Source organism: Erwinia sp. PsM31 (genome assembly GCF_030433775.1).
In the GTDB taxonomy this organism is placed as follows: Bacteria; Pseudomonadota; Gammaproteobacteria; order Enterobacterales; family Enterobacteriaceae; genus Erwinia; species Erwinia aeris.
In genome coordinates this window covers 1-56,217 of sequence record NZ_JARUWZ010000022.1, presented here as the reverse complement: position 1 = coordinate 56,217, position 56,217 = coordinate 1, and the positions used below count along the sequence as shown (strand labels likewise).

At 55.8% G+C, this 56,217-nt stretch carries 58 protein-coding genes (1 of these 58 only partly in view); 18 read left to right on the top strand and 40 right to left on the bottom strand.

Going from position 1 to position 56,217, the window contains the following annotated elements; translation table 11 throughout:
- The 4 genes in view from thiK to hinT are tightly spaced (at most 44 nt apart) and all read right to left on the bottom strand, a layout consistent with a single transcriptional unit that may run on beyond the window.
- Positions 1–627, bottom strand: the 5' portion of a protein-coding gene (thiK, locus tag QCD69_RS16150) for a thiamine kinase (RefSeq protein ID WP_301252737.1). 183 nt of this gene lie to the left of the window's left edge; the window shows 627 of its 810 coding nt (coding positions 1–627); it begins with the start codon at positions 625–627; its stop codon lies beyond the left edge, outside the window.
- Positions 628–643: 16 nt separating this feature from the next.
- Positions 644–1,207 (bottom strand): penicillin-binding protein activator LpoB, encoded by a 564-nt coding sequence (gene lpoB / locus QCD69_RS16145; protein WP_301289722.1) that lies wholly within the window; start codon positions 1,205–1,207, stop codon positions 644–646.
- A gap of 44 nt (positions 1,208–1,251) precedes the next feature.
- Positions 1,252–1,617: a YcfL family protein gene (locus QCD69_RS16140; protein WP_253461015.1), complete on the bottom strand. Its 366-nt coding sequence runs from the start codon at positions 1,615–1,617 to the stop codon at positions 1,252–1,254.
- An 18-nt stretch (positions 1,618–1,635) separates the two neighbouring features.
- The gene (gene hinT, locus QCD69_RS16135; protein WP_253454585.1) at positions 1,636–1,986 is read right to left on the bottom strand and encodes a purine nucleoside phosphoramidase; all 351 of its coding nucleotides are present in this window, start codon (positions 1,984–1,986) and stop codon (positions 1,636–1,638) included.
- Between the two features lie 629 nt (positions 1,987–2,615).
- Between hinT and QCD69_RS16130 the strand changes: the two genes are divergently transcribed.
- Positions 2,616–4,238 (top strand): hypothetical protein, encoded by a 1,623-nt coding sequence (locus QCD69_RS16130; protein ID WP_301252734.1) that lies wholly within the window; start codon positions 2,616–2,618, stop codon positions 4,236–4,238.
- A 245-nt stretch (positions 4,239–4,483) separates the two neighbouring features.
- Positions 4,484–5,149 carry a hypothetical protein gene (locus QCD69_RS16125; protein WP_301252733.1) on the top strand — a complete coding sequence of 222 codons (666 nt, stop codon included), beginning with the start codon at positions 4,484–4,486 and terminating at the stop codon, positions 5,147–5,149.
- A 64-nt stretch (positions 5,150–5,213) separates the two neighbouring features.
- Here QCD69_RS16125 and ptsG read toward each other — a convergent pair whose 3' ends face one another.
- From ptsG to yceD, 16 genes are all read right to left on the bottom strand, one after another.
- Entirely contained in the window at positions 5,214–6,647 is a 1,434-nt protein-coding gene (gene ptsG / locus QCD69_RS16120) for a PTS glucose transporter subunit IIBC (protein WP_253454588.1), read from the bottom strand.
- A gap of 291 nt (positions 6,648–6,938) precedes the next feature.
- Positions 6,939–7,730: a metal-dependent hydrolase gene (locus tag QCD69_RS16115; protein WP_301252731.1), complete on the bottom strand. Its 792-nt coding sequence runs from the start codon at positions 7,728–7,730 to the stop codon at positions 6,939–6,941.
- A 17-nt stretch (positions 7,731–7,747) separates the two neighbouring features.
- Positions 7,748–8,734, bottom strand: a complete 987-nt coding sequence (gene holB, locus QCD69_RS16110) for a DNA polymerase III subunit delta' (protein WP_301252730.1) — start codon at positions 8,732–8,734, stop codon at positions 7,748–7,750.
- Positions 8,731–9,363, bottom strand: coding sequence for a dTMP kinase (gene tmk, locus QCD69_RS16105; protein WP_253454591.1), 633 nt, complete (start codon positions 9,361–9,363; stop codon positions 8,731–8,733). The genes holB and tmk overlap by 4 nt, the downstream gene beginning before the upstream one ends.
- Positions 9,353–10,372 (bottom strand): cell division protein YceG, encoded by a 1,020-nt coding sequence (gene yceG, locus QCD69_RS16100; RefSeq protein WP_301252728.1) that lies wholly within the window; start codon positions 10,370–10,372, stop codon positions 9,353–9,355. Before yceG ends, tmk begins: the two co-directional genes overlap by 11 nt.
- On the bottom strand, positions 10,369–11,181 hold the full coding sequence (gene pabC, locus QCD69_RS16095) for an aminodeoxychorismate lyase (RefSeq protein ID WP_253454593.1): 813 nt from the start codon (positions 11,179–11,181) through the stop codon (positions 10,369–10,371). The genes yceG and pabC overlap by 4 nt, the downstream gene beginning before the upstream one ends.
- A 208-nt stretch (positions 11,182–11,389) precedes the next feature.
- Complete coding sequence (locus tag QCD69_RS16090; protein ID WP_301252726.1) at positions 11,390–11,815, bottom strand: hypothetical protein; 426 nt, start codon at positions 11,813–11,815, stop codon at positions 11,390–11,392.
- Entirely contained in the window at positions 11,808–12,509 is a 702-nt protein-coding gene (locus QCD69_RS16085) for a hypothetical protein (protein ID WP_301252724.1), read from the bottom strand. The genes QCD69_RS16090 and QCD69_RS16085 overlap by 8 nt, the downstream gene beginning before the upstream one ends.
- Positions 12,510–13,015: 506 nt before the next feature.
- Positions 13,016–14,257: a beta-ketoacyl-ACP synthase II gene (gene fabF / locus QCD69_RS16080; RefSeq protein WP_125290770.1), complete on the bottom strand. Its 1,242-nt coding sequence runs from the start codon at positions 14,255–14,257 to the stop codon at positions 13,016–13,018.
- Between the two features lie 88 nt (positions 14,258–14,345).
- On the bottom strand, positions 14,346–14,582 hold the full coding sequence (acpP, locus tag QCD69_RS16075) for an acyl carrier protein (RefSeq protein WP_004157115.1): 237 nt from the start codon (positions 14,580–14,582) through the stop codon (positions 14,346–14,348).
- A 154-nt stretch (positions 14,583–14,736) separates the two neighbouring features.
- Positions 14,737–15,471 carry a 3-oxoacyl-ACP reductase FabG gene (gene fabG, locus QCD69_RS16070; protein ID WP_125290771.1) on the bottom strand — a complete coding sequence of 245 codons (735 nt, stop codon included), beginning with the start codon at positions 15,469–15,471 and terminating at the stop codon, positions 14,737–14,739.
- A gap of 13 nt (positions 15,472–15,484) precedes the next feature.
- Positions 15,485–16,414: an ACP S-malonyltransferase gene (gene fabD / locus QCD69_RS16065; RefSeq protein ID WP_301252721.1), complete on the bottom strand. Its 930-nt coding sequence runs from the start codon at positions 16,412–16,414 to the stop codon at positions 15,485–15,487.
- Positions 16,415–16,430: 16 nt separating this feature from the next.
- Positions 16,431–17,384, bottom strand: a complete 954-nt coding sequence (locus tag QCD69_RS16060) for a beta-ketoacyl-ACP synthase III (protein ID WP_125290773.1) — start codon at positions 17,382–17,384, stop codon at positions 16,431–16,433.
- Between the two features lie 6 nt (positions 17,385–17,390).
- Positions 17,391–18,422, bottom strand: a complete 1,032-nt coding sequence (gene plsX, locus QCD69_RS16055) for a phosphate acyltransferase PlsX (protein ID WP_301252720.1) — start codon at positions 18,420–18,422, stop codon at positions 17,391–17,393.
- A 23-nt stretch (positions 18,423–18,445) separates the two neighbouring features.
- Entirely contained in the window at positions 18,446–18,616 is a 171-nt protein-coding gene (rpmF, locus tag QCD69_RS16050; protein ID WP_013025362.1) for a 50S ribosomal protein L32, read from the bottom strand.
- Positions 18,617–18,630: 14 nt separating this feature from the next.
- A complete protein-coding gene (gene yceD / locus QCD69_RS16045) occupies positions 18,631–19,152 on the bottom strand; it encodes a 23S rRNA accumulation protein YceD (RefSeq protein WP_125290775.1) in 522 nt (173 codons plus the stop codon).
- Positions 19,153–19,294: 142 nt separating this feature from the next.
- On the opposite strand from yceD, the gene QCD69_RS16040 reads away from it, so the two are divergent.
- Positions 19,295–19,879 carry a Maf family protein gene (locus QCD69_RS16040; RefSeq protein ID WP_301252718.1) on the top strand — a complete coding sequence of 195 codons (585 nt, stop codon included), beginning with the start codon at positions 19,295–19,297 and terminating at the stop codon, positions 19,877–19,879.
- 429 nt (positions 19,880–20,308) lie between these two features.
- On the opposite strand, the gene rluC is transcribed toward QCD69_RS16040, so the two are convergent.
- A complete protein-coding gene (gene rluC, locus QCD69_RS16035) occupies positions 20,309–21,271 on the bottom strand; it encodes a 23S rRNA pseudouridine(955/2504/2580) synthase RluC (RefSeq protein ID WP_253461018.1) in 963 nt (320 codons plus the stop codon).
- A gap of 569 nt (positions 21,272–21,840) precedes the next feature.
- Here rluC and rne point away from each other — a divergent pair.
- On the top strand, positions 21,841–25,665 hold the full coding sequence (gene rne, locus QCD69_RS16030; RefSeq protein WP_301252716.1) for a ribonuclease E: 3,825 nt from the start codon (positions 21,841–21,843) through the stop codon (positions 25,663–25,665).
- A 535-nt stretch (positions 25,666–26,200) separates the two neighbouring features.
- On the top strand, positions 26,201–26,773 hold the full coding sequence (locus QCD69_RS16025) for a flavin reductase family protein (protein ID WP_301252714.1): 573 nt from the start codon (positions 26,201–26,203) through the stop codon (positions 26,771–26,773).
- A 98-nt stretch (positions 26,774–26,871) separates the two neighbouring features.
- Here the strand turns inward: QCD69_RS16025 and flgL are convergent, their stop codons facing one another.
- From flgL to flgB, 11 genes are all read right to left on the bottom strand, one after another.
- The gene (gene flgL, locus QCD69_RS16020) at positions 26,872–27,837 is read right to left on the bottom strand and encodes a flagellar hook-associated protein FlgL (protein WP_253454600.1); all 966 of its coding nucleotides are present in this window, start codon (positions 27,835–27,837) and stop codon (positions 26,872–26,874) included.
- Positions 27,838–27,857: 20 nt separating this feature from the next.
- A complete protein-coding gene (gene flgK, locus QCD69_RS16015; protein ID WP_253454601.1) occupies positions 27,858–29,510 on the bottom strand; it encodes a flagellar hook-associated protein FlgK in 1,653 nt (550 codons plus the stop codon).
- 116 nt (positions 29,511–29,626) lie between these two features.
- The gene (gene flgJ / locus QCD69_RS16010; protein WP_301252713.1) at positions 29,627–30,586 is read right to left on the bottom strand and encodes a flagellar assembly peptidoglycan hydrolase FlgJ; all 960 of its coding nucleotides are present in this window, start codon (positions 30,584–30,586) and stop codon (positions 29,627–29,629) included.
- Positions 30,586–31,683, bottom strand: a complete 1,098-nt coding sequence (locus QCD69_RS16005; RefSeq protein ID WP_301252711.1) for a flagellar basal body P-ring protein FlgI — start codon at positions 31,681–31,683, stop codon at positions 30,586–30,588. Before QCD69_RS16005 ends, flgJ begins: the two co-directional genes overlap by 1 nt.
- Before the next feature lie 9 nt (positions 31,684–31,692).
- A complete protein-coding gene (locus tag QCD69_RS16000) occupies positions 31,693–32,394 on the bottom strand; it encodes a flagellar basal body L-ring protein FlgH (protein WP_253454603.1) in 702 nt (233 codons plus the stop codon).
- A 66-nt stretch (positions 32,395–32,460) separates the two neighbouring features.
- Positions 32,461–33,243, bottom strand: a complete 783-nt coding sequence (flgG, locus tag QCD69_RS15995) for a flagellar basal-body rod protein FlgG (protein WP_125290784.1) — start codon at positions 33,241–33,243, stop codon at positions 32,461–32,463.
- A 16-nt stretch (positions 33,244–33,259) separates the two neighbouring features.
- Complete coding sequence (locus QCD69_RS15990; protein ID WP_253454604.1) at positions 33,260–34,000, bottom strand: flagellar basal body rod protein FlgF; 741 nt, start codon at positions 33,998–34,000, stop codon at positions 33,260–33,262.
- A 21-nt stretch (positions 34,001–34,021) separates the two neighbouring features.
- Complete coding sequence (gene flgE / locus QCD69_RS15985) at positions 34,022–35,230, bottom strand: flagellar hook protein FlgE (RefSeq protein WP_253454605.1); 1,209 nt, start codon at positions 35,228–35,230, stop codon at positions 34,022–34,024.
- Positions 35,231–35,256: 26 nt separating this feature from the next.
- On the bottom strand, positions 35,257–35,928 hold the full coding sequence (gene flgD / locus QCD69_RS15980) for a flagellar hook assembly protein FlgD (protein WP_253454606.1): 672 nt from the start codon (positions 35,926–35,928) through the stop codon (positions 35,257–35,259).
- A gap of 11 nt (positions 35,929–35,939) precedes the next feature.
- Entirely contained in the window at positions 35,940–36,344 is a 405-nt protein-coding gene (gene flgC, locus QCD69_RS15975) for a flagellar basal body rod protein FlgC (protein ID WP_253454607.1), read from the bottom strand.
- A gap of 3 nt (positions 36,345–36,347) precedes the next feature.
- Complete coding sequence (flgB, locus tag QCD69_RS15970) at positions 36,348–36,761, bottom strand: flagellar basal body rod protein FlgB (protein ID WP_125290789.1); 414 nt, start codon at positions 36,759–36,761, stop codon at positions 36,348–36,350.
- 155 nt (positions 36,762–36,916) lie between these two features.
- Between flgB and flgA the strand changes: the two genes are divergently transcribed.
- The 3 genes from flgA (at position 36,917) to flgN (ending at position 38,418) form a co-directional block, all read left to right on the top strand.
- Positions 36,917–37,582 carry a flagellar basal body P-ring formation chaperone FlgA gene (flgA, locus tag QCD69_RS15965; protein WP_253454608.1) on the top strand — a complete coding sequence of 222 codons (666 nt, stop codon included), beginning with the start codon at positions 36,917–36,919 and terminating at the stop codon, positions 37,580–37,582.
- Between the two features lie 102 nt (positions 37,583–37,684).
- Positions 37,685–37,978, top strand: coding sequence for a flagellar biosynthesis anti-sigma factor FlgM (flgM, locus tag QCD69_RS15960; RefSeq protein WP_125290791.1), 294 nt, complete (start codon positions 37,685–37,687; stop codon positions 37,976–37,978).
- Positions 37,979–37,986: 8 nt separating this feature from the next.
- Positions 37,987–38,418, top strand: coding sequence for a flagellar export chaperone FlgN (gene flgN / locus QCD69_RS15955; RefSeq protein WP_125290792.1), 432 nt, complete (start codon positions 37,987–37,989; stop codon positions 38,416–38,418).
- 87 nt (positions 38,419–38,505) lie between these two features.
- Here flgN and murJ read toward each other — a convergent pair whose 3' ends face one another.
- From murJ to rimJ, 4 genes are all read right to left on the bottom strand, one after another.
- Positions 38,506–40,044 (bottom strand): murein biosynthesis integral membrane protein MurJ, encoded by a 1,539-nt coding sequence (gene murJ, locus QCD69_RS15950; protein ID WP_253454609.1) that lies wholly within the window; start codon positions 40,042–40,044, stop codon positions 38,506–38,508.
- 122 nt (positions 40,045–40,166) lie between these two features.
- The gene (locus tag QCD69_RS15945) at positions 40,167–41,084 is read right to left on the bottom strand and encodes a Gfo/Idh/MocA family protein (RefSeq protein ID WP_253454610.1); all 918 of its coding nucleotides are present in this window, start codon (positions 41,082–41,084) and stop codon (positions 40,167–40,169) included.
- 1 nt (position 41,085) lies between these two features.
- The gene (locus QCD69_RS15940) at positions 41,086–41,727 is read right to left on the bottom strand and encodes a DUF480 domain-containing protein (protein ID WP_253454611.1); all 642 of its coding nucleotides are present in this window, start codon (positions 41,725–41,727) and stop codon (positions 41,086–41,088) included.
- Positions 41,727–42,323: a ribosomal protein S5-alanine N-acetyltransferase gene (gene rimJ / locus QCD69_RS15935; protein ID WP_125290796.1), complete on the bottom strand. Its 597-nt coding sequence runs from the start codon at positions 42,321–42,323 to the stop codon at positions 41,727–41,729. Before rimJ ends, QCD69_RS15940 begins: the two co-directional genes overlap by 1 nt.
- 258 nt (positions 42,324–42,581) lie before the next feature.
- Here rimJ and grxB point away from each other — a divergent pair, with 258 nt between their 5' ends.
- The 7 genes from grxB (at position 42,582) to solA (ending at position 47,606) form a co-directional block, all read left to right on the top strand.
- On the top strand, positions 42,582–43,229 hold the full coding sequence (grxB, locus tag QCD69_RS15930; protein ID WP_253454612.1) for a glutaredoxin 2: 648 nt from the start codon (positions 42,582–42,584) through the stop codon (positions 43,227–43,229).
- A 141-nt stretch (positions 43,230–43,370) separates the two neighbouring features.
- Complete coding sequence (locus tag QCD69_RS15925) at positions 43,371–43,934, top strand: lipoprotein (RefSeq protein ID WP_301252709.1); 564 nt, start codon at positions 43,371–43,373, stop codon at positions 43,932–43,934.
- A gap of 201 nt (positions 43,935–44,135) precedes the next feature.
- Positions 44,136–45,182 carry a dihydroorotase gene (gene pyrC, locus QCD69_RS15920; RefSeq protein ID WP_301252707.1) on the top strand — a complete coding sequence of 349 codons (1,047 nt, stop codon included), beginning with the start codon at positions 44,136–44,138 and terminating at the stop codon, positions 45,180–45,182.
- A gap of 68 nt (positions 45,183–45,250) precedes the next feature.
- Complete coding sequence (dinI, locus tag QCD69_RS15915) at positions 45,251–45,496, top strand: DNA damage-inducible protein I (protein ID WP_125290800.1); 246 nt, start codon at positions 45,251–45,253, stop codon at positions 45,494–45,496.
- A gap of 140 nt (positions 45,497–45,636) precedes the next feature.
- Entirely contained in the window at positions 45,637–45,882 is a 246-nt protein-coding gene (locus tag QCD69_RS15910) for a hypothetical protein (RefSeq protein ID WP_253454615.1), read from the top strand.
- Positions 45,883–46,121: 239 nt separating this feature from the next.
- Complete coding sequence (gene bssS, locus QCD69_RS15905; RefSeq protein WP_125290802.1) at positions 46,122–46,376, top strand: biofilm formation regulator BssS; 255 nt, start codon at positions 46,122–46,124, stop codon at positions 46,374–46,376.
- A gap of 123 nt (positions 46,377–46,499) precedes the next feature.
- Positions 46,500–47,606 (top strand): N-methyl-L-tryptophan oxidase, encoded by a 1,107-nt coding sequence (gene solA / locus QCD69_RS15900; protein WP_301252706.1) that lies wholly within the window; start codon positions 46,500–46,502, stop codon positions 47,604–47,606.
- 81 nt (positions 47,607–47,687) lie between these two features.
- Here solA and proP read toward each other — a convergent pair whose 3' ends face one another.
- Together proP and trhO are read right to left on the bottom strand one after the other, a co-directional pair.
- The gene (proP, locus tag QCD69_RS15895; RefSeq protein ID WP_301252705.1) at positions 47,688–49,154 is read right to left on the bottom strand and encodes a glycine betaine/L-proline transporter ProP; all 1,467 of its coding nucleotides are present in this window, start codon (positions 49,152–49,154) and stop codon (positions 47,688–47,690) included.
- A gap of 458 nt (positions 49,155–49,612) precedes the next feature.
- Positions 49,613–50,665, bottom strand: coding sequence for an oxygen-dependent tRNA uridine(34) hydroxylase TrhO (trhO, locus tag QCD69_RS15890; RefSeq protein WP_253454619.1), 1,053 nt, complete (start codon positions 50,663–50,665; stop codon positions 49,613–49,615).
- Positions 50,666–50,877: 212 nt separating this feature from the next.
- On the opposite strand from trhO, the gene QCD69_RS15885 reads away from it, so the two are divergent.
- From QCD69_RS15885 to mdtG, 3 genes are all read left to right on the top strand, one after another.
- Positions 50,878–51,972, top strand: a complete 1,095-nt coding sequence (locus QCD69_RS15885) for an NADH:flavin oxidoreductase/NADH oxidase (RefSeq protein WP_253454620.1) — start codon at positions 50,878–50,880, stop codon at positions 51,970–51,972.
- Positions 51,973–52,126: 154 nt separating this feature from the next.
- A complete protein-coding gene (locus tag QCD69_RS15880) occupies positions 52,127–53,047 on the top strand; it encodes a Kdo(2)-lipid IV(A) acyltransferase (RefSeq protein ID WP_301252704.1) in 921 nt (306 codons plus the stop codon).
- 134 nt (positions 53,048–53,181) lie between these two features.
- On the top strand, positions 53,182–54,408 hold the full coding sequence (mdtG, locus tag QCD69_RS15875) for a multidrug efflux MFS transporter MdtG (protein WP_253454622.1): 1,227 nt from the start codon (positions 53,182–53,184) through the stop codon (positions 54,406–54,408).
- 1 nt (position 54,409) lies between these two features.
- On the opposite strand, the gene QCD69_RS15870 is transcribed toward mdtG, so the two are convergent.
- Entirely contained in the window at positions 54,410–54,724 is a 315-nt protein-coding gene (locus tag QCD69_RS15870) for an ArsR/SmtB family transcription factor (protein ID WP_253454623.1), read from the bottom strand.
- 14 nt (positions 54,725–54,738) lie between these two features.
- Complete coding sequence (locus QCD69_RS15865) at positions 54,739–55,863, bottom strand: alkene reductase (protein WP_253454624.1); 1,125 nt, start codon at positions 55,861–55,863, stop codon at positions 54,739–54,741.
- Between the last annotated feature and the right edge of the window lie 354 nt (positions 55,864–56,217).

Here is a 56,217-nt window from a genome sequence, read left to right as displayed (position 1 = left end):
CGCGCGCTGCTGCTCAGCATCCAGCGCGTTTCCTGCTACCAGCGCGGCCAGCTCCAGCGCGACATCGCCATCGCTGGCGTACTCCCAGTCAATCAGCCGCAGGCTATTTTGCTGACGGATCAGATTGCCCGGATGCACATCCATATGCAGCAGCGCCCGCCGCAGCGGTTTTGGCTCGCCGCGCCGCTGTAGCCGCTGCAACGCCCGCAGCCAGCCGCAGTGCCGCCGTGCAGGCCGACTGAGCTGCCAGTAGCGCTCCAGCAGCTTTTGCAGCTGCAAAGGATAGCCGCTGAGCGGCTGTTGGTGCAGCCTTGCCAGCTCGCTGACAACCGCGTCCAGCGCGCTGGGAAAGGCCGCCTCGCTCAGCGCCTCGCCCGGCTGCCAGCCCAGCAGCAGCCAGTTATCACCATAGCCGCAGGCGGCAGGCGCGAGATCGCAGCCGGAAAGCTTGCGTAAAATACGATACTCACGCTGGCGATCCACACCCGGCACGGGATTATCCTGTCGCTGATGGCGGGCCAGCAGCGTTGCCCTTTCCAGCTCCACCTTTGCCGTCAGCCCCGTCAGGCCGTGCAGCGGAAAAAAAGAACCGGCGGATCGCTCCGCCGGAAATCGTTGTTTAATCAACCTGCTCAGTGCGGGATCAATGCTGTACGACACCGTTACCCGACCAGATGATTTCGCCAGTCTGCACCAGCATCAGCTGCATTTGCAGTTCCGGCGATTTTACGTCGCCCTTAGCGTTGGTATAGAGCACATACTGTGCGCCAACATAGCGAGCCAGGCCGACGGCTTTACTGCGCGAGCTCAGGCTGTCTTCGGCTGACAGTCCCAGCGTCTGTTTAGCGGTAGCAAGCTGTTCAGGCGTCACCAGCTTGAACTGGGTGTTATTTTGCAGCGCGCTTTGCAGCGAAGCGGTGGCTTTGGCGCGTTGCAGGCTGCCGTTGGTGCTGTTTTTCACGCCGTCGATCAGCAATACGCTACCGGGCGTGATGCCGTCCGCTTTCAGCATTTGCGCCACCAGCGGCGTTACGCTGGCATCCCAGTTAATCGACTGCATTTTAGGCGGCTGCGGCACCGTTTCCGGCGGCGGCGGCTGGGTCGGCACGGGCTGCGGCTGTTCAGGAACCGGCTGTACTGGCTCGACGGGCGCAGGCTGTTGCTGCTGTTGCACCACACAGCCGCTAAGAATAAGCGCCAGCAACATGACGCCCGAGAGTTTAGCTATCTTCCTTTCCACGCAATAATCTCCTACAGATACAGGTAAAGGCGAACCTTACTGGCCGTCAGGTTACCCGTTTGCGACGATATTTCAACACTGCTATGCGGCGCGACCGTAATCTTGCGAGGCGCTTCAAAGGGCAGAATTTCCAGCCCTTTATCGTCATACCAGTAAAAGCGATAGTAGAGCGTAACGGGTTTTTCCTGCTGGTTATAGAGCTGCGAAGCGCCTCGCTGCTGCCCTTCATGCTCCGATATCACCGGCTCGCCGGTAAGGATCCCCGCCGACAGTACCGATGATTCCATAACCAGCGACTGCGAAGTATCAATGGTCGTGCGATCGCTGGCGCAGCCGCTCAGCAACGCCAGCATGGCGCCCAGGACGATAATCCGCATCATAGTGCCTCCGGCACGTTATTCAGCCAGCATCGGGCCCAGCGGACGACCGCCAACCAGATGCAAATGGATATGATAGACTTCCTGTCCGCCATGCTGATTGCAGTTCATGATCAGACGATAGCCGTCCTCGGCGATCCCTTCCTGTTTAGCGATTTTCGCGGCCACCACAATCATCCGGCCCAGCGCGGCTTCATGCCCCGCCACCGCATCGTTGGCGGTAGGGATCAGGATATTCGGCACGACCAGAATGTGCGTCGGCGCTTTTGGCGAGATATCGCGAAAGGCCGTGACCAGCTCGTCCTGATAAACAATATCGGCCGGGATTTCGCGGCGGATAATTTTACTGAAAATCGTTTCTTCAGCCATGATGCATGTCCTTAAGCTATGAGATGAGTTACGGCAGTATGAGCGAGATATTTGTTTTCTTTCAACCTTCCGCTGGCTTTTCTTTACTGTCTGCCGCTTTTCGCGGCGCTGACCGCAGATTTATCGCCTTACGTGACGCTTTGCGCGAGTAACGTTTGCCTGTTTGAGGTGTTACAGAGAGGGGATTCACTTTTCCTGACGGACTGCTGTTGATGAAAAGGTGCAGGACAGTGCTTTGTATCTGGCAGTGACTACCGACTGTGACAGATATAAATCGGGTAACATATTCCGTCACCTTTATGGCTTACTGCTTTTGATCTACTGATTTATTTGCCACGAGAAGCAACGGCGCACCCCCTCTTTTTATTGCACACCAGGCTAAAGCTCAAACCGCCTTAAATTGGCCATAATATCGCTATACGTATTATCGGCAGCAGATAACTACCCTTTAAAAAATAAATAAGTTTTATTGATAAATTAAGTTAACAGCAGAGATAATACTTGTGGAATAAACACCTGAATCAAGTAAGAAGTTATGACTCTTTGTCATGCCATAGTTTCAGCAATACCCACCTGGCCTACGTTTATCCACGAAAAAATGAACATGGCCTTGTTAAAAGGATATTTACATGTCTACTTTTCCAGCTGCTGAGGCTGAGAGTAATCAGAGCGGTAACACAAGACCCGCTTTACGTGAACAGCGCCTGCAGGAGCTGTTGGAAAGCTGTCAAAGCCATATATTGCAGCAGCTAATTGGTCCATTTGGGCTGAATAGTACGATGTTTACTGACAGCGATGGCGGCAACGTAACGACTACCCATAATTTCGAAAAAGGCGTGGTGGCGACGGACAGCGATAAAGCACGTTACGAGGCCTGGTCCGAGACAAACAGCGGTGGCTACAACCGCAAGCCTTACGACAAAGAGCTGTCTGGCAAACGCAAAGACATGTTCATGAAAGACGAACCCATCATTTCTGCTTATACCGGCAATGAACTTAAAAGAGATGGTACAACTCATCTCGACCATGTCGTTTCCGCTAATCGCATTGAAACAGACAGCCGTAATAATCTGTTTATGACGCAGGCGCAACGGGTAGCAATGGCTAACGATCCTAAAAACCTCGTTGCGGCAGAGAGTAATATCAATCAGTCCATGCAGGAAATGGAGAAAAATGAATGGGCTGATAAGGTGCGTAAAAATAATAAAGGGCAAGGCCTGAGCAATACAGAATATTTTGGCATAGACAGGGAAAAGCTCGCACAGACGGCCAGTACGGCAGAGGCACATGTCAAAAAAGATGTACTGATAGCTCAGGTAAAAAAACAGGGTGCGGAACTGGCGAAAACCGGGGCGCAACAGGCGATAAGATCTGCACTCCGTCAGGCGCTGGGCATAGCATTGCACACGCTTGTTAATCATACCTTTATCGAGCTTAAGCGGCTGTTTAACGACCCTGATAAAAGCAATCTGATCGACAGACTGACGGCGGCGCTCAAACGCGTAGTCAATCAAGTCTTATCTAAACTGCGCGCCATGTGGGATGCGGCTGTAAACGGCCTGCTGCAGGGATTTATCAGCAACCTGCTGACCTTTCTGATCAATAACTTTATTACCACAGCAGCAAAAGTTGTCTCTGTGATCCGTGAAGGGATGGCAGGCCTGTGGAAAGCGGTAAAAATGTTGATCAATCCGCCACCCGGCCAGACCGGTATTGAAACCGCGCGCGCCGTGACAAAAATTTTAGCCGGTGTAGTAACAACCTCTTTGGGGCTCATGTTTGAAGAGGCTATCAAAGGCTTTCTGTCCGGCATTCCGCTGCTGCTGCCAATGGTGGGGATCCTTTCTCCCGCCATCACCGCTATCCTCACAGGGATTGTTTCGTCGCTAGTTGTCTACGGCCTGGATCGTTTTTTCGACTGGCTTTCTCAAACCGGCACCGAACGCCTGAAGGCAATGGAAGTCGGTCTGGATGCGGGTAAAGAGAACATGGGGAAAATGGCACAGTGGCTGGAACTCCAGTTTCAGAATTCTGCAAGCTATCGCATGATCGGTGCAGACTACCAGCTTATCGAATCCCACCTGAAGAGCGCTCGCAACAGCCAAAGTGACGCCGCAGCCAGCCAACGCACAAGAATACAGGCGAATCAGCAATTCAATCAACAACTGGACGCTAACATCGACTCGCTCGGCGCTGCAGAGGCTGATGTCATGCTGCTTCTGGAAAATTATCTGGCAAAGGATCCTTTGTAATGGATGTCATTAAAGATTTGGCGCAGGTTCGCGTATCAGAAGCCATGCTCCGACAGGTAGATGTGCCCGGTCTGTTGAAGAGTTTCAAGGAAGATTACGACAAGCTGGATAATCTTAAAAAAGACAGGGAAAAGCATGAGGCTCGTCATGCGGTCTCTCGCTGGTGGAATTCTGACGAGCTGGAAACGGCGCAGCTGAACGCCGCCGAACTGCAGGCCAGCTTCGCTAAAAAGCTGGGCCAGCTGATGATGATTTCCATCGCCCAGGCCCAGATGCTGAATGAGCAACAGCAGCAGCTGCAAAATCAACAAACCCGCATCAAAAAACAGACCAATGAGATAGCTGAAACAAATGAGGTCATTAAAGGACAGCAGGAGACGCTGGCAGTACAGCAGCAGTCGTTGGAAAAGCTGATTAATGACTATTTTGAATTAAAAGGCTTAACGGCCGAAGGCGCTAAACAGCTTATCCTTATTGCTCATGAAGTTAAGCAGACTAAAGAGCAACTGTTGGAAGCCTTTGACGAAAAGCTTTTGGAAGCACAAAGGCTTCATCAACAAACTGAACTAAGCCTGCAACATTACGACATCGCCTGGCAGCGCCAGCGTCAGCAGATACAGGATGAATCGCAGGCGCTGGCTCGTTGCGTGGAAGATCAGCTTGCCAATCAGCAAAAAGACGTAAGCGAGGCGCTTAAGGTAGCGCAACAGCAAACGGAAGCCTTTTGCCAGAAGCTCCACCAACAGTATGAGCAGCAAACTATAGCTTTAAAACAATGGAGCGAGGATGCATTAGCCATGCAGCAGCGCAGGCTGGCGCGCGTGCAAATGCTGGCTTTCGGCAGCCTTTCAGCTGCTGCTGGCGCGCTTGTCTGGATTGGATGGATGAATCGCGGCCTTTTTGGCGGCTGACATTTACGCCGGATAAAAAAAGCCCCACTCGAAGGTGGGGCTTTTGTTTTATCTTACCGATTGATTACTGCTTGCGGATGTACTCATCCATCTCGGTTTTCAGGTTATCGGATTTGGTGCCGAAAATGGCCTGAACGCCGGAACCCGCCACGACCACGCCCGCTGCGCCAAGCTGTTTCAGACCGGACTGATCCACTTTGGATACGTCCGCCACGCTGACGCGTAAACGCGTGATGCAGGCATCAAGGTTAGTGATGTTCTCTTTACCACCGAAAGCGGCAACCAGGTTAGCAGCCATTTCACTGGAATTACCTGCCGTTTGCGTCGTTGAAGTTTCTTCACGGCCCGGCGTTTTCAGATTCAATTTAACAATCAGCACGCGGAACACGGTGTAGTAAACCAGACCGTACAGGATACCGATAATCGGGAACAGCCAGATACGGCTGCTGTTGCCGCTCAGCACCACAAAGTCAATCAGGCCGTGCGAGAAGCTGGTGCCGTCGCGCATCCCCAGCAGGATACAGATAGGGAAAGCCAGACCGGCCAGGATAGCGTGGATCGCATACAGGACTGGCGCCACGAACATAAAGGAGAATTCGATTGGCTCGGTGATGCCGGTCAGGAACGAGGTCAGCGCGGCGGAAATCATGATGCCGCCCACTTTCGCACGGTTTTCTGGTTTAGCGGAGTGCCAGATAGCAATCGCTGCCGCAGGCAGGCCGTACATTTTAAACAGGAAGCCGCCGGAGAGTTTGCCCGCGGTCGGGTCGCCTGCCATATAGCGCGGGATATCGCCGTGGAAAACCTGACCAGCCGCATTGGTGAACTCGCCGATCTGCATCTGGAAAGGCACGTTCCAGATATGGTGCAGACCAAACGGCACCAGAGAACGCTCAATTACGCCGTAGATACCGAAAGCGACTACCGGGTTCTGATAGGCGGCCCACTGTGAGAATTCCTGAATGGCGGTACCAACTGGCGGCCAGATAAAGGAAAGCAGGATGCCGATAAAGATTGCCGTGAAACCGGAGATAATTGGAACAAAGCGCTTACCCGCAAAGAAGCCGAGATATTCCGGCAGCTTGATACGGTAGAAGCGGTTAAACATATAGGCTGCTATCGAACCGGCAATAATACCGCCCAATACGCCCGTATCGGCGAGATGCTTCGCTTCGATCTCCCCGGCTGGCATATGCAGCACCAGCGGTGCTACGACCGCCATCGTTTTTACCATGATGCCGTAGGCCACCACCGCCGCCAGCGCAGAAACGCCGTCATTGTTGGTAAAGCCCAGCGCCACGCCGATGGCGAAAATCAGCGGCATATTGGCAAAGACGGATCCACCTGCTTCCGCCATAACGTGAGAGACAACGGCGGGCAGCCAGCTGAAGTTGGCGGAGCCTACGCCAAGCAGAATACCGGCAATCGGCAGCACCGATACCGGCAACATCAGCGATTTACCGACCTTTTGCAGGTTTGCAAATGCGTTTTTGAACATAGTGTGAAACTCCTGAGTATGGGTGCTTTACGCGCTTTTCAACGCGATATAACGGGGGGAGGACCCGCTATGGGTGGAGCGCTTTGCGCCCTCGTGATTTATTACGAACTGTAAAATAATTCCGAAAGCATTTGTTTGACGGTTATCACGTTTCACTGAACAACCGCCTGCTATGTAGTTTAATTCCCGGAAATTTGCCAGTTTTTGCCCATTGAAAAGCCGTATCGCCCACAAACAGGCGATACGAACTACTTTTTTTACAAATTTATTACGAGCAATAAAATAAAGCGCTTAGTCGGTAAGACGGCTCATCGGCACGTGGAAAAGGCGGGAGAAATTCGCGGTGGTGGCTTCGGCCAGCGTTTCAATACTGACGCCTTTCACTACGGCCATATAGTCCGCTACATCGCGCGTGTAGGCGGGCTGATTCTCTTTGCCGCGGTAAGGCACGGGCGCCAGATAAGGCGAATCGGTTTCCACCAGCATGCGATCGAGCGGAACATAGCGTGCCGCTTCGCGGATCGTTTCCGCATTGCGGAAAGTGGCAATGCCGGAAAACGAAATATAAAAGCCCATATCCAGCAGCTTTTCCGCCGTTTCCCGATCTTCCGTAAAGCAGTGCAGTACGCCGCCGCACCCTTCCACCTTCTCTTCTTTCAGGATCGCCAGCGTATCCTCGCGCGCATCGCGCGTATGCACAATAACCGGTTTATTCAGATCGCGGCCGATGCGAATATGCTCGCGGAAAGAGGCCTGCTGCTGCGCCATGGTTTCTTTCTGATAGTAGTAGTCCAGCCCGGTTTCGCCCATGGCGATAACACGCTCGTCGGCGGCCAGCTGGCGCAGCGCGGCAAAATCATAAGGTTCATCCTGATTGAGCGGATGCACGCCGCAGGAGTACGCTACGTTGGGACGATCGCCAATCAGGTCGGTCATCGCTTTATAGCCGGGCAGCGTGGTCGCTACCGCCAGCATAAACTTCACGTCGCGCGCGGCGGCTTTCGCCAGCACGTCATCCACATCGCGGTGCAGGCTTTCATAATTCAGGCCATCAAGATGACAGTGGGAATCGACTAAAAACATAATTATTCTCTGGTTCGTTAGCCGACCACGGAAGCATGGAGCATTTGCTCCCACGCCAGCAGCTGGTCGGTCAATAAGAGTTCACGGTTTACGGCCACCACGTTCAGCAGGCGATCGCGGCACAGGAACCATTGGCGAATGCTCTCATCCAGCGCGCTGGCCGGTAGCTGACGGGCAACCTCCGCCACCAGCGTCTGGCTGTCGGCATTGGCGATAAAGCGCCCGCCGCCCTGCTGCCATTTCAGCGCATCCACCAGCAGCGCGCAAAGCCAGCCGGTACGCGCCGCCGCGTCGTCGTGGTTCAGAACGGGCAGCAAGGATAGCATATCTTTTTGCAGCGCCCCCGGCAGCGCCTCGCACAGCGCCTGCCGCGCCGCCCAGCTTTTTTCCAGCAGCGTTTGCGCCGCTGCAGGCGCGCCGCCGCTTAGCCGCAGCGCGGTCAGGCAATCCTGCTGTGATGCGCCAGCCTGCTTTTGCAGCCAGCTCAGGCTTTGCGTCTCGTCCGGCGCGGCCAGGTGAACGCTTTGACAGCGGCTGCGCAGCGTGGCCAGCAGCTGTGACGGCTGCTGGCAGCAGAGCAAAAACCAGGTGTTCACCGGCGGCTCTTCCAGCGTTTTCAGCAGCGCGTTGGCGGCGGCCTCCGTCAGCTGAGCGGCATCGGGCAGCCAGACCACTTTCGCTCCGCCCTGCTGGGCATGATGGAAGAGCTTCTCCGTAACGCCGCGCACCGCATCAATACCCAGCGAGCTTTTGCCCTTTTCCGCCGACAGTTCGTACCAGTCCGGATGCGTATGGGCCTGCATCAAACGACAGGCGTGGCACTCTCCGCAGCTTTTCAGCCCGTCTCTGCGCTGGCACATCAGCCAGCGGCTGATCCCCCAGACCAGCGAGGCATCGCCCATGCCCGGCAGCGCCTGGAGCAGCAGCGCGTGGTGTCCGCGTCCGGCCTGATGCTGGCCGACGATCTGCCGGTAAGGCTGGTTAAGCCACGGATACCAGATCATGACCGTACCTGTAGCCACTGCGCCAGCGTCTGTCGGATAGCGGCGGAGACGCCCTCTATATCCTGCGTGGCGTCGATAGTTTTAATGCTTTCGTCCGCGGCGGCCAGCGTCAGATAGCGTTCACGCGTGCGGGTAAAGAAGTTCAGCGACTCCTGTTCGATCCGATCTAATGCGCCTCGCGAGCGGGCGCGTTGCAGGCCGATTTCTGGCGTCACGTCCAGATAGAGGGTCAAATCAGGCGCGAAATCACCCAGTACGCTCTGTTTCAGCTGCGCCATCAGACGGATATCCATGCCTCGCCCGCCGCCCTGATAGGCCTGAGAAGAGAGATCGTGGCGATCGCCAACCACCCAGGCGCCGCGCGCCAACGCCGGTTTAATGACATTCTCCACCAGCTGCACTCGTGCCGCGTAAAGCATCAGCAGCTCCGCACGATCGGTGATCTGCTCGCCTTCAATCCCCTGCTTGATCAACTCGCGGAGTTTTTCCGCCAGCGGCGTGCCGCCCGGTTCGCGGGTAAAGACGATATCCTCAATGCCGTGCTGTTTAAGCGTCGCAACGATGGTATCCCGAGCGGTCGTTTTGCCCGCGCCTTCCAGCCCTTCGATAACGATAAAATTACTTTTCATTTTTTTCCTTGAGCAGCAGGCGCCACGCCTGGACCGCGCGATTGTGGCTCGCCAGGTTAGTGGTAAAAGTGTGTCCGCCTTTGCCGTCCGCAACAAAATAAAGGAAGTCCGTTTTTTCCGGATGCGCCGCGGCTTCCAGCGAGGCTTTGCCCGGCGTGGCGATAGGCCCCGGCGGCATGCCGGCAATCACATAGGTGTTATAGGCCGTCGGCGTTTCCAGATCCTTGCGCGTCAGCGTGCCTTTATAGCTGTCGCCCATACCGTAAATCACGGTCGGATCGGTCTGCAAACGCATTCCCAGCCGCAGACGATTGATAAATACCGAAGCGACCTTGCTGCGCTCTTCGCCCAACGCCGTCTCTTTTTCCACAATCGACGCCATGGTTAACAAATCATTTTTATCTTTATAGGGCAGCCCGTCCGCTTTGTTCTGCCACAGCGTATCGACGATTTTTACCATCTGGCCGTGAGCCCGCTCCAGGATCGCCACGTCCGTGGTATTGGCGGTGTAGGAATAGGTATCGGGATAGAACCAGCCTTCGACGTTTTGCTCCGACATTTTCAGCGTCTGACCCAGCGTGGTCAGTTTATCGTCAGCCAGCGTGTGTTTGATATAGGGCGCTGTGCGCAGCTGCGCCAGCCACTCCTGCATCCGCGACCCTTCGATAAACCGGATCGGGAACTGCGCCTCTTTACCGCTGGAGAGCAGCGCCAGCATCTGCCGTACCGTCATACCCTGCGTGAAGCGATAGGTACCGGCTTTAAAATTCGCCAGCTCCGGCTCCAGCTTGAGCAGCCAGCCAAACCAGATGGAATGCGGAATAATTTTTTGCCTGTTCAGCTCGGCTTCCAGCACCACGCGGCCCGATCCGGCCGGAAGCGTGAAAATCGTCTCATGGTTAATCGAGAGCGGCGAACTGGCCAGCTGCTTAATTTGCCAGTAGCTGAAAGCCAAACCGGCGATAACAAGCGCGACGATCCCGCCGACTAGTTTGCGTTTTACTGTCATAAATTTCCCTGAAAATCGTGCTCATTGATCCGATTAAACAACGTTCTTGAGCGATAAAACCGGTTGTCTATCTCCACTACCGGCAGCACTGGCATCAGCGCATTGGTGATAAAAATTTCGTCCGCTTGTTCGAGGATCTGTGGCGGTACGCTGACTTCCCTGACTCTGACACCCTGCGCGGCCAGCAGCCGCATCACCCGCTGACGCTGGATACCGTTTACGCCGGCCTGCGTCACGTCGGGGGTAAAAACTTCCTCGCCTTTACGCCAGAATAAATTTGCCGCACAGCATTCCACCAGCAGCCCCTGAGTGTCAAGGACCAGCGCTTCGTCAGCGCCGGTCTGCTCAAGCTCTGTGCGAATGAGTACCTGTTCCAGGCGATTAAGATGCTTGATACCGGCTAACTGCGGATTGCGGCCCAAACGGATGGTGCTTAGCGCCAGCCTTACGCCCGTCTGGCGCAGCTGATGATAATGCGTCGGATAGTCCGACAGCATAATGATGCGTGAAGCCTGCTGGCAGCCGCTGGCGCTGTAGCCCCGGCCGCCGACACCGCGAGAAACAATGACTTTAAGCACGCCGGTTGTACGCGTCGCGGCGGCTATCTTCATCTCTTGCCGCAGGGCTTGCCAGTCAACATCACGGATTAGCAGGCGCTCGCAGGCCTGCTGTAATCGTTCAAGATGCGCGCGCAGGTCAAAGACTTCACCCTGCTCTATACGGGCCGTAGTAAAACAGCCGTCACCAAACTGTACGGCGCGGTCCCTGACGGACAAATGCTCCTGAGGCTGACCGTTTATCCAGATCATCTGCTCTCCTTATTTGCTACGCGCAAGCTTACCTGCATCCTCGCGTAGATTCACGTCCGTTTAAACGGCTAAAGTAGCATGGGGATAAAACAAAAAAGGCCCGCATTTGCGGGCCTGCAAATAAAACTAACCTTTTGAAACATAAATAATTTTACTTCACAGTTTCTGCTTTATGTTTATACTCATTTTCAGGCCATGCAGGCTAACATTATGTAAAATTGTAGACAACCTGCACAATGACGGTTTTTTCCCCTCTCAATACCCCGACATAAATTATTTCCAGAGGATTTGAGCCATGCCAGCACACTGACTCTGCATCACATTCATTTTGTTGCTTATAACCGGCTGAAGCCAGGTAATTATTAATTCTGTGAGTATCAACAGTATCATAAAATTTTATTGCATAGACGTGCGTTGCCGGGCCGGTAATGTTGGCAAAATCGAAGTCATAGCGACAGGAAATACGCGGCATTTTTTTGAGAATATCAGGCGTATAAAAATTGTATTCACGCTTATTCTGTTCGGTATAGTGTGCGCTACCAGCAAACTCCATCCTGATGTAAGGCCAGGTACAGGCAAGTGCGGCAATAGCTACTATAAAAATGGGAATAAGTACCTTCAACGATTTACGCATAGGGTAATGTGCCTCGCTTTGCTTTATCAATGTACGAACCATCAGCGGAAGCGATACTGACCTTCCCGGAATGAAAGTCATCCCACGGTCTGACCCAGTTCATAAAATCAGGTAATACACCTTTATGCGGCCTGCCATTAGGGGATTTTTCAGGATCGGGGAAAAGAAGTGGTAAAAATGAATCGTTTTTAAAGGATCCTATTGGGCCGTAATGATCCCAACGCCTGAGCGCCTCTTTCTTACTAACAGGTCGTAATGCTGGAAAAACATCGTGGCTGGAAATGACGCGGTAGAACCCCAGTAAATCTGAAACCAAATCTTCCCCGCTAAATCCACTATCCGTCATAAGATTAAACGGAAACGAGGCCTGCAAACCTTCAAATTTCCGTGCCAGCGACATCATCATTGCCAGTGCAATACTTTGCCGTTCAGAATTAGAACGCCCTTTTTTAATGCGCCAGGTTATAAATTTACCTGTCCTGTAAGAGTGAGTCGGGTCAACCATAGCCTGCGAATAAGAAACGTCATAGCACGCCTGATCTGAGTGTTCTCCGTTATCGATTTTTCTCAACAGGCTTTTAATATCGCTACCCTGCGCATGACCGAGATCGACCCATCCAAGTACTTCAGTATAAATCAATCCATATCTTAAATGACTTTGGCGACCGTCAATTATATTTTGCCGTTTACTCATTTATGGAGTTCCTTTCCATCAAAATAGCCCAAATAATAACCAGGAAATCACATCCCTTCCATCGACTATTTTTCCTTTCAGAATCAAGCCCACTGTAGAAAATTTTGGCTGGAATTACGCAAGCACACCCGGCGCGGTGCTGGTTTGTCTGCAAACTATTTATTCTGTCAAATTACAGGGGTGCGTACGCTGCAATGGCGGCCAGGTCTGAACGACTCAGTAAGCAACAGGCGACACTTTAATAGGCGTATAAAAACCCGCACGCGAGTGACAATTTAGTCGATTAGAAGACTGGACTTCTGTTTAAGTGCGCTCACCTGCTGGCCGGGTTAATACAGAGTGCATCGGACGCGCATCAACAAACGAATGCAGAGGACTACATCTGTGGATTCCAGAGGAGCCGTGATGTACCAGAAAAAATCTAAGATGCTGAATTGATAATAAAACAGGCGTGAATACTATACAAAAAAGGCCCGCATTTGCGGGCCTTTTTTCACAACAGACAATCAGATTTTCCGGAAGATCAGCGAGCCATTAGTGCCGCCAAACCCGAAGGAGTTGCACAGAGCGTACTCCAGTCCTTTAACCTGACGCGCCGTATGCGGCACAAAATCCAGATCGCAACCTTCATCCGGGTTATCCAGATTGATGGTAGGCGGAATGACCTGATCGCGCAGTGCAAGGATAGAGTAGATGGATTCTACTGCTCCCGCCGCGCCTAACAGATGACCGGTCATGGATTTTGTGGAGCTGACCATTACGTCATACGCCGCAGCGCCAAATACGGATTTCACAGCCTGCGCTTCTGCCACATCGCCCGCAGACGTCGAGGTGCCGTGTGCGTTGATATAGCCGATTTTTTCCGGCGACAGCTGTGCATCGCGCAGGGCGTTTTCCATTGCCAGCGCCGCGCCCGCGCCGTTTTCCGGCGGCGAGGTCATGTGGTAAGCATCACTGCTCATGCCGAAGCCAACCAGCTCGGCGTAAATCTTCGCGCCGCGCTTTTTAGCATGTTCGTATTCTTCCAGCACGACGATACCTGCCCCGTCGCCCAGCACGAAGCCGTCACGGTCTTTATCCCACGGACGGCTTGCCGCCTGAGGATTGTCGTTACGGGTAGAAAGCGCACGTGCCGCGCCAAAGCCGCCAATGCCCAGTGGCGTACTGCCTTTCTCTGCGCCGCCGGCAATCATGACGTCGGCGTCGTTGTAGGCAATCATACGCGCAGCCTGACCAATGTTATGCACACCGGTTGTACAGGCGGTAGAAATGGCAATGCTCGGCCCTTTCATGCCGTACATGATAGTCAGATGACCGGCAATCATGTTCACAATAGTGGAAGGCACAAAGAAAGGACTGATTTTACGCGGACCGCCGTTCACCAGCGAGGTATGGTTTTCTTCTATCAGACCAAGACCGCCGATGCCGGAGCCGATAGCGGCGCCGATACGGTGCGCGTTCTCGTCAGTAATGACCAGACCGGCATCCTGCATAGCCTGCATACCAGCAACAACGCCGTATTGAATGAAGGCGTCCATCTTGCGCTGATCTTTACGCGAGATAAACTCCTCGCAGTTGAAATCCTTTACTAAGCCAGCAAAACGCGTTGCGTAGGCACTGGTTTCAAAATGGTCGATCGGGCTGATGCCACTCTGACCGGCAACAAGAGCATTCCAGGTAGACTCTACGGTATTGCCGACAGGAGACAACATGCCAAGACCGGTCACAACTACACGACGCTTAGACACGTTCGTCCTCCAGGGAGGGGATAAAAGAGAATCAGTGGGACCTACAGATAAAACTCAGGCGGTCGAGCGACCGCCTGGAGATGCTCACTTACGCCTGGTGACCATTGATGTAATCAATAGCAGCCTGAACGGTAGTGATTTTCTCAGCTTCTTCGTCCGGAATCTCGGTATCAAACTCTTCTTCCAGAGCCATTACCAGCTCAACGGTATCAAGAGAATCAGCGCCCAGATCTTCTACAAAAGAGGCAGTGTTAACAACTTCTTCCTGCTTAACGCCAAGCTGCTCGCCAATGATTTTCTTAACGCGTTCTTCGATAGTGCTCATACTATTAAATTTCCTATCAAAACTCGCTTTCGCGATGGTTTTCGTAGTGTATAAAATGTTGAAAAAGATGCAACTAAATCCCGGCTGGTCAAACCACGAATTTACGCTATTTTGCGGGCATTACCGCAAATAACGCAAATAGTTTTCGCGATTATCAGACCATATACATTCCGCCGTTGACGTGCAGCGTCTCACCAGTGATGTACGCCGCCTCGTCAGAGGCTAAAAATGCAACGGCACTGGCGATTTCCTGCGCGCCGCCTAAGCGACCCGCCGGCACTTCCGCCAGGATGCCCGCACGCTGCTCTTCAGTCAGCGCACGCGTCATGTCGGTTTCAATGAAACCGGGAGCCACAACGTTAACGGTAATACCACGTGACGCGACTTCACGCGCCAGTGACTTGCTGAAGCCGATCAAACCCGCTTTTGCTGCCGCGTAGTTTGCCTGACCCGCATTACCCATTGTTCCAACAACGGAGCCAATGGTAATAATTCGGCCCACGCGTTTTTTCATCATAGCGCGCATTACCGCTTTTGACAGGCGGAATACGGAAGTCAGATTAGTGTCCAGGATATCCTGCCACTCGTCGTCCTTCATACGCATCAGAAGATTATCACGCGTAATGCCAGCATTATTGACTAAAATGTCCACTTCGCCAAATTCTGCGCGAATATTTCCCAACACTTCGTCAATAGACGCGCTGTCGGTAACATTCAGCAGCAGGCCTTTGCCATTGCTGCCCAGATAAGCGCTGATTGCATCCGCACCGCTCTGGCTGGTAGCGGTACCAATCACCTTCGCGCCACGCGCGACCAGGGTTTCTGCAATCGCACGGCCAATGCCGCGGCTCGCGCCGGTCACCAGCGCAATTTTTCCTTCGAAGCTCATCTTCATCCTCTTTTTACTGCTCGATCGCCGCTGACAGGCTAGCCGCATCGCCGATCGCCGTTGCCGTCAGGGTGTCTACAATTCGTTTTGTCAGGCCGGTCAGCACTTTGCCAGGCCCTGCTTCCAGCAGCGACGTAACGCCCTGCTGCGCCATGAACTCTACGCATTCAGTCCAGCGAACCGGGCTGTAGAGCTGGCGAACCAGCGCGCTGCGGATCGCTTCAGGCGACGTTTCGCACTTAACATCCACGTTGTTGACGACCGGCACGGTTGGCGCGCTAAAGACAATCGCCTCCAGCGCGACGGCCAGCTTGTCCGCAGCGGGCTTCATCAGCGCGCAGTGCGACGGGACGCTAACCGGCAGCGGCAGCGCACGTTTTGCGCCAGCGGCTTTACAGGCTGCGCCAGCGCGTTCTACCGCCGCTTTGTTGCCCGCGATAACAACCTGACCCGGCGAGTTAAAGTTCACCGGAGAAACAACTTCGCCCTGCGCCGACTCTTCGCAGGCTTTAGCGATAGCCGCGTCGTCCAGACCGATAATCGCCTGCATGGCGCCCGTGCCTGCCGGCACCGCTTCCTGCATCAGTTTGCCGCGCAGTTCGACAAGTTTGATCGCTTCTTTGAAGTCGATCACGCCTGCGCAAACCAGCGCACTATACTCGCCCAGGCTGTGTCCTGCCAGCATTGCAGGCTGAGATCCGCCTTTTTCCTGCCAAACGCGGAAAATAGCAACAGATGCAGCCAGCAGAGCGGGCTGCGTCTGCCAGGTTTTGTTCAGTTCTTCAGCAGGGCCGTTTTGCACCAGCGCCCACAGATCGTAACCCAGCGCGTCGGAAGCTTCGCGAAACGTCTGTTCTACCAGCGCGTTTTCTGCCGCCAGTTCGGCCAGCATACCCACGGTCTGCGAACCCTGACCTGGAAAAACCATAGCAAATTGCGTCATTGTTATATCCTGTTAATCAAAAACGAACCAGCGCCGAGCCCCAGGTGAAACCGCCGCCAAAGGCTTCCAGCAGAATAAGCTGACCTGGCTTGATGCGGCCATCGCGCACCGCTTCATCCAGCGCGGTCGGCACAGAGGCGGCAGACGTGTTGCCGTGACGATCGAGCGTGACCACGACCTTATCCATTTCCATACCCAGCTTGCGCGCGGTAGCGCTGATAATACGCAGGTTGGCCTGATGCGGCACCAGCCAGTCAATCGCTTCGCGCTCAAGGTTATTGGCCTGCAGCGTTTCTTCAACGATATGCGCCAGCTCCGTCACGGCAACTTTGAAGACTTCGTTGCCGGCCATGGTGACGTAAGAAGGCTGTGCCTGATTCTCACGATCCTGGTTAGCCAGCGTCAGCAGCTGCCCGTAGCGGCCGTCGGCGTGCAGATGGGTGGAAATGATGCCCTGCTCTTCGCTGGCGCCAAGCACCACGGCGCCCGCGCCATCGCCGAACAGAATGATCGTGCCGCGATCCTCAGGATCGAGCATACGCGCCAGCACGTCGGAACCAATCACCAGCGCATTTTTTACCGCACCGTTTTTAATGTACTGATCGGCGACGCTCAGGCCGTAGGTGAAGCCCGCACAGGCCGCCGCCAGATCGAAAGACGCGGCGTCTTTAATATCCAGCATTTGCTGGATCATGCAGGCGGAGCTTGGGAAGGCGTGGCTGGAGGAGGTCGTTGCCACCACAATCAGGCCGATATCGTCTTTATCGATACCCGCCATTTCCAGCGCGCGCTCGGCGGCATGAAAGCCCATCGTCGCCACGGTCTCGTCGGGCGCAGCGATGCGACGTTCACGGATACCGGTACGGGTGACAATCCACTCGTCCGACGTATCCACCATTTTTTCCAGATCGGCGTTAGTCCGCACCTGTTCAGGCAAATAGCTGCCCGTACCGATAATCTTTGTATACATGTCCGCTCAGTCACTCTTAGGTAATACAGTTTCAAGGCGGGCGGCAATCCTTTCCGGAAGTTGCCGCCGCACCGCCTGCTCTGCCTGTTCTATCGCCGCAACAAATGCGCGCTGGCTGGCGCCGCCGTGGCTTTTTACCACGGTTTTGCGTAGCCCTAACAGGCAGGCGCCATTGTACTGGTCGGGGTTAAGATGACCGAAGCGCTTAGCCAGGCGTTTTTTCAGCAAACGCCCCAGCAGCGACAGCCACCAGGCCCTTTTTTTACCTTCTGGCGATTGCAACAGCGAAAGAAACACTCTGACCACGCCTTCCATTGTCTTTAACGTGACGTTGCCGATGAAGCCATCGCACACAAGGACGTCCGTTTTCCCGGTAAGGAGTTCGTTGCCTTCGAGGTATCCAATATAGTTAATTTCCGGCGCGTCACGCAGAATACCTGCGGCGTCCCGAATCGTTTCCAGACCTTTGGTTTCTTCCTGCCCAATATTCAGCAGCGCAACGCGCGGTCGGCTGATGGCCAGCACTTCTTCCGCCATGACCGCACCCATTATCGCGAATTGCACCAGCATAGCGCTATCGGAATTCACGTTAGCGCCTAAATCCAGCAGTACCGTTTTGCCAGCCCGTACGTTGGGCAGCACGGTCATTAGCGCCGGACGCTCGATACCGTTTAACGATCCGAGCATGAGCTTGGCCAGCCCCATCAGCGCGCCGGTATTGCCTGCGCTGACGCAGGCGTCGGCCTGTCCTTCTTTTACCAGCTCAAGCGCCACGCGCATTGAGGAACCCCGGCTATGGCGAATAGCCTGTGCCGGTCTGGCATCACTGGCAATAACCGACTCGGCAGGAATAATCTGTAGACGTTCCCGGAGCGCGGAATCAGCTTTTGCGAGTAATGACGTGAGTGTGTCGGGATCGCCGACCAGAAGAAGATGTAGCTGCGGATCGGACGCCAGTGCCTGCATTGCCGCAGGCACTGTCACGCAGGGACCGAAGTCCCCGCCCATGGCATCAATCGCCAGGGTCAAACGTGTCAAAGTATCGCCGGCTGGGCCGTGAGTTACTTAACGATGACCTTGCGACCGCGGTAGTAACCATCCGCAGTGATGTGGTGACGCAGATGCGTTTCGCCAGAAACTTTATCTACGGAAAGAGTGGCAGTGGTCAGCGCATCGTGTGAACGACGCATGCCACGTTTGGAACGGGTTGGTTTATTCTGTTGTACGGCCATGGACCTTACTCCTATTACTTACGCTTTAAACTGGCTAATACGGCAAATGGGTTTGGTTTTTCCGCCTCTGCAGGCAACTTGCCAAAGACCATGTCCGCCTCGGACACTTCACAGTGTTCAGAATCATGCACCGGAACGACCGGCAGGGCGAGGATAACTTCATCTTCCACCACCGCCAGCAGGTCGATTTCGCCAAACTCGTTGACTTCGACCGGCTCGTACGCTTCCGGCAGTGCCTCCGCCTGCTCGTCATTGACGATCGGGCTGAAGCAATACGTTACGTGGACAGAATGCGGAAAGTTCTGGCCGCAGCGTTGACAACACAGCGTAACGGAGACCGCCGCAGTGCCTTTCAGCACCGCTAAACGCTGATTGTCGATTGCGAACGACATCGAACATTCTACATCGCTATCCACACTCACTACCGATTCGGCAAGACGCTCCACCTGTTCAGGGGTGTAAACGCCCTGGTAGTCCAGGCGTTTCTGAGCGGTGCGAACCGGATCGAGAGTCAGGGGTAATTTTACCTTTTGCATAGGGCGCGCATATTAACTTTGTAACGAGTTAGAGTCAAAGAAAAAGGCCGTTTAACAGCATCTTTCACCCATTATTCGCAACCAGTGCGGCGCATAGTTTAAAATGTCCTGCACTCCTGCGCTATCTATTCCGGAAAAAATTATGACACAGCTGGTTCTGGCTTCAACCTCCCCTTTCAGAAAAGCCTTGCTTGAGAAACTGGGCCTCACTTTTATTACCGCAGCGCCGGAGGTGGATGAAACGCCGCAGACCGGCGAATCTGCGATAGATCTGGTGCAGCGCCTTGCCGGCCAGAAGGCCCGCGCGCTGGCGGCAAGCTATCCTGACCATCTGATTATAGGCTCCGACCAGGTTTGCGTAATAGACGGTAAAATAACCGGAAAACCGCATACGGAAGAGAAAGCCTGCGAGCAGTTACGCCAGGCCAGCGGCCATAGCGTGATTTTTTATACCGGCCTTGCGCTTTTTAATAGCCGGACGAAAAGCATAAAGGCGATCTGCGAACCTTTCAGCGTGGATTTCAGATTATTAACGGAGCAGGAGATTATTAATTATGTTCGCAAAGAGCAGCCTCTGGGCTGTGCAGGCAGCTTTAAGAGCGAAGGATTAGGTATTACGCTGTTCGACAGATTAACGGGCCGCGATCCTAATACGCTGGTCGGGCTGCCGCTAATCGCGCTTTGCGAAATGCTGCGCGAGGCGGGAATGGATCCGCTGGCAGGTTAGGATCCTGTCGGCTCGGCAGCTTCTGGCTGGTCAGAAATTTTGAGGCTGGCAGGTCGTTTCTGGCTTGTCAGGAGGTTCAAGGCTATACGTAAGTCCTCACGGGCTAAGTCGCTTTAGCCTGTAAGAAAGCGGGAGGGGCCATCCGGAACCGGGACACGCAAAAAACGTCATCCCTGACACGCTCGGTTCGCTTATCCGGACAGCGCCTCCCGCCATTAGCCTTAGCGTAGCGCCAGGGAGGAATCGCTTAAAAACAGGGCCTGCAATTTATCACTGATTTATTGAAGGCATATTATTTAAGACATACGATCGTCCGTTATCTCTCACTGGCGAACCGTCTTTACCGCTGACGATTACCAGAACCGGTTATGACCTGCCTTTACTGACGCTGAGCATCCATGCCAATGTCGAATAACGCTGCACTAAAGATCACTTCGCCGGAGAGGTTTTTCGCAATACGGCCAGGCAGTGCTTCAGCTCATCATCCAGCGGCGCTTCCACTCGCATCACTTCTCCGCTGTTCGGATGGGTGAACTTAAGCGCGGCGGCGTGCAGAAACAGCCTTTTCAGACCCGTTCCCGCCAGCTGAGCATCGAAATCTCTTTCGCCATAGCGATCGTCAAAGGCAATCGGATGCCCCGCATGCAGCGTGTGTACGCGGATCTGGTGCGTCCGCCCGGTAATGGGGCTGGCTTTGACCAGCGTCGCCTTTTCATAACGCTCTTCAACTTTGAAACGCGTTTCGGAAGGCTTGCCTTCGCTACTTACCCGCACCACGCGCTCGCCGCTTTGCAAAATGTTTTTCAGCAGCGGCGCCTGCACCGCTTTTACATGGGAAGGCCACGAGCCGCGCACCAGCGCCAGGTAGTCTTTCTGCATCCCCTTTTCACGCAGCTGTTCATGCAGCGAACGCAGCGCGGAGCGTTTTTTTGCTACCAGCAGGATGCCAGAGGTATCGCGATCCAGACGGTGCACCAGCTCCAGGAAACGCGCCTCCGGACGCAGCGCCCGCAGGCCCTCGATTACGCCGAAGCTTAGCCCGCTGCCGCCGTGAACGGCGGTGCCTGAGGGCTTATTCATCACCAGGATATAATCGTCTTCATAAACGATAGCGTTCGCCAGCGCGGCCACCTTATCCAGCTTTGGCGAAACGGCCGCTTCTTCGCGTTCTGCGACCCGAACCGGTGGAATACGCACTTCATCCCCGGCTTCCAGCTTGTATTCCGGCTTAATGCGTCCTTTATTTACCCGCACTTCGCCCTTGCGCAAAATGCGATAAATCATGCTTTTCGGCACGCCTTTTAGCTGCGTGCGTAAAAAATTATCGATGCGCTGCCCCGCGTCATCGGCGGCGATAGTCACAATTTGAACTGCTGGAGTATTGGTTTTCATGGTTGGCGATTCTAAATAGAGCGTCAGCATAGCGCCACTTCTTTTTCTGTGCTTAACTGACAGTGACCTCTGCCGCAGAAGGTTTATGCCTGTTTTTTCGGCAATTTGCTGAAAAGCGCTGCAAATCGTTTTAAAAGCTGGAATAAACTTCGCAGAGCGGGAAAAGTCACCTTGCTATCACAAGCTTAGCAGTGGAATAATGATTCCGTTTTACTGGCTCAACGCATGTGAAACAAGAGAATAGCGTTATAAGAATTTTGCCGGATCGTACATACACGCAGCAATGGCGTAAGACGTATTGTGCAATCAGGCATTTAGCGGGCTGCGGGTTGCAGCCTGGACGACAAGACGGGACAGGTTCACTCTGGTACCACTGGTGGTTATCCCTCTTTATAAACGCGCTGTTTTTCCAGTTGAAAAGCAGGCTACCGAGATTTGCGCCCCTTGAGCTGGCGACAACCGGGAGGTTGACGGCTTTGCGATGAGACACGGGGCCATCGGTTTAGACGCGTCCAGCGTTACTATGCCCGTAGCTTTGTCACTAATGTAAGAATAATGAGTAAGTTACGATGAAAAGAATGTTGATCAACGCAACTCAACAGGAGGAGTTGCGTGTCGCCCTTGTAGACGGACAGCGTCTGTACGATCTGGATATCGAAAGCCCAGGACACGAACAGAAGAAAGCCAATATCTATAAAGGTAAAATTACCCGCATCGAACCCAGCCTTGAAGCCGCCTTCGTTGATTACGGCGCTGAGAGACACGGTTTTCTCCCTCTGAAAGAAATCTCCCGCGAAAACTTTCCTGCCAACTATTCCTCTCATGGCCGTCCTAATATCAAAGACGTGCTGCGTGAAGGTCAGGAAGTTATTGTTCAGATTGATAAAGAAGAGCGCGGCAATAAAGGCGCGGCGCTGACTACCTTTATTAGTCTGGCCGGCAGCTACCTGGTGCTGATGCCGAACAATCCGCGCGCGGGCGGCATTTCCCGCCGTATCGAAGGCGATGACCGCACCGAGCTGAAAGAAGCGCTTTCCGCGCTGGATCTCCCGGAAGGCATGGGTCTGATCGTGCGTACCGCAGGCGTCGGCAAATCCGCCGAGGCGCTGCAGTGGGATTTAAGCTTCCGTATGAAGCACTGGGAAGCGATTAAAAAGGCTGCCGACAGCCGCCCTGCTCCCTTCCTGATCCATCAGGAAAGCAACGTTATCGTTCGCGCCTTCCGCGACTATCTGCGTCAGGATATCGGCGAAATCCTTATTGATAACCCGAAAGTGCTGGAGCTGGCTCGCCAGCATATCGCCGCGCTGGGCCGTCCCGATTTCAGCAGCAAAATCAAGCTGTACACCGGCGAAATCCCGCTGTTCAGCCATTACCAAATCGAATCGCAAATCGAGTCGGCCTTCCAGCGTGAAGTGCGTCTGCCTTCCGGCGGCTCTATCGTTATCGATTCCACCGAAGCGCTGACCGCTATCGACATCAACTCCGCGCGCGCTACCCGCGGCGGCGATATCGAAGAAACCGCCTTTAATACCAATCTGGAAGCGGCGGATGAAATTGCCCGCCAGCTGCGCCTGCGTGACCTGGGCGGCCTGATTGTTATCGACTTTATCGATATGACGCCGGTTCGCCACCAGCGCGCGGTAGAAAACCGCCTGCGTGAAGCCGTGCGCCAGGATCGTGCCCGTATCCAGATTAGCCATATCTCGCGTTTCGGCCTGCTGGAGATGTCGCGTCAGCGCCTCAGCCCGTCGCTGGGCGAATCCAGTCATCACGTCTGCCCTCGCTGTAGCGGCACCGGCACCATCCGTGATAACGAATCGCTGTCGCTTTCTATTCTGCGTCTGATTGAAGAAGAAGCGCTGAAAGAGAACACCAAAGAAGTCCACGCTATTGTTCCGGTACAGATCGCATCCTATCTGCTGAATGAGAAACGTGAAGCGGTAAGCGCCATTGAAAAACGCCAGGGCGGCGTGCGCGCGATTATCGTGCCTAACGATCAGATGGAGACACCGCACTACTCCGTGCTGCGCGTGCGCAGCGGCGAAGAAACGCAGACCCTCAGCTATCATCTGCCAAAGCTGCATGAAGCCGAAATGGCGCTGCCTTCGGAAGAAGAGCACGCCGAGCGCAAACGTCCTGAGCAACCAGCTCTGGCCGCGTTTGTAATGCCGGATGCGCCGCCTGTGCCGCACGAGCCGGAACCAGAAGCGCCTGTCGAGCCTGCTGCTGTCGCTCAGCCTGCCGCCGCGCCTGCTGCTAACGAGCCGGGCCTGGTCGGCCGCTTCCTGCGTGGCCTGAAGAAGATGTTCGCTGCCGAAGAGAAGCCAGCCGAACAGCCTCAGCCTGCCGCCGTGGTGGAAGAAGAAGAGAAAGCGCCGGAAGCTACCCCGCCGCGCAGCGAGCGTCGTAACAACCGCCGTCAGAATAACCGTCGCGACCGCAACAATGGCGATCGTTACGGTGACCGTAGCGAGCGTAACGACCGCAACGGTGAACGCAACGACCGTAACGGCGAGCGTAACGATCGCAACGGCGAACGTAACGACCGCAACGGTGAACGTAACGACCGCAACGGCGAGCGTAATGACCGCAATGGCGAGCGTAATGACCGCAACGGCGAGCGTAATGACCGCAATGGCGAACGTAACGACCGCAACGGCGAGCGTAACAACAATCGCAACAGCAATCGTAACGAGCGCATGGTGCGCGACAGCGATCCGCAGGCGGAAGCACGCGAAGAGAATCGTCGCAACAAACGCAACGTCACGCCGCAGGATGATGCGCCGGTCAGTGAAGAAGTTCGCAACCAGCAGCGTGAAGAGCAGCAGCAGCAACGCCGCGAACAGCGCGCCGAGCGCAAACGTCGTCAGGAAGAAAAACGCCTGGCCGCTCAGGAAGAAAAAGTTGAAAGCGCACTGCCAGAAGAAGAAGCGGCTGTCGCTGTTGAACAGGGTGAAGAGCAGGTTCAGGTAATGCCGCGTCGTAAGCCGCGCCAGCTGAGCCAGAAAGTGCGTATCGAGACGGCTGAGCAAACCGCAGCCCGCTCTTTCGCGCCGGAAGAAGCCGCGCCAGCTGAAGAACAGCAGCCAGCCCTGACCGAAGCGGTGGATATCGTGGAAGCTGATGAGGAAGAGCGCGACACCAACAGCATGCCTCGTCGTTCACGTCGTTCGCCACGTCATCTGCGCGTTAGCGGCCAGCGTCGTCGTCGCTATCGTGACGAGCGTTACCCGAACCAGTCGCCGATGCCGCTGACCTTTGCCGCCGCTTCCCCGGAAATGGCTTCAGGTAAAGTGTGGGTCTCCTATCCGGTAGCCCATATCTCTGATAACCATGAGATTGAGCAGTCGGTAGTGCCGGATTACGGTCACGAAGAGACGGCCGCAGCCGTTGCCGTGGCGGTCGCTGAAAGCCTGCCGCAGGACGTACAGGACGAAGCGCAGCCGGTACATATCGCTGAGCCAGTCTCTGTCGAGCCAACAACATCGGCTGAAATCGCTGCTGCCGTAGCGCCAACAGCCGTAACCGACAACGCTGCGATTGCTGCGCCGGTGAATGAAGAACCTGCCGTTATCTCCGCCGCTGACGAAGAAGTCGCACAAGAGGTTGCACAGGCCGCCTTCCCGGCTGCGGAACCCGCAGAAAGCGAAGCTGCCGATCGGGCTTTCGCCGCCGACGTCAGCGAGCAAACAGAGCAGCAGGTAGCCGAAGTGCTTAACGCGCCAGAAGTCAAAGCACCCGTAGTGGCTTCCGAGCCGCACGCGCCGGTTGCCGGTCGCGACGAGCCTGCTTCTGCGTCCGCACAGGCTGAAGCCGCAGCGCCAGCAGCGCAGACTGAGGCTCCGGCCCAGGCTGAAGCAGCAGCGCCAGTAGCGCAGACTGAGGCTCCGGCCCAGGCTGAAGCCGCAGCGCCAGCAGCGCAGGCTCCGGCTCAGGCTGAAGCCGCAGCGCCAGCAGCACAGGCTCCGGCTCAGGCTGAAACAGCAGCGCCAGCAGCACAGGCTCCGGCTCAGGCTGAAGCAGCAGCACCAGCAGCGCAGACTGATGCTCCGGCTGAAGCAGCAGCGCCAGCAGCCCAGGCTGAAGCACCGCGTGTTGCTTCCGCTGCGCCAGCGCGTCCTCAGGCACCTGCTGAAGCCGCTCCACAGGCTCAGGCAGCACCGGCGTCAACAACAGCCGTTGCTGAAAAAGCGCAGCCTGAAGTTGCCGCGCCGGCCTTTAAACATCATGCCACGGCACCGATGACCAAAGCGCCAGCGCCTGAGTACCAGGCAGAACCTGCTCGCAACAGCGACTGGGTGCGTCCTTCCTTCAACTTTGAAGGCAAAGGTTCCGCAGGTGGTCATGCCGCCACTCATCAGGCGACGGCTCCGGCTACCCGCCCTGAGTAAGCAGCAAGGCTGATAAAAAGCCCCGGTCAGTGACCGGGGCTTTTTTTTGCCTGAGCTGGCGCAGTACTATGCTGGCTGCGCGATATGCGCCGCTTCTCCGCTATTAATCATTATTTTTGATAGTAATTATCCGCGCCAAACGCTCGATTTCCGGCCTTGGTCGGGATCAGGCCGGCCAGGCGGCTACGCGATGGCGTTGCCGATTATTTTTCACGCTATGACGTGCTGATTACGTAAGTGCTGCCAGTTCCTGCTCATAAACATGGCGTTGAACAGTTTACTATTGCGGGGCAAAGCGTTGACGCAACCTGTCTGCAAGGGGCGACGGTGCCGCTTAACATAACCGGTTTACCCGGCGTGTCGCTTCCTTTTGGTACGGGCAGTGCAGATTGTCAGCAAATGACATGCAGAAGCGACTGTTTTACACGTGGTTTCGTTACCGGAAGCGGTTACTCCGGTGAAGGGATGCCATCCGGCATTGTCATATCCCGCCGCCACGCTTAGCTTTATTTATCCATTTCAAAGGAGGCTATTTATGGATGCTTTTTTTCAACCTGTTGAACTCGAAAAAGCTTATCGGCTGATCAATCACGGCCCAACAATCCTGGTGTCGGCAACACATGAAGGCGTCGAAAACGTGATGTCCGCCGCCTGGGCGTGCGGACTGGATTTCAAACCGGCAAAATTAACGGTGGTGCTTGATAAAAGCGCCTTTACCCGCCGCCTGATTGAAGCCAGCGGTCAGTTTGTTATCCAGGTTCCCACCGCCGCGCAGGCCGACCTTGTGCATTACCTGGGCACCCATTCACGCCATCAAGAGCAGGATAAGCTGTTGAAATCGGGCGTGGATCTTTTCTCCGTGCCGGAAGTTGCGCCGCCGCTGGTGGCAGGCTGTGCCGCCTGGCTTTTTTGTCATCTTATCCCGCTTGAACAAAATCAGCAGGATCATGATTTATTTATCGGGGAAATTAAAAGCGCGTGGGCTGACAGCCGGGTGTTCAGAGAAGGTCACTGGCACTTTGAAGAAGCGGGCGATGAGTGGCGCAGCCTGCACTATATTGCCGGCAAACATTTCTATACTACCGGCACGTCGCTGGTGGTGGAATAAGCAAACAACAGGCAAAAAAAACCCGTCGTCAGGAGGTTAATCTGAAGACGGGGAAAAAACGGACGCACCCGGTTTAAGCGCGTCCAAAATGGGTAAACCTAAGAATTCATTTTAAACAGCGACATCTGCGACATGGAGCTGAACACTTTATAAGACGCCTGTAGCGCAGCCTGCTTCATGGTGTAAGACGAAATCGTGCTGGTGTAATCGGCATCTACCAGATTACTCATCTGGGTCGCCTGGCTCAGCGCGGTATCGTCAGATTTCGCTTCAATGCTGTCCAGCTCGCTCAGCTGCGTACCCACTTCGGACTGAACTTTCAGCACGTTGTTCATGGAGTTACGCAGGCCACGGTTGGCCTTAGCCATATCCGCTGCCGCCGCATCTTTGGTCGCGCCGTCCGCATTCGCCAGCGGCTGCTTCAGCGAGTTAATCGCCGTGTTCAGCGTGGTAAAGATGTTGCTTTCACTGGCGCTGCCGTCCGGCTCCGCCACCGCATTGCTGGTCAGCGAGGTAAAGACCTGGCTGCCGGTATGGCTGGTGGTCATGGTGCGGCTGGCATCCACTTTCTGGCTGATGGCGGTATCGCCGCCGCTGTAGGCGACGTTGCCGCTGGCATCCTGAGTGAAAGGTGCCGTATCGGACTTGTAACCAGCAAAAATATAGCGGCCGTTACCGTCCGTAGAGTTCGCCAGGTTCATCAGCTGATCGCGCAGGCTGGTGAGCGTGGTTGCATAAGTCGAGCGGTCTTCGTCCGACAGCGTGCCGGTTGAAGCCGCCACTACCGCCGTTTGCGCCTGGGTGATCACGCTGGTCACCTGAGACAGATTGGTGGCTTCCTGCGACAGGCTGCTGGTGGCGAAGTTACGCGCCGTTTTGTACTGGCTGGTCTCGGCCTGAGCCTGAGACAGCACAACGGCCTGGGCCGCCGCGACCGGATCGTCCGAGGGCCTGACCACGCGTTTGCCGGTCGATAACTGTTCGCCTGACTTCAGCCAGCTGGCCTGCGAATCAGAAATGCCGCGCATTTGCTGGTCATAAATCATTGTGGTGCTTAAACGCATGATTTTATCCTTCTGAGGAATCAGCTTACGGCGCCAATCAGCGCGTTAAATATGGTCGTGGCGGTCTGCAAAATCTGCGCATTGGCCGTGTAATACTGCTGATAGCGCGTCAGGTTGCCGTATTCTTCATCCAGGTTCACACCGGAAACGGACTGCTGCTGATTGGTCAGCTGCGTCACCACGTTGCCCTGCGTGGTGCTGGTCGTTTGCAGGTTGCTGGTTTTGTTACCGATAGAGGCAACCATGCTGGCGTAGCCCTGCGTCACCGTGCTGCTGCCCCCGATGACTTTTTTGGTCTGCAAATCCAGCAGCGACTGAGCATTTTTGTTGTTGCTCACACCATTATCGGCATCGCCAGCGGCGACTTTAGCTTCGTCGGTGATATTGACGCTCATATTGGTGATAACGTTGGCAACCGGCTTCACCAGGAAGCTGTCCTTCGCCGTTGGCGTACCGGACACCGTCAGCTGCAGGCCATCAAAGTTCAGCGTGGTGTTGCCGCTGGCGTCCGTAGACGGGTTCGCGGACACGCTGGCATTGTCGGAAAGACGCTTTACGCTCCAGCCGTTGGTGTCGTAGCTCACCTTATAATCAGACGCTTTTACCGCGCTGGTATCGGTCCAGGCTGCCGAAAGCGAAGCCGTCTTGCTGTTATTGGTGTTGGACGTCACCGACGGGCCGCCGAGGTTAAAGAAGGCCTCGCCCGCGTCGCCGTTGCTGTCATAGCCCGCTTTGTGCTGGGTATTGAAGCTGTCGCCCAGCGCCATCGCCATCTGGCCAAGCTGGTTACGGGTATTATCCAGATCGGTGCGGAAAGCCAGCAGGCCGCCCAGCGAGCCGGTGGTCACCAGGCTTTCCGGGATTTCCGTCGCCTTACCGCTGGTATTATCCACCATAGCGATAGTTTTACGGCTCGGATCGCTGCTGGCAGAAACGGAGGCCAGCTTGCTGTAGCTGTCGCCCTGCACCAGCGAAATACCGTTGCCGATGCTGATGTTATAGCTGCCGCCGTCCTGCTGGCTGACGGTTACGCCGACAATTTTGTTCAGATCGCTGACCAGCTGATCGCGCTGATCCATCAGATCGTTAGGCTCGTTGCCCGCGCCCGCGCCTTTCAGCTTGGTGATCTGCTGGTTGATATTGGCGATCTGCTTAGCGTAGCCGTTGATCTGATCGACGCTGGAGGTGATCGAGGTGCTCAGGCTGCTGTCTACGTTACGTAAATAAGTATCCGTAACCCTGAACTGGTTAACCAGACCGTCGGCCTTACCCAATACCGCCTGACGCGAAGACGAGTCGGAGGCGTTGCTGACCAGCGTTTGCAGCGAAGAGAAGAAATCCTGCACGGTGGTCGACAGCGTATTGGTGGTGCTGGAAAACATATCGTCAATGTTGGACAGCTGGCTGTACTGCGTGGTCAGCGCGCTGGACTGGGTGCTGGCGCTGCGCAGCTGATTGGTAATAAAGGCATCGTATTCGCGGTTGACGCTGGCCACCGCCACGCCGTTGCCATAATACTGCGTGCCGTTCAGCGTGCTGCTTGCCTGGGCAAGAACCGTAGTCTGACGTGAATAGCCAGCAACGTTGTAATTGCTGATGTTGTTACTGGTGGTGCTCAGCGCGGCCGAAGCGGCGTTGATACCGGTCATAGCGGTGTTAATTAAGTTAGACATGTCGGTTCCTTATTGCTCCAGCACGGGCCGGCATTACAATCGGTTGCCGGCATGCGCTGATGCGGAACCGGCTTTTAAACGTTATCGGCAAAAATAAGGCAAACTTGAGCGGAAAATCAGAACAAATCGCCGATATCCTGGCTATAGGCTTTCACTACTTTCTCGCCCATGTTCTTGAATTGTTGGATCATTCCCACCAGCTTCTGCGCATACTTCGGATCGGTGGCGTAGCCTGCCGCCTGAAGCGCCTGCGCGCCCTGCTCCGGCGTTGCCGCCGTGGTCACCGCCTGGTAGCGCGGGTTGTTGGCAATCAGCTTCACGTAGTCGCTCAGCGCATCGAAATAGGAGTCATAAACGCGGAATTTGGCTTTCACCTTTTTCGCTTCGCCGTGCTCATATTCGGTGGTGGTGATTTCGGTAGTTTTGCCCTGCCAGCTGCCCGTCGCCTTAATGCCGAAAAGGTTAAAGCTTGGCTTGCCTTCTGCGGTCATGATCTGCCGCTGGCCCCAGCCAGACTCCAGCGCGGCCTGCGCCAGGATCAGGTGATGAGGAATACCGGTACCGGCGCTGACTTCTTTCGCCGGCTGCGACAGTTTGGCAATAAAGTCAGCGCTGTCGCCGCTGAGCGGTCTGTCCGGCGAAGCAGGCAGGCGCGGCACGGCGCGACGGACGATCCGCTCCTGCTCTGTTTCCATCGCCATCGCCAGCGGCGGCAGCGTGTTGATAAAGTCTTTATCCAGCCTCATCGGCACGGTGCCCGCTTTCTCATCGGGCGCCTGCGCCTGCTCCATCTGCTTGACCATCATGTCGGCCAGGCCAAGCCCTTTCGAGGCGATTTCCTGCCCAATCTGCTGATCGTACATTGAGGTATAAAGACGCGTCTGTTCGGTGCTCAGCAGACCATCCTGCGGCAGCGCCTGGCGCATACTTTTCAACATCATTTGCACAAACATCCCTTCTACCTGTTTGGCGACTTCCCGCGCATGCGCTTTCGGGTCGTTGCTGGCCTGGCGTTTCAGGTTGTTCAGTGAGCCGCTGTCGTAGGCGGCTCCCATCAGAGACTGGGCGTTGCTCATCAGATAATTTCCAGTTTGGCGTGCAGACAGCCCGCGCTCTGCATTGATTGCAGGATGGACATCAGGTCGATCGGCGTGGCGCCTAAGGCGTTCAGGGCACGAACAACGCTGTTCAGGTTGGCACTGGCGTTTACGCTTTGCAGCGCGCCGCCGCTCTGGCGCAGGTCGATCTGCGTTTGCGGCGTGACCGTGGTCTGGCCGCCTGCGAACGGCGTGTTCGGCTGGCTGACGTTCTGCTGCTGGTTAACCGTGACCGACAGGTTGCCCTGAGCGATAGCGCAGGAGCTGAGCATCACTTCGCGATTCATTACCACCGAGCCGGTGCGCGAGTTGATAATCACTTTTGCATCCTGAATCGGCACGGAAACATCGATGTTCTGGATATCAGCCAGCAGGCGAACCTGAGAGGTGCCGTTAGCGGAAACCTGCACCTGCACGGTACGGCCATCCAGCGCCTGAGCAGAGCCGTAGCGACCGTTAATCGCGTCAGCAATACGCTGCGCCATGCTGAAGTCTTCTTCATTCAGGAACAGATTGATCACGTTAGACGCGCCGAAGCTGTTCGGTAGCTCACGCTCGATGGTCGCGCCGCCGGTAATACGGCCGCCGTTCACCTGGTTAACCGTGACGCTGCTGCCGCCGGCAGAAGCGCCCGCGCCGCCCACCAGGATGTTGCCCTGCGCCAGCGCATAAACCTGGTTATCCACACCTTTCAGCGGGGTCATCAGCAGCGTGCCGCCGCGCAGGCTTTTGGCGTTACCCATAGAAGAAACCACCACGTCAATCACCTGGCCCTGACGGCCAAAGGCAGGCAGCTTGCCGGTGACCATCACCGCCGCGACGTTTTTCAGCTGCATGTTGGTGCCGCTGGGCACGGTAATGCCCAGCTGCGACAGCATGTTGTTCAGACTTTGCGTGGTAAACGGCGTCTGGGTAGTCTGGTCACCGGATCCATCCAGCCCGACAACCAGACCGTAACCGATCAGGGAGTTGTCGCGCACGCCGCCAACCGTGGTCAAATCGCGAATGCGATCGGCGTGGGCAAAAGCGCTGACCGCAGTCAGCAGCAGCAGGGTGAATCGAATAATCTTACGCATTTTAACCTCTTAGAATGGTGACAGGTTCAGGAAGAACCGTTGCAGCCAGCCCATCGTCTGTGCCTCATTGATATAGCCGTTGCCGACGTACTCAATGCGGGCATCCGCCACCTGGGTCGAAACTACGCTGTTGCTGCCGCTGATGGTGCGTGGGTTAACCACGCCCGAGAAGCGGATAAATTCCGTACCCTGGTTAATCTCAATCTGTTTCTCACCAACCACTTTCAGGTTGCCGTTCGGCAGCACCTGATTCACGGTCACGGTGATGACGCCGATAAAGGTGTTGTTCGCCGTTGCGCCGCCTTTACCTGCAAAGTCGCTCTTGCCGTTGGCGTCGATATTGGTTTTTTCGCCGCCCAGCAGGCCGGTCAGCGCGGAAGGCAGCGCCGTCAGACCAAGGGATGCGCTACCGTCACGTCCTGCGGAGGCCGTGGAGCTTTTGCTCGCACTGACGTTTTCCTGCAGGGTAATGGTCAGCGTATCGCCGATATTACGTGGACGACGATCCTCGAACAGCGGCTGGTAGCCGTAGTTCATCGGCATCACGCCCTGAAAAATGGAGCCGTTAACCACAGGCGGCGAAGCGGCCAGCGGCTGGGCCGTTGTCGAACCTTCAACCAGGGGCTGACGTGGAACTAAAGCACAACCGTTAAGCGTCAGAAGCGCTAAGGCTACTAACAAGCGTCCAGGCACTGAAATTTGCTTCGCCATGGAATTAACCTTTAATCATTAGAGAAAACTTTTATTAAGCGCCGGGCGAACCCGGCACGGTCTTACTTACAGCTGAGTCAGTTTGGCCAGCATCTGATCGGACGTGCTGATTGCCTTACTGTTGATCTCATAGGCGCGCTGAGTCTGGATCATGCTGACCAGCTCCTCGGCAACGTTTACGTTGGAGGTTTCAACGTAGCCCTGATAGAGCAGGCCCGCGCCGTTGTTGCCCGGCGTGCTGTCGGTCGGCGCGCCCGATGACTGCGTTTCCTGGTACAGGTTTTCACCTTTGCTTTCCAGGCCAGCATCGTTAATAAAGGTGCTCAGCGTCAGCTGGCCGACCTGCGTAGGCTGGGTCTGACCCTGCACCGTCACGCTGACCACGCCGTCACGACCGATAGTCATGTTCAGGGCGTTGGCCGGGATAGTGATCGCCGGCTGCACCGGGAAACCGGCGTTGGTCACCAGCTGGCCGTTCTGGTCAGTCTGGAAAGAGCCGTCACGGGTATAGGCCAGCGTGCCGTCCGGCATCTGTACCTGGAAATAACCCTGCCCGCTGATCGCCACATCTTTCGATGAGTCGGTTTTGTTCAGGTTGCCCTGAGTGTGCAGACGCTCGGTCGCTACCGGACGAGTACCGGTACCCAGCTGCATCCCGGAAGGCAGAGAAGTCTGTTCAGAAGACTGCGCGCCAGGCTGACGAATGGTCTGATACATCAGATCTTCAAACACGGCACGCTGGCGTTTAAAGCCGTTGGTGCTGACGTTCGCCAGGTTGTTCGAGATAACGTCCATATTGGTCTGCTGAGCATCAAGACCGGTTTTGGCAATCCATAAAGAGTTAATCATGTTAGTTCCTCTGCTCTTAGCTCATTGACAGCAGCTGGTTAGCGCGTTGTTCGTTTTCATCGACGCTGGAGATGACTTTCATTTGCATCTCAAAGCGGCGTGCGTTGGCGATCATATCGACCATGGTCTGGCTGGAGCTGACGTTGCTGCCCTCCAGTACGCCAGGCATCACCTGAATGGTCGCATCGGCCTGCAGGGTTTGCGCTGCGCCGGTCGGACGGAACAGGCCGTCGTCGCCGCGAGTGACTTCCGAGCTGGTGGCTTTTACCAGCTTCAGACGTCCCAGCTGGACAGTGGCGTTCGGCGGATCGCCAGGGTTCAGCGCGGTAATCGTACCGTCAGCGGCAATGGTGATTTCCGAGCCTTGCGGTACGGCAATCGGTCCGCCGTCGCCCATCACCAGTTTGCCCTGGATGGTGAGCTGTCCGGCCGGGTTCAGCTCCATGTTGCCGTTGCGGGTGTAGGCCTCAGCGCCATCCTGAGCCTGCACGGCCAGCCAGCCATCCTGACGAACGGCGACGTCCAGCGAACGTCCCGTGTAGTCCATCGCGCCCGGGGTCATATCTGAGCCCGGCGTCGAAGCCGTCACCAGCGTACGGGTCGGCAGTGACTCGCCCTGCACCGGCACGGCGCGCAGCGCGTTCAGCTGCGCACGGAAGCCAGGCGTGGAGGCGTTGGCCAGGTTGTTCGCCGTGACTGCCTGCTGTTGGAGGGTCTGACTGGCAGCCCCCATTGCGGTATATATCGCGTGATCCATTTGACTCCCCTGTTAGCCGAATTAACGCAGGTTGACCAGGGTGTTGAGGATCTGGTCCTGTGTTTTAATGGTCTGGGCGTTAGACTGATAGTTACGCTGTGCCACAATCATGTTGACCAGTTCTTTACTCAGGTCGACGTTGGAAGACTCCAGCGCGCCTGCGGTCAGCGTACCCAGGTTACCGGTGCCCGCCAGGCCAACCAGCGCCTGACCAGAAGAAGCCGTTGCTGACCACACGTTGTTGCCTTCAGACTTCAGGCCTTCCGGGTTAGCAAAGTTAGCCAGGGCGATCTGACCCAGGGTCTGGGTTTTCTCGTTGGAGTAGTTACCTACTACCGTGCCGTCGTTGTTGATCTGGTAGCTGGTCAGTTCGCCCGGCTTGTAACCATCCTGCGTTGGGTTGCCGAAGGTGCTGGTGCCGGTGTTCTGCTGCTGGCTGCCCGCCATGTTCAGCGTGAAGTTAGTGGCAGCAGAACCGTTCAGGCCCGCCAGCGTAATCGCCTGCGTCGCGGTGGATGTCATCTGGCCGCTGGTATCAAAAGTCATGTTGAACGTGCCCACGTCAGCGGTTGGGTTCGCCGAGCTGCCGTCCTTCACGTTCACCGTCCAGGCGTTGTCAGCCGTTTTGGTGAAGTACAGGTTCAGGTTGTGCTCGTTACCCAGCGAGTCATAGGTGGTCATTGACGCTTTGCTGTTGTAAGAGCTGGTGTTGTTAATATCCAGCGGCGTGGTCGTCGGCACGCTGTCGGTTGAGTTCAGGTTAGCTACCAGTGCCGCTGCGCTGGTGGATTTCGCCGCCATCGCCGTGGTTGGTACGCTCAGCGCAACCGGGTTAGCACCGGTCTGCACGGTTGGCGGCGTGCCGGTTGCCGGATAACCGGTCAGCTGCAGGCCGTTGGCGTTAACGATGTTACGGTTAGCGTCCAGCGTGAACTGGCCGTTACGGCTGTAGTAAACCGCGCCGCTGGCGTCAGCCATACGGAAGAAGCCGGCCTGGCTGATTGCCACGTCCAGGCCACGGCTGGTAGAAGTGGTCGTACCGTCGTTAAAGTCCTGGGTTACCGCAGCTACTTTTACGCCCAGACCGACTTTAGAATCGGCGAACATATCAGCGAAGGAAACGGTAGCGGATTTAAAACCCACCGTTGCGGAGTTGGCGATGTTGTTGCCGATAACGTCCAGGTTGCTGGATGCTGCGTTTAAACCGCTGACTGCCTGAGAAAATGCCATGTGTGTATTCCTGAATCGGGGTTAAGTTAAATAATCTGACGAACATTCGCGATGGTGGTCTTACCCATCGTGCCGAGGTCGAGAACGGCACCGCTGGTGTCGTTAGTAACCCCATTGACTAATGCATAATTCAGCGGCTGCGCGACCAGCTGTCCGGTAGCGTTGCTGGCGCTGATGGCCACGTTATATTTGCCGTCGCCTGCGGTGGTGCCGTCTGCTGACGAACCATCCCAGGAGAAGGTGTGGACGCCGGCGCTGAGCGCACCCAGGTTAATGGTTTGCACTACCTTGCCAGAAGGATCGGTAATGGTGGCGGTGGTCGCCGTTGAAGCCTGTTCCAGGCTAACGCCAAACGGCGTGGTCTGACCGCTGCCGACCAGCACCTGCGAGCCGTTAACCATCACGCCTTTGCCGATCAGGGTGGAAGCCTGCAAAGACTGTCCGCTGTTGATCTGGCCGGAAATCGATCCCAGCGTGGTGTTCAGTTTTTCAATGCCGCTCAGGGTATTGATCTGTGCCAGCTGTGTAGTCAGCTGGCCGTTATCCATTGGGTTCGTCGGATCCTGGTTTTTTAACTGCGTGACCAGCAGGGTCAGGAAGTTACTTTGCAGGTCGGCTGCCGTTTTATCGGTAGTCGACGACGAAGAAGTAATAGCTGTGTTGTCAAGTGACTCATTAACGCCAACGGTAATGCCCATCTGTCTGTTCCTTATTGACCCATCGTCAGGGTTTTCATCATCATTTGTTTAACGGTGTTCAGCACTTCAACGTTGGCCTGGTAACTGCGCGACGCCGACATGGTGTTAACCGTTTCCCCGACCACGTCCACGTTTGGCATCTTGACGTAACCTTTCGCGTCGGCCATTGGGTTGCCCGGTTCGTAAACCAGCTTCGCTGGCGTAGGATCGTCCACTACCTGCGCGACGCGTACGCCGCCGGTCGCTGCGCCTGGCGCCGCATCGGTCTGGAAAACCACCTGCTTCGCCACGTAAGGCTGACCGTCCGGCCCGGTTACGCTGTCGGCGTTGGCCAGGTTACTGGCGCTGACGTTCAGACGCTGCGACTGGGCAGCCATTGCCGATCCGGCGATATTAAAAATGTTCAGTAAAGCCATTTATTATTGCCCCTGTAATACGGACATCATGCCTTTGATCTGGCCGCTGATAAGAGTCAGATCCGTTTGATACTTCAGGCTGTTATCGGCAAATTCGGTACGTTCGCGGTCCATATCCACCGTGTTGCCATCCAGCGAGGGCTGGGACGGCACGCGGTACATCAGATCCATCGATGCCGGTGCAGAAGACTGCGCAGCAATATGGCGTGACGAGGTGACCGCCAGCGACATGCCCGTTCCCTGCGCTCGCCCCTGCTCCATCACTTTGCTCAGCTGGCTGGCGAAATCGATATCGCGCGCCTGATAGCCTGGCGTGTCCGCGTTAGCGATATTGGATGCCAGGATTTCCTGCCGCTGTGCACGCAGGTTAAGTGCTTCAGTGTTAAACCGTAGGGCTGCGTCGAGTTTGTCGAGCATGTTTCCTCCGCAATTGAAAATTCAGTGGGGAGAGAATAAGCGGGTTAGGATTAATCCGATCGGCAGAATAGCGCTAAAAAGCGTCGTTAATTTGCGCCTTGACTTTGCGGCCCCGTGCGTAGAATCGTCGCCATGTTGCAGCGAGGATGAAAAATATGCGTGTGTTGACTCTCTTCCTGATGAGTCTGAGTCTGGCAACGGTTAGCGCCAGCGCCGCCGACCTGACGGCCCAGCTCAATCAATTTTTTAAAGCCCGCTATGGGGAAACCGGCCAGGGTGCCGATACCCTGAGCGTGGTAGTGAAAACGCCGCAGGGGCAGTGGCCCGCCTGTGATGCACCGCAATTTTCCTTACCGGGCAATAGCCGGATGTGGGGCAACATGAGCGTGGCCGCCAACTGTGGCCAGAACCGGCGCTATCTACAGGTACAGGTGCAGGTTGAAGGCGATTATCTGGTGGCGGCTCGTCAGGTCGTGCGCGGTACCGCGCTGACCGCGGACGATTTAAAAGTGGTGCATGGCCGTCTGGATACGCTGCCGGCGCGTGCGGTGATCAATATGGCCGACGTGGCCGACGCTGTCGCGCTGCGGGACATCGTGCCCGGCCAGCCGCTGACGATGATGATGGTGCGCCAGCCGTGGCGCGTGAAGGCCGGCGACAACGTCAATGTTATCGCCAGCGGAGACGGTTTTAACGTCGCCAGCGAGGGCCGCGCCATGAACAACGCCACGGCGGCGCAGCCGGTCAGAGTACGTATGAATTCAGGGCAGATTGTGAGCGGGAAAGTCGGCTCCGATGGGAATATTCTTATATCGTTGTAAAGCGTTAAAGATGGCTTCATCTCTGCCGATAGTGTAAATAACAGACGTAATACACTTGAGCAATTCAGGCCGCTATTTGCCTGAGCAAACTGGAGCCAGATTATGAGCATTGACAGAACTCAACCTATGAAGCCGGCCAGTACCGTGCAGCCTCGCGATCTTCCTGAAATGGCTACGCCGAAGGCGCAGAAGGTAGAGACAAAAACAACCGAATCAGGTACCCAGGTGGTACTGAGCGGCGCACAGTCACAGCTGACTAAATCCAGCTCGCAGGATATTAATACCGCGCGCGTTGAGCAGCTGAAGACCGCCATCCGTAACGGCGAACTGAAAATGGACACCGGCAAAATCGCCGACGCCCTGATCCAGCAAGCCAAAGACTCTTTAAAAGGTTAATCAGGTAAATGACTAAACTGTTGAACGCGCTCGATAAAATGCTGGAAGTCCTGAAAAGTCTGTCTGACGTAATGGCGGCAGAGCAACAACAGCTCTCGAGCGGTCAGATCAACAGCAGCCTGCTGCAACGTATTACGGAAGATAAAAGTTCGCTGCTGGCCACGCTCAATTTCCTTGAGCAGCTGCGCCGCGATGCGGAGAAAGAAGCGGGCTTCCACGCGCCCTACAGCGGTCAGCCGGAAATGGCTCGTCGCTGGGCTGCACTACAGGAGCAGACGGTAAAACTGCGCGATACTAATTTGCATAACGGGATGTTGCTTAACCATCAAATCACCTTTACGGAAAAGGCGATTGAGGTATTAAAGCCCTATCAGACCCAGAAGTTTTATGGCCCGAACGGCCAGGCAACTTCAAGCGGCTTTATCAGCCGTAAGGTATAAAGCGCCGTCACTACCCCGGCCTGCGCCGGGGTTTGCGTTTTATTGAGTGCAGAAGCTAAAAACCCCGTTTTGCAACGGGGTTTTGCTTTATATGGCCGTAGTGCGGGCGAAATCCTTAACGCGGAAGCCCAGCAGCGCCAGCACCGCAAAGTAGACGCCGCCGCCAACGGCGCAGACCGCCGCCAGACGCAGCAAACGCATCAGCATATTGCCCTGCGCCCATTCCGGCATGACCCACATCATCCCTGCCAGCGCGGCCGCCATAGCGATAACCGCGATAACCAAACGCAGCAAAAAGCTGAACCAGCCAGGCTGTGGCAGAAATATTTTCTGTTTGCGCAGCTGCCAGTAAAGCAGCGCGGCGTTCAGACAGGCCGCCAGACCAATCGACAGCGACAAACCGGCATGTTTCAGCGGGCCGATAAAGGCCAGGTTCATTACCTGCGTCATAATCAGCGTCACGATGGCGATTTTGACCGGCGTTTTGATGTCCTGCCGCGAATAAAAGCCCGGCGCCAGGATTTTCACCACGATCAGCCCCATCAGGCCGACCGAATAGGCGACCAGCGCGCGCTGGGTCATGGCCGCGTCAAACGCGGAGAATTTCCCATACTGAAACAGCGCGACGGTCAGCGGCTTAGCGAGGATCCCCAGTGCAACCGCGCTTGGCAGCGCCAGCACGAAGCAGAGGCGCAGTCCCCAGTCCATCAGACGGTTATATTCATCGTGATTATTGCTGGCGAAGCTTTTGGCCAGCGAGGGCAGCAAAATGGTGCCCAGCGCCACGCCCAGCACCCCGGAAGGAAACTCCATCAGGCGGTCGGCGTAGTACATCCAGGAAACGGAACCGGAAACCAGAAATGAAGCGAAAATAGTGTTGATAATCAAGGAAATCTGGCTGACGGACACGCCCAGGATCGCTGGCCCCATCTGGCGCATCACCCGCCAGACGCCCGCATCCTTCAGGTTAAGGCGCGGCAGCACCAGCATGCCAATTTTCTTTAAATGCGGCAGCTGATAGCCCAGCTGTAAGACGCCGCCGACCACCACGGCCCAGGCCAGCGCCATCACCGGCGGGTGGAAATGCGGGGCCGCGAACAGCGCAAAGCCGATCATGCTGATGTTCAGCAGCGTCGGCGCAAAGGCCGGCACGGAAAAGCGGTTCCAGGTATTCAGGATCGCGCCCGTCAGCGAGGCCAGCGAAATCAGCATGATATAGGGAAAGGTGACGCGCAGCAGCGCTGAAGTCAGCGCAAACTTGTCGGCCGTATCGGCAAAGCCGGGCGCGGTCACTAAAATCACCCAGGGCGCGGCAAACATCCCGGCCACGGTAATAATCGCCAGCGCCAGCGTTAACAGCCCCGAGACGTAGGCGATAAACACCCGCGTCGCCTCCTCGCCCTGCTTGCTTTTGTACTCCGCGAGGATCGGCACAAAGGCCTGAGAAAAGGCGCCTTCGGCAAAGATGCGGCGCAGCAGGTTCGGCAGTTTAAAGGCGACAAAGAAGGCGTCGGTTGCCATTCCCGCGCCGAACACTCTTGCCACGATGGCATCGCGCGCAAAGCCCAGCACGCGAGAAAACAGGGTCATCGAGCTGACCGCTGCCAGGGATTTCAACAGGTTCATGATCTTCGATTCTTTTAAAGGAGGTGGCGCGCCACGGTTATCATCCGGCCGCTTCAGACGGCGCGAAAGCTGGCATAGTCTACTGATATGCCGTGAAATAACCACATCCTATTGTTACAGCATTATTCCCTGTCGCTGTCGCGCCAGAGCTTTTCAATGACGCGCTGCGCCGCCAGCGCCTGCTCGCCGGAGGTTTGCGGCATAGTCTGATTTTGCGCGCAGTCGATAAAATGGCGCGCCGCGCCAGCAAACCCACGCTGCTCCAGCGTGCTCTGCCAGCCTGGAACGGGATCGATAACGAGGCGACCGGCCGTTTCCTGCCGTAGCTCCCGCATATCGTCAACCTGCCAGACGCTGCCGTCCGCTATCGCCATCACCGATTCGCGCTGGGTGCCCGCCCGACGGTGCATACTGGTGGTGATTTGCAGCTTGTCGACCTGAAAATGGTGCTCGGCATAGAGCATTTCGCCGTCGTCATTGGTCAGCAGCGTACCGCTTTGCAGTGTCGCCCCGCCGCCACCGAGCCACAGCGCGGTATCCACGACGTGCAGATAATCGTCCAGCAGCGTAAAAAAGAGATCGCGCGGGCCGACGCTGTCGCTGCGGTGTTTGTCCATGCGCAGCGAGGCCAGACCGCCCAGCGCTTTTAGCTGCAGATAGCGAGGCGCAAAGCGGCGGTTGAACGCCACCATCAGCTTGCGGCCACGCTGCTGCGCCAGCGCCACCAGCTGTTCGGCTTCGGCAAGCGTTGCCGCCAGCGGTTTATCGACGCAGACATCCTTGCCCGCCAGCAGCAGCTGTTTAACGATGCTGAAGTGCGTGGCGGTTGAGGTATGCACAAAGATCGCGTCACAGTCGTTAATCAATCCATCCAGCGTGGCATAAAGAGGAATACGCCAGCTGTCGCAAATAGGGCGGGCCTTCTGCTGATTAGGGGAAAACGCGCCCGCCAGCCGCCAGCCCTGCGCGTCAGCCAGCACCGGAAGCCAGGCTTTCTGCGCAATATTGCCCAGCCCCACCATACCTATACGCAACGTCATATCAGGATCCTTTCAGCAATTGAGCCAGCTGCCGCTGCATTTCCGCCATCTGGCGCTCGAGTTCCGCCACTCTTTCTGTCAAATCGCCGCTTTCTGGTGCGTCTGAAGAGGCGGGCAACGCGGCCTCATCCACCTCGCCGCTGAACAGATGCATATAGCGGCTTTCCCGCTTGCCTGGCTCACGCGCCAGCCGGACGACAAAGGGGCCGTCCTCGCGCGCGGCAAGATTTTCCAGCGTCCGCTCAAGCTCAGCCATATCGGCAAATTCATGCAGCCGGGCGCTGCGCGTGCGCAGTTCGCCCGGCGTTTGCGGGCCGCGCAGCAGCAAAGTAGCCACCAGCGCCAGCTCTGCGGCAGAAAATTTGAGCTGGCCGAACTCGCTGTTGCAGAAGCGGTGCTCATATTTCACCACTCTCTGGCCGGATCCGCTAAACGAGGTAACCAAATGCTTTTTCGCCAGCATGTCCAGCGCATCCTGCACGCCGGTTTCAGCCAGCGTCATCACGGGTTCGCGGTTCGATTTCTGGTTACAGGCCGTGACCACGCCGTTCAACGACATGGGATACTGATCGGGCGTCGTCACCTGCTTTTCCAGCAGGCAGCCAATAATGCGCGCCTCAACGGGCGAAAGAAGAATTTTCATCAAAGAGGTCCACGTCGTTCGGGTGTCCATTCTCTGGCGGTCAGCGCGGTCAGCACGTGATCCTGCCAGCGTCCGTCTATCAGCAGATAGTCTTTGGCATAGCCCTCTTTTTCAAAGCCGAGCCGGGCCAGTAAGTTGCCGCTGCGCTGATTATGCGGCATGTAGTTCGCCATAATTCTGTGCATATGTTGCTGGCGCTGCATATAACGAATAGCCGACTGGAGCGCCTCGAACATCATGCCCTGTCCCTGCCATTTCTGCCCCAGCGAATAGCCCAGATAGCAGGCGTGAAACGAGCCGCGCACCACGTTACTGAAGTTGGCCACGCCGCGCACTTCGTTTTCGTCCGGATCCATCACCGCAAAATAGTAGGCGTTGCCCTGCTTATGCATATCGGTGATCAGCCCCAGCCGCGCCTGCCAGCCGGAAGGATAGCAGTGGCTTTCATCCCGAATCGGCTCCCAGGGCTTAAGAAATGCCCGGTTTTCCGCATAGTAATCCGCCAGACGCCAGGCGTCTCTCTCGTGTACCAGGCGCACGACCAGCCTGTCGGTAGTCAGGCGCACTTTAGGGGCTGCGGAACGATAGCCAAACATCTTCTCTCCTGAATTCAGCCGATCATAAATAAAAGCGCCGCGTTGCGTCGACGGCACGTCTTTTTACTATAACCGCCTGATTGCAGTCGGGTAAAATAATGCCGGGAAATATTCCCGTTGTGAATGGCGGAAACGGCTGAAACGCACGATAGCTGGCGCACCGGTTTGCCCTGTCAGCCGTTCTCTTCCATACTCCCTGCATACATTAAGAAGGTTAATGGTATTTGCCGTTACCTTTATCGCTGTAAGGAGGCACTTTTGAAACTGTTTATTTACGAACACTGTCCGTTCTGCGTAAAGGCACGCATGATCTTTGGCCTGAAAAACCTGCCGGTCGAACTGGTGGTGATGCTGAATGACGATGAAGAAACGCCGAAGAAGCTGATCGGACAAAAAATGGCGCCGATCCTGATGAAAGAAGACGGCAGCTGCATGCCGGAAAGCCTGGATATCGTCGCCTTTGTTGATAAAAGCGACGGCGAGCCGCTGCTGACGGGCCGTCCTAATCCCGCGATCAGCGACTGGCTGCGTCACGTTAACAGCTATCTGAACAAGCTGCTGCTGCCTCGCATCGCCACGGCATCCTTTGCCGAGTTCGCCACGCCCGAAGCGCGCCGCTACTTCACGGAGAAAAAAGAAGCCAGCGTCGGCAGCTTTGACGAGCTGAGGCAGCATTCCGCAGGCTTTATTAAAAATATCAATGACGATCTGCGCAAGCTCGACAAGCTGATTGTGAAGCCCAACGCGGTGAACGGCGAGCTGTCGCTGGATGATATCCACCTTTTCCCGGTGCTGCGTTCCCTGACCCTGGTAGCGGGCGTCGACTATCCCAGCCGCGTGGCTGACTATCGCGACAATATGGCGAAACAGACGCAGATCAATCTGCTTTCTTCCGTGGCTGCCTGATCTTCCGGGGCCGTTTTCACGGCCCCGCCTTATTTCGTCACAACTTTTCCCACCAGCCGGGTGACTCTTTGTCATTTGTCGGGCAAGCTATCGCTGCGCGTCAGAAGGGGTAACTGACGTCATAACGTGACGAGGAGCACTATGAACAATCTTATGCGGGGCGCGATGGCCCTGATGCTGGCGCTGAGCCTGGCGGGCTGCAACAAGCTGACTCAATATTCCGTCAGCGAGCAGGAAGTAAACCAGGCGCTGCAAAAGCATAATAATTATGAAAAGCAGATTGGCGTGGCCGGGCTGATCGATGCCCATATTGTCCTGACCGATCTCAACAGCAAAATCGGACGCGAAGAGGCGGACAAAGTCACGCTGACCGGTAAAGCTACCGTGGACATCAGCTCGCTGTTCGGCCCACAGCACGCGGAAATGCTGCTGACCATGAAGGCGCAGCCTGTTTTCGATAAGGAAAAGGGGGCAATCTTCCTGAAAGATATGCAGCTGACCGACGTCCAGGCGCAGCCCGCGAAAATGCAGGGCGTGCTGAATACGCTGACGCCCTACCTGAATCAGTCGCTGAAAGAGTATTTCAATCAGAAGCCGGCTTACCTGCTCAGCACCGATCGCAGCAAGGCGGAGTCGATGGCGAAGCGTTTCGCTAAAGGTCTGGTAGTGAAGCCTGGCGAGCTGGTGATCCCATTTACTGATTAACACCTCAGGGTTTCCCAATTGCTGCGGGAAACCCTGATTTATTTCTCCGCCGCCTTTATAAAGCAGGTGCAAACGCTATGGGAAACCCTGGCCCATTTCGCTGCCGCCCTCATAAAGCAGGTGCAAACGTTTGGCTTTCCCTTTATCCTTGATACCCGGCCAAATCGCGCCATACGATTTCACTTCTGCCGGAGCCTGTTCATGACTGCACACCCTCAGCAACTTATTATCCGCCGCCCTGACGACTGGCATATCCATCTGCGAGACGATGAGATGCTGAAAACCGTGCTGCCCTTCACCAGCGAGGTCAACGGTCGGGCAATCGTTATGCCTAATCTGGTGCCGCCGATTGTCAGCGTAGCCGCCGCCGTGGCCTATCGCGATCGCATCCTGGCCGCCGTGCCGGAAGGCCACCGTTTTACGCCGCTGATGACCTGTTATCTGACCGATTCGCTGGCTGCGGACGAGGTCGAGAAAGGCTTTAGCGAAGGCGTGTTTACCGCTGCCAAACTTTATCCCGCCCATGCGACCACCAATTCCAGCCACGGCGTGACCAATATCGATGCCATCGCCACCGTGCTGGAGCGGATGCAGAAAATCGGCATGCCGCTGTTGATCCACGGCGAAGTGACCGATGCGCACATCGATATTTTCGATCGCGAGGCACGCTTTATCGAAACCGTGATGGAGCCGTTGCGCAAACGCTATCCGGCGCTGAAAGTGGTTTTTGAGCATATCACCACCAAAGAAGCCGCTGAGTACGTTCAGGAAGGCAATCATCTGCTTGGTGCTACCATCACCCCGCAGCACCTGATGTTCAACCGTAACCATATGCTGGTGGGCGGCGTGCGTCCGCATCTTTACTGTCTGCCCATCCTGAAGCGCAACGTGCATCAGGAAGCACTGCGCAAAGTGGTCGCCAGCGGCCACGAACGCTTCTTTTTGGGAACGGACACCGCGCCGCACCTGCGTCATCGTAAGGAGGCCAGCTGCGGCTGTGCAGGCGTGTTTAATGCCCCTTCTTCCCTGCCCGCCTACGCCACCGTGTTTGAAGAGCTGGGCGCGCTGGCGCATTTCGCCGCGTTCTGTTCCGAGAACGGCCCGCGCTTCTACGGCCTGCCGCTGAATGAAGGCACGCTGAAGCTGGTGCGTCAGCCGTGGACGGTGCCGGAGAGCGTCATGCTGGGCGAAGACACGCTGGTGCCTTTCCTGGCTGGCGAAACGCTGAACTGGCGCGTCGAGCTGTAATTCAGACAAAATGATTGCTTCCGCCGATCTTACTGTATATATTCACAGTGAATTCATCGGAGGCTTTTATGCGTATTGAAGTCACTGTAGCAAGAACCACCTCGCTGCCCGCTGGCGCCATCGATGCGCTGAGCGCCGAGCTGAGCAAGCGAATCGACAAACAATTTCCTGAATCCGCCCACAGCGTTTCGGTACGCTACGCCGCAGCCAATAATCTGACGGTGATGGGCGGCGGTAAAGAGGCAAAAGACCAGATTACCGATATCCTGCAGGAAACCTGGGAAAGCGCCGACGACTGGTTTATCACCGACTGATCGACGTCCCGTGGTCTTTCCGTTTTTTGCCGGGCTTCGCCGTCCGGCTTTTTTCTTTTCTCCCCTCTTTGCTCCTGACGGAATCTGGCTATAGTAGAGTGACCAAATATGCGTTGCTGCCGCTGGCTAAGAGGTCTGCCATGAATGTTGAAAATCCTGAAGAAGCGATGACGTTTGGCGAGCTGCTGGCGCTGATCGCCGATCAACAGCGCCGCCTGAGCGTGCTGGAAGTTGCTTTCTCCTCTCTCTCTTTGTGCCTGGATGAACAGGCCGCGCTGCGGCTGGTCGACAAGCTTCGTCTGGAAGCGACCCGTTCAGATTATGATGAAAATAAGCGGCAGCACTTCGCCGCGCTGGCCGATGAGTTAGCCAAACGAGCCGGGTGAATAATATTTACTCAAGTATTGTTATTTCGCTGCCGATATTTATTATATCGGGAGCACCCGCTCTTAGTTTCTGCGTACGCAATCCCGTAACAATTAAAGGCAATCGGCTCAGATCGACATTTCATTCTGCGAACATTGGAATTTCTGTTATAATTTTCCTGTTCTATGAAAAAAAGCCGCATTGAACCTCGATAAATCACTTCGTTGTCATTGTTAACACGAGTAATAAGGGGGTTATAATGGACAGAAACAAAGAGGTTATCCAGACACATCCCCTCGTTGGGTGGGATATCAGTACCGTAGACAGCTACGATGCTATGATGATCCGTCTGCATTCACTTTCATCAAATGAACAGCCAGACGATGAAGCTGAAGTGGGCCAGACCTACTGGCTGACCACCGATGTTGCCAGACAATTTATCTCCATTCTCGAAGCTGGCATAGCGAAGATAGAAGCTACTGAATATCAGGATCGCGACTACAAAAAGCACTAATTTCGTCCGCGTTGACCTGAAGGCACCCAGATGGGTGCCTTTTTCATTTCTGCCGCATTTTTTTTCATTCCAGCCGCATTTTGCTATTCTGCCTGCCTGTATAACCGATGGAGCCAGGTACTGATGGTTTATGACTTAATTGTGGTGGGCAGCGGCTCGGTAGGTGCAGCGGCCGGCTGGTACGCCACCCAGGCGGGACTGAATGTCCTGATGATCGATCGGGCGCATCCGCCCCATCGCGAAGGCAGCCATCATGGAGACACGCGTTTAATTCGCCACGCTTACGGCGAAGGCGCCCGCTACGTGCCGATGGTATTGCGCGCTCAGCAGCTGTGGGACGAGCTGGAGCAGCAGTGCGGCGAGCGAATTATGCAGCGCAGCGGCGTGCTGAATCTTGCGCCTGATCGTTCCGAATTTATCCGCAACGTGCGGCAGAGCGCCGAAACCTATAGCCTGCCGGTGGAGATCTTCAGCGGTGAAGATGCCATGCGGCGCTGGCCGCAGCTGGCCGTCCCTGAAAACTATACGGGGATTTACGAGCCGCAGTCCGGCTATCTGAAATCCGAACTGGCTATTCGTCACCTGATCCGCCTGTGCAAAGAAGCGGGCTGCGCGCAGCTGTTTAACTGCGCGGTCACCGGGCTGGAGGAGCGTGACGGCCTGCAAGTCGTCCAGACCCCGGAAGGCGCCTTCCGGGGCAAAAAGCTGCTGCTGAGCGCCGGAACCTGGATCAAAACGCTGCTGCCGGAACTGCCCGTCACCCCTGTCAGAAAAGTCTTTGCCTGGCATCAGGCGGACGGCCGCTACAGTGAAAATAATAAGTTTCCCGCGTTTGCCGTGGAAATGCCGGACGGCACCCATTTTTATGGATTTCCTGCTGAAAACAACGCGATCAAAATCGGCAAGCACAACGGCGGTCAGCCGATTAGCGCGCCGGAACAACGTAAGCCTTTTGGCGCCGTTGCTGAAGACGGCAGCGAACTCTTCGGATTTTTACGACAGTTTTTACCCGGCGTAGGCGTTTGCCTGCGTGGTGAAGCCTGTACCTACGATAATACGGCGGACGAAGATTTTATTATCGATACGCTGGGAGCAGACAGGTTGATTATTAGCGGGCTAAGCGGACACGGATTTAAATTCGCCACGGTATTGGGTGAAATCGCCGCGCAATTTGCTCAGGGAAAAACCGCAGAATTTGATTTAACGCCCTTCTCACTTTCCCGCTTATAAATAAAAAAGGCGGCATCGTTAAATGCCGCCTTTCCATAACGCTAATTATTTCCAGCCGTCATCTGATAACGGCGAGAAATATTATTTAACCGACGCCGCCGCATCTTTCTTTTGCTGACGCAGACGGAGTTTTTTCACCAGCTTGTGCGCTTCCGCTTCGCTGCCAACCGCAGGCGCTGAACCGGTCAGCGGCTTACGTGCCGTTTCACGCATGGTAAAGACGGTGATCACGCCGATTGCGCCAGCGCCCATCAGATAGTAAGCCGGCATCATCAGGTTATGCGTCGTTTCCACCAGCCAGGTAGTAATCAGCGGCGTGGTGCCGCCAAACAGCGAAACGGACAGGTTAAAGCCGATCGCCAGCGCGCTATAGCGAATATCCGTGGCAAACAGCGCAGGCAGCGTGGCCGGCATCGAGCCGCTAAAGCAGGTGTGCAGCACGCCAAGGATGATCAGCCCGGCAAACACCAGCCACATATTACCGGAACCAATCAGCATCATGCTTGGGATAGCCAGCACAATCAGGCCGATAGCGCCGCTTAAAATAACCGGACGACGGCCCAGGCGATCGTTCCAGTGCCCGGAAAACAGCGTCAGCGGCATCATCACAAACATCACCACCAGGATCAGCAGCAGGCTGCTCATCTCGCTCAGGCCGAGGATACCGGTCAGGTAGCTTGGCATATAGGAGGTCAGCATGTAGTTGGAGACGTTAAACAGCAGCACCAGGCCAATACATTTCAGCATCTGGGCGCGATATTTGCTCAGCATTTGCAGCAGCGTCAGACGCGGCTTGCTGTGTTCCAGCGCGTCCTGCTTTTCCATATGCTTCTGGAACGCCGGAGTTTCTTCCAGCTTCAGACGGACATAGAGACCAAACAGCCCCAGCGGCGCGGCGATAAAGAACGGAATACGCCAGCCCCAGTCCAGTAGCGTCGCCTCCGGCATCGCCGCCGTCAGGCCGGTGACCAGCCCTGCGCCGAGCAGATAGCCGCCTAACGTGCCGAACTCCAGGAAGCTACCCATAAAGCCGCGACGGTTATCGGTAGAGTATTCGGCGATAAAAGTCGCCGCGCCGCCATATTCACCGCCGGTGGAGAAGCCCTGCACCAGGCGAGCGACCAGCAGCAGAATTGGCGCAAGAATACCGATGCTGTCATAGCTGGGGATCAGGCCGATACAGAAGGTACCGATAGCCATCATAATCATGGTGACGGCCAGCACTTTCTGCCGTCCAACTTTATCGCCCAGCGGCCCGAACACCAGCCCACCGATAGGACGCACCACAAAGGCTGCCGCAAAGGCACCAAAGGCGGCAAGCAGCTGGGCCGCCGAACTGCCGCCGGGGAAGAAGACCTTACCAATAGTCACGGCCAGATAGCTGTAGACGCCGAAGTCGAACCATTCCATCGCGTTACCGAGCGCGGCTGCGCCTACGGCACGCTTCAGCATGTCGTTATCCACGATGGTGATATCGTCTACGGTGAGTTCTTTCTGTTTTTTCTGCCAGAAGTGCTTTTTATGTCTGTTTTCTGAGTGCGTGCTCATGCAGTCCCCTTAATGAGAATGACTGGCAGCATCATAGCTTTCGTTGCCGGTGGAGCCTGTAGAGAAAGAAGGGAATGAAAGCTATAAAGCAGCGAAGATTAAAAGTACGGCGCTTAAAAACGTTTCTTTACGGGAATTTACTCTATACGACAGTCTTCTTTTTATCAAGTTTGTGACAGAAATTGCTGTAATAGCCATTTTAATACTGTGCGTATCGCGTTGTGGGGCCGGAAGGCAGCAGGACGCCCTGCCTGAAAAAGCCGTGCTGATGCGCTACTGACTGCTGAGATTGACATTCTTTACGGGCTTTCAGTATGTTGTAACTATATGTAGACAACAAAACGTTAGCGCAATGTTAGCGAGGCAAAAAAGTGAGAAAACAGGGAATTGCCGCCGTTACCGGCTGAAAGAGCAAAAAAGGCCGGTAAAACCGGCCCTGAATGCTGCCTGACGGTCACTCAGTTATCGGGCGTTGGGATTTTTAGCGTCATATTCAGCAAGCCGCGCGACTTGTTGAAAATTTTATTGCCGTTTTCCCGACCGGCGCGACGCGCCCGCTGTTCTTCCGGCGCCAGCGCCAGCTCTTCCATACAGATTGGGCTACAGCAGTCGTGATACTTTTCCGCACAGCTGGCGCACTGAATAAACAGCAGATGGCAGCCGTCGTTTTTGCAGTTAACGTGCGTATCGCAGGCCGTGCCGCACTGATGGCAATGCGCAATAACATCATCGGAAATACGTTCGCCCATGCGCTCATCAAAAACAAAGTTTTTGCCCTTGAAGCGTACCGGCAGCCCCTGCTCGCGTGCGCGACGCGCGTATTCGATAATGCCGCCTTCAATGTGATAGACGTTCTCAAAACCGTTGTGCCGCATCCAGGCGCTCGCCTTTTCACAGCGGATCCCGCCGGTGCAGTACATCACAATTTTTTTATCTTTGCTGTCCTGCAGCATATCCACGGCCATCGGCAGCTGGTCGCGGAAGGTATCCGCCGGGATTTCCAGCGCGTTGTCAAAGTGCCCGACTTCATACTCGTAGTGGTTGCGCATATCGACAAAGACCGCATCCGGATCGTCCAGCATGGCGTTGACCTCGCCCGCTTTCAGGTAGCCGCCGACGTCGCTGGCATCGAAGGTTTCGTCTGCGATGCCGTCAGCAACGATGCGCTCGCGCACTTTCAGACGCAGCACCCAGAACGATTTTCCGTCATCGTCGAGCGCTATATTCATTCGCAGGTTATCCAGCGCCGGGTCGAAAGCGTAAAGCATCGTCTTCATCGCTTCATAATTGCTGGCCGGCACGCTGATTTGCGCATTGATCCCTTCTGCGGCGACGTAAACGCGACCAAACACTTTCAGTTTGGTTAAGGCGATATAGAGCGCGTCACGAAACGCTTTGGGATCGGTGATGGTGAAATACTTGTAAAAAGAGACTGTGGTACGCGGCTCGGTCTCGGCCAGCATCCGCGCTTTCAGCTCTTCATTAGAAACAAGGTTATGTAACACTGGCATGGTGTACGTTCCTGCGACTTTTGAGAAATTTTGCGGGCGATATCATACCTGAATAGCGCCAGAAGCAAACCAAAATCGGGACGCAGCGTAAAAAATTTGTCTCAGGAAAGTTAGAGCCTTGCAACAGGCGGAAAAGCATATCCGGACCAACATCACAAAAAAATCCGCCTATAGTTAGCCTGTTCCGACTTAATTTTTTACGGAGATATTGCATGAGTCAGCTATTTACCCCAATCGAGCTGGGCAAGTTAACGCTTAAGAACCGTATCGCCATCGCACCGATGTGCCAGTACTCCGCCGAGCACGGCAAAGCCACCGCCTGGCACCGCATTCATCTGGGTCATCTGGCGCTCTCCGGCGCCGGCCTGCTGATTGTCGAAGCGGCGGCCATTGAAGCCGCCGGCCGCATTACGCCGCAGGATTTAGGCCTGTGGGATGACGAAACCGAACAGGCGCTGGGCAGCGTGCTGCAGGATGTACGCAGCTATTCCACGATGCCGATTGGTATCCAGCTGGCCCATGCCGGCCGCAAAGCCTCTACCGATGTGCCATGGCGCGGCGGCGGTTTCCTGCAGCCGGAACAGGGCGGTTGGCAGACCTCCGCGCCTTCTGCGGTGCCTTTCAGCGATGACGATAACGCGCCGGTTGCGCTCACGCTCGAACGTATTGAAGAGATCAAACAGGCCTTCGTCGACAGCGCTGTTCGTGCCGATCGCCTTGGTCTGGATCTGGTGGAAGTTCACGCCGCGCATGGCTATCTGCTGCATCAGTTCCTGTCACCGCTTTCCAACAAGCGCGAAGACCAGTACGGCGGCTCGCTGGAAAACCGTATGCGCCTGACGCTGGAAGTGTTCCGCGAGGTGCGTCGCGTATTCCCGGCAGACAAGCCGGTTGGCGTGCGTATTTCCGCTACCGACTGGGTAGACGGCGGCTGGGATCTGGCGCAGTCCATCGCGCTGAGCAAAGCGCTGGAGGCGGAAGGCTGTGCCTATATCCACGTGTCCAGCGGCGGCCTGGCACCGCAGCAGAAAATCACCGTCGGCCCGAACTATCAGGTGCCTTTCGCTGCGGCGATTAAAAAAGAAGTCGCCATCCCGGTGATTGCGGTCGGGCTGATTACCGAACCGCGCCAAGCGGAAGCGGTGCTGGTGGAAGGTGAAGCGGATATGGTCGCGCTGGCTCGCGGTATGCTTTATAACCCGCGCTGGCCGTGGCATGCCGCCGCCGAGCTGGGTGCGAAGGTGGACGCGCCAGAGCAATACTGGCGTTGCGAACCCCATGAAGTCAAAGGGCTGTTTAATTCGTAGTCCCTGTTAACCAGCGCGCGCCCGCGCGCTGGTGTTTAAACCTTCTGAATCTCAACGCATTATTTCAGTTCGCTGTCAAAAAATGGCACAATAGGTCATAAATAATAAATCCCGGGCAGCATAATGGTGCCCCTTTTTTACGATCTGGAAACTCATGACTCAGCTGCCTCAGTTTTCGCGCGCTTTGTTGCATCCCCGTTATTGGTTTACCTGGTTGGGTATTGGTCTGCTCTACGTGCTGGTGCTGTTGCCCTATCCCGTGCTCTATCGCCTCGGTTGCGGCCTGGGTCGTCTTTCCATGCGTTTTATCACTCGCCGCGTGGCGGTAGCCCGACGCAATCTGGAACTTTGCTTCCCTGAAATGCCGGAAGCGGAGCGCGAGGCGATGGTGGTTCGCAACTTCGAATCCGTCGGCATGGGCTTAATCGAAACCGGCATGGCCTGGTTCTGGCCCGACTGGCGCATCAGCAAATGGTTTCAGGTCAGCGGTCTGGAGCATATCGACAAAGCGCATCAGGAAGGCAAAGGCGTGCTGCTGATCGGGATGCATTTTCTGACCCTGGAACTGGGCGCCCGCATCTTCGGCATCCATAATCCCGGTATCGGCGTTTATCGTCCTAACGACAACGCGCTGCTGGACTGGCTGCAAACCTGGGGCAGAATGCGATCCAATAAAAGCATGTTGGATCGCAAGGATCTGAAAGGCATGATCCGCGCGCTGAAAAACGGCGATATTATCTGGTACGCGCCCGATCATGACTACGGCCCAAAAAGCAGCGTGTTCGTGCCCTTTTTCGGCGTGGAAAAAGCGGCTTCCACCAAAGGCAGCTATCTGCTGATCCGCAGCGGCCAGCCCGCCGTGATCCCTTTTGTGCCGCGTCGCTTACCGCACGGCAGAGGCTATGAGATGGTGATCCTGCCGGCGGAAGAGAATATGCCGCTGGATGATGAAGCTGCTACCGCCGCGCGAATGAATAAAGTCGTCGAGCACGGCGTGCTGATGGCGCCGGAGCAGTATATGTGGCTGCACCGCCGCTTTAAAACGCGCCCCGCAGGCGAACCCTCTCTGTATTGATGCTCCGGGCGGAACCGACCCCGCCCGTTTCTCAACCACGGCTCAATCCTCCCGCGTTTTCCCCGGCGGGTGCTATTAAGTCGTGCGCTTTAGGCGCATACTTAGTCTGCTAACAAACTGACCAGGCTGCGCTTATGGCTGTGACCGATGCTTCCCCTTCCCCGATTAACTGGCAAAAAAACCTCTTTGTCGCCTGGTGCGGCTGTTTTCTGACCGGCGTCGCCTTCAGCCTCGTGATGCCCTTTCTGCCGCTTTACGTCGAGCAGCTTGGCGTAACCGATCCGCAGTCGCTGAATCTTTGGTCGGGGGTGGTATTCAGCATTACCTTTTTGTTTTCCGCTGTCGCGTCGCCATTCTGGGGCGGGCTGGCCGATCGTAAAGGCCGCAAAATCATGCTGTTGCGGTCGGCGCTTGGCATGGCGATAGTGATGGTGCTGATGGGGATGGCCACCTCCATCTGGCAGTTTCTGGCGCTGCGGGCGTTGTTAGGTCTGCTGGGCGGTTTTGTGCCCAATGCCAACGCGCTGATAGCGACTCAGGTGCCGCGGAAGCGAAGCGGCTGGGCGCTGGGCTGGCTGTCGACGGGCGCGGTTAGCGGCGCATTGATCGGCCCACTGATTGGCGGATTGCTGGCCGACAGCTTTGGCCTGCGCCCGGTGTTCTTTATTACCGCCGCCGTGCTGTTTCTCTGTTTCCTGATGACGCTGTTTGCTATCCGCGAAACCTTCGTGCCGGTACAGAAGAAAGATATGCTGCACGCCCGTGACGTTTTTAGCTCTTTAAAACGGCCGAAGCTGGTGCTGGCGCTGTTTGTCACCACGCTGATTATTCAGGTTGCTACCGGATCTATCGCGCCTATTCTGACGCTCTACGTGCGGGATCTGGCTGGCGATATCCAGAATCTGGCGTTTGTCAGCGGAATGATTGCCTCGGTGCCCGGCGTCGCTGCGCTGCTCAGCGCGCCCCGGCTGGGTAAACTGGGCGACCGTATCGGGCCTGAGCGTATTCTTATCGCCATGCTGGTGGTTTCCGTGCTGCTACTGATCCCGATGTCGCTGGTGCAGACCCCTTTGCAACTGGGGATCCTGCGTTTTCTGCTGGGCGCGGCCGACGGCGCGCTGCTGCCCGCGGTACAGACGCTGCTGATCTATAACGTCAGCAATAGCGTCGCCGGACGTATCTTTAGCTATAACCAGTCATTTCGCGATATTGGCAACGTTACCGGGCCGCTGATGGGCGCGGTGGTTTCGGCTCACTGGGGGTTTCGTGCGGTGTTTATCGTGACGGCCGCCATCGTGCTTTTCAATGCGGTTTACTCATGGCGGACGCTGCGCCGCCGCGTGACGAGACCGGACGCGTAAACTATAACGCGCCCAGGAAATTACCTATCGTGTCGGCAAGCTCGCGGATACGCGGCTCGCAGCGGCGATAGTAGGTCCACTTGCCGACTTTGCTCGCCTCCAGCAGGCCCGCTTCCTGAAGCACCTTCAGGCAGAGCGAGGTGGCGGGCTGCGATAAGCCCGCCTTGTCCTGAATCAGGCTGGCGCACACCCCGTAACGGTCGAAGTCATACAGCTGGCTATAGCCGGCAAAGGCTTCATCAGGGTTTTTCAGCCAGGCCAGCACGGCCATGCGTGTCGGATTGGCCAGCAGCTTCATCGCGTTTTCAGGGGTCATCCAGCCTCACAAAATCAGGAACCGTAAAAAGGATAGTCAGTATACCCTTTACGCGTGCCGCCATATAGCGAAGCGGCATCCACGGCGTTCAGCGGATAGCCGTGGCGAAAGCGTTCCGGCAGATCCGGGTTGGCGATAAAGGTTCTGCCAAAGCCAAACAGATCGCCCCAGCCCTGTTGCAGCACGTGTTCTGCCTTTTCCTGGGTGTAGCGGCCGGAATAGATAATTGGCCCGCGCCAGGCTTTACGCAGCGCAATGCGGAAGGTTTCCGGCAGATCGGGGCTGTTATCCCAGTCGGCTTCTGCGATTGACAGATAACCGATCTCAAGCGTATTCAGCATCTCTGCCGCTACGGTGTAGGTAGTCTGCGGATCGCTTTCCACCAGGCCCAGGTAAACCCGCTCTTCATCCGTACTGGTAAACAGCGGTGCAAAGCGTACCCCGACGCGATGGCTGCCAAACACGGAACTGACCGCTTCGGTAACTTCTTTCAGGAAGCGCAGCCTGTTTTCCAGCGAGCCGCCATATTCATCGGTGCGGAAATTGCTGTGTTCGGAAATAAACTGATTGATCAGGTAGCCGTTGGCTGAATGCAGCTCAACGCCGTCAAACCCGGCTTCCTTCGCGTTTTGCGCCGCCGTGCGGTACAGCTCGACAATCTCTTTGACTTCGGCGGTGGTCAGTTCGCGCGGCGCATCCGGCGCGGTCAGGATGCCTTCGCCCGGTCCGGTTTCGATAAAGACGCGTACGCCCGTTGCAGGCACGGCAGACGGCGCCACCGGCGGCTGCTTGCCCGGTTGCAGTTCGCTATGTGAAACGCGTCCCACATGCCACAGCTGGCAAAAAATTGTTCCGCCTTCCTGATGGACGGCTGCGGTGACCTTTTTCCAGCCCGCAATCTGCTCCGCGCTGTGGATACCTGGCGTCCAGGCGTAGCCCTGCCCGCGCGGTTCAATCTGCGTGCCTTCCGTGATCATAAAACCGGCGCTGGCGCGCTGGCGGTAGTAGTCCACCATCATCTCGCCCGGCACGTTGCCCGGCTGGTCGCTGCGGCAACGCGTCAGCGGCGGCAGCACGATACGGTTACGTAAGGTCAGATCGCCAATTTGCAAAGGCGTAAACAGGGTTTGCTTGCTCATGATTCCACTCGCTCAGGTAATAAGAGCCGCTATTATATTTAAACATTTAAATGTGTAAATTCATTTTGTGCTGTTGATGAAATATTAGCGATGCTTCAGCCAATCATCCGGGTAACCCATTGATATCGTTCGTATGTGGAGGAATAAGCCGTTTTGTGCAGGTTTTATGCTAAAACTGTTTAAAGTTTTTTCAGGGTGTGACGATAAATAATACAGACGGTGACGGGCATCCTGGCGCCGTATCCGAACCCTGGTTAAACTTTAAGGAAACGATTATGTCCGTTATCAATACTAACATCATGTCCCTGACCACTCAGAACAACCTGAACAAATCACAGGCTTCTCTGAGCACCG

Bases quoted from the DNA above. Each gene is read 5' to 3' on its own strand.
- lpoB (WP_301289722.1), bottom strand. From the start codon at position 1,207: ATGTTGCTGGCGCTTATTCTTAGCGGCTGTGTGGTGCAACAGCAGCAA.
- QCD69_RS16140 (WP_253461015.1), bottom strand. From the start codon at position 1,617: ATGCGGATTATCGTCCTGGGCGCCATGCTGGCGTTGCTGAGCGGCTGC.
- hinT (WP_253454585.1), bottom strand. From the start codon at position 1,986: ATGGCTGAAGAAACGATTTTCAGTAAAATTATCCGCCGCGAAATCCCG.
- QCD69_RS16130 (WP_301252734.1), top strand. From the start codon at position 2,616: ATGTCTACTTTTCCAGCTGCTGAGGCTGAGAGTAATCAGAGCGGTAAC.
- QCD69_RS16125 (WP_301252733.1), top strand. From the start codon at position 4,484: ATGATGATTTCCATCGCCCAGGCCCAGATGCTGAATGAGCAACAGCAG.
- ptsG (WP_253454588.1), bottom strand. From the start codon at position 6,647: ATGTTCAAAAACGCATTTGCAAACCTGCAAAAGGTCGGTAAATCGCTG.
- QCD69_RS16115 (WP_301252731.1), bottom strand. From the start codon at position 7,730: ATGTTTTTAGTCGATTCCCACTGTCATCTTGATGGCCTGAATTATGAA.
- holB (WP_301252730.1), bottom strand. From the start codon at position 8,734: ATGATCTGGTATCCGTGGCTTAACCAGCCTTACCGGCAGATCGTCGGC.
- tmk (WP_253454591.1), bottom strand. From the start codon at position 9,363: ATGAAAAGTAATTTTATCGTTATCGAAGGGCTGGAAGGCGCGGGCAAA.
- yceG (WP_301252728.1), bottom strand. From the start codon at position 10,372: ATGACAGTAAAACGCAAACTAGTCGGCGGGATCGTCGCGCTTGTTATC.
- pabC (WP_253454593.1), bottom strand. From the start codon at position 11,181: ATGATCTGGATAAACGGTCAGCCTCAGGAGCATTTGTCCGTCAGGGAC.
- QCD69_RS16090 (WP_301252726.1), bottom strand. From the start codon at position 11,815: ATGCGTAAATCGTTGAAGGTACTTATTCCCATTTTTATAGTAGCTATT.
- QCD69_RS16085 (WP_301252724.1), bottom strand. From the start codon at position 12,509: ATGAGTAAACGGCAAAATATAATTGACGGTCGCCAAAGTCATTTAAGA.
- acpP (WP_004157115.1), bottom strand. From the start codon at position 14,582: ATGAGCACTATCGAAGAACGCGTTAAGAAAATCATTGGCGAGCAGCTT.
- fabG (WP_125290771.1), bottom strand. From the start codon at position 15,471: ATGAGCTTCGAAGGAAAAATTGCGCTGGTGACCGGCGCGAGCCGCGGC.
- fabD (WP_301252721.1), bottom strand. From the start codon at position 16,414: ATGACGCAATTTGCTATGGTTTTTCCAGGTCAGGGTTCGCAGACCGTG.
- QCD69_RS16060 (WP_125290773.1), bottom strand. From the start codon at position 17,384: ATGTATACAAAGATTATCGGTACGGGCAGCTATTTGCCTGAACAGGTG.
- rpmF (WP_013025362.1), bottom strand. From the start codon at position 18,616: ATGGCCGTACAACAGAATAAACCAACCCGTTCCAAACGTGGCATGCGT.
- yceD (WP_125290775.1), bottom strand. From the start codon at position 19,152: ATGCAAAAGGTAAAATTACCCCTGACTCTCGATCCGGTTCGCACCGCT.
- QCD69_RS16040 (WP_301252718.1), top strand. From the start codon at position 19,295: ATGACACAGCTGGTTCTGGCTTCAACCTCCCCTTTCAGAAAAGCCTTG.
- rluC (WP_253461018.1), bottom strand. From the start codon at position 21,271: ATGAAAACCAATACTCCAGCAGTTCAAATTGTGACTATCGCCGCCGAT.
- rne (WP_301252716.1), top strand. From the start codon at position 21,841: ATGAAAAGAATGTTGATCAACGCAACTCAACAGGAGGAGTTGCGTGTC.
- QCD69_RS16025 (WP_301252714.1), top strand. From the start codon at position 26,201: ATGGATGCTTTTTTTCAACCTGTTGAACTCGAAAAAGCTTATCGGCTG.
- flgL (WP_253454600.1), bottom strand. From the start codon at position 27,837: ATGCGTTTAAGCACCACAATGATTTATGACCAGCAAATGCGCGGCATT.
- flgK (WP_253454601.1), bottom strand. From the start codon at position 29,510: ATGTCTAACTTAATTAACACCGCTATGACCGGTATCAACGCCGCTTCG.
- flgJ (WP_301252713.1), bottom strand. From the start codon at position 30,586: ATGAGCAACGCCCAGTCTCTGATGGGAGCCGCCTACGACAGCGGCTCA.
- QCD69_RS16005 (WP_301252711.1), bottom strand. From the start codon at position 31,683: ATGCGTAAGATTATTCGATTCACCCTGCTGCTGCTGACTGCGGTCAGC.
- QCD69_RS16000 (WP_253454603.1), bottom strand. From the start codon at position 32,394: ATGGCGAAGCAAATTTCAGTGCCTGGACGCTTGTTAGTAGCCTTAGCG.
- flgG (WP_125290784.1), bottom strand. From the start codon at position 33,243: ATGATTAACTCTTTATGGATTGCCAAAACCGGTCTTGATGCTCAGCAG.
- QCD69_RS15990 (WP_253454604.1), bottom strand. From the start codon at position 34,000: ATGGATCACGCGATATATACCGCAATGGGGGCTGCCAGTCAGACCCTC.
- flgE (WP_253454605.1), bottom strand. From the start codon at position 35,230: ATGGCATTTTCTCAGGCAGTCAGCGGTTTAAACGCAGCATCCAGCAAC.
- flgD (WP_253454606.1), bottom strand. From the start codon at position 35,928: ATGGGCATTACCGTTGGCGTTAATGAGTCACTTGACAACACAGCTATT.
- flgC (WP_253454607.1), bottom strand. From the start codon at position 36,344: ATGGCTTTACTGAACATTTTTAATATCGCCGGATCGGCAATGGCTGCC.
- flgB (WP_125290789.1), bottom strand. From the start codon at position 36,761: ATGCTCGACAAACTCGACGCAGCCCTACGGTTTAACACTGAAGCACTT.
- flgA (WP_253454608.1), top strand. From the start codon at position 36,917: ATGCGTGTGTTGACTCTCTTCCTGATGAGTCTGAGTCTGGCAACGGTT.
- flgM (WP_125290791.1), top strand. From the start codon at position 37,685: ATGAGCATTGACAGAACTCAACCTATGAAGCCGGCCAGTACCGTGCAG.
- flgN (WP_125290792.1), top strand. From the start codon at position 37,987: ATGACTAAACTGTTGAACGCGCTCGATAAAATGCTGGAAGTCCTGAAA.
- murJ (WP_253454609.1), bottom strand. From the start codon at position 40,044: ATGAACCTGTTGAAATCCCTGGCAGCGGTCAGCTCGATGACCCTGTTT.
- QCD69_RS15945 (WP_253454610.1), bottom strand. From the start codon at position 41,084: ATGACGTTGCGTATAGGTATGGTGGGGCTGGGCAATATTGCGCAGAAA.
- QCD69_RS15940 (WP_253454611.1), bottom strand. From the start codon at position 41,727: ATGAAAATTCTTCTTTCGCCCGTTGAGGCGCGCATTATTGGCTGCCTG.
- rimJ (WP_125290796.1), bottom strand. From the start codon at position 42,323: ATGTTTGGCTATCGTTCCGCAGCCCCTAAAGTGCGCCTGACTACCGAC.
- QCD69_RS15925 (WP_301252709.1), top strand. From the start codon at position 43,371: ATGAACAATCTTATGCGGGGCGCGATGGCCCTGATGCTGGCGCTGAGC.
- pyrC (WP_301252707.1), top strand. From the start codon at position 44,136: ATGACTGCACACCCTCAGCAACTTATTATCCGCCGCCCTGACGACTGG.
- dinI (WP_125290800.1), top strand. From the start codon at position 45,251: ATGCGTATTGAAGTCACTGTAGCAAGAACCACCTCGCTGCCCGCTGGC.
- QCD69_RS15910 (WP_253454615.1), top strand. From the start codon at position 45,637: ATGAATGTTGAAAATCCTGAAGAAGCGATGACGTTTGGCGAGCTGCTG.
- bssS (WP_125290802.1), top strand. From the start codon at position 46,122: ATGGACAGAAACAAAGAGGTTATCCAGACACATCCCCTCGTTGGGTGG.
- solA (WP_301252706.1), top strand. From the start codon at position 46,500: ATGGTTTATGACTTAATTGTGGTGGGCAGCGGCTCGGTAGGTGCAGCG.
- proP (WP_301252705.1), bottom strand. From the start codon at position 49,154: ATGAGCACGCACTCAGAAAACAGACATAAAAAGCACTTCTGGCAGAAA.
- trhO (WP_253454619.1), bottom strand. From the start codon at position 50,665: ATGCCAGTGTTACATAACCTTGTTTCTAATGAAGAGCTGAAAGCGCGG.
- QCD69_RS15885 (WP_253454620.1), top strand. From the start codon at position 50,878: ATGAGTCAGCTATTTACCCCAATCGAGCTGGGCAAGTTAACGCTTAAG.
- QCD69_RS15880 (WP_301252704.1), top strand. From the start codon at position 52,127: ATGACTCAGCTGCCTCAGTTTTCGCGCGCTTTGTTGCATCCCCGTTAT.
- mdtG (WP_253454622.1), top strand. From the start codon at position 53,182: ATGGCTGTGACCGATGCTTCCCCTTCCCCGATTAACTGGCAAAAAAAC.
- QCD69_RS15870 (WP_253454623.1), bottom strand. From the start codon at position 54,724: ATGACCCCTGAAAACGCGATGAAGCTGCTGGCCAATCCGACACGCATG.
- QCD69_RS15865 (WP_253454624.1), bottom strand. From the start codon at position 55,863: ATGAGCAAGCAAACCCTGTTTACGCCTTTGCAAATTGGCGATCTGACC.